The sequence below is a fragment of the Streptomyces sp. NPDC037013 genome (genome assembly GCF_055607265.1).
In genome coordinates this window covers 449,725-506,604 of the sequence record NZ_JBVJRV010000005.1, presented here as the reverse complement: position 1 = coordinate 506,604, position 56,880 = coordinate 449,725, and the positions used below count along the sequence as shown (strand labels likewise).

Sequence of the window (56,880 nt, the reverse complement as noted above, 5' to 3'; positions counted from 1 at the left end):
GACCAGGGCGAGCAGCTCCTGCTGGTCGTACATGGTGTAACTGCGCCGGAACGCGGTCTCCTCCGGCAGGTCGGCGAAGGAAAGGAACCGCTTCGCGAAGCGCACCGACCGGTACCCCCGCCGTGCCGAGGCGACGGGCAGCCGGTCCACGGCCGCGGACAGGCCGCGCCGCAGCGGCCGCGGGACGCGCTGGTAGCGCAGCGCGAGGACGTTGGCCAGGTGCTTGCGGTACCCCGCGAACAGCTCGTCGGCGCCCATCCCCGAGAGCATCACCTTGACGCCGGCCTCCCGCGCGGCCGAGCAGATCAGATAGGTGTTGATCGCGGCCGGGTCGCCGATCGGCTCGTCCAGGTGGTACGTCATCTGCGGCAGCAGGTCGAGCACGTTCGGCGCGATCTCGATCTCGTGCAGGTCGACGCCGTACCGCGCGGCGACCTGCCGGGCGTAGCGCAGGTCGTCCGGCATCGCCTCGAACCTGGCGTCCTCGGCGCGGAACCCGATCGTGTAAGCGGAGATCCCGGGCCGGTGACGGGCCGCGAGCGCGGTCAGATAGCTGGAGTCGAGCCCGCCCGAGAGGAAGGTCGCCACCGGCACGTCGGAGAGCAGGTGCTGCCGCGTCGACTCCTCGACGATGGCGGCGAGGTCCGGCAGTTCGCCGGAGCGGGCCCGCTCCTGTCCCTCGGCGGCGACGTCCTTCAGGTTCCAGTACCGGCCGCGCTCCTGGCGGCCGTCGGGCCGGATCCGCAGCCAGCTCCCCGGCGGCAGCTTCTCCGCCTCGCGGAACGCGCACCGCGAGTCCGGCACCCAGTAGTACAGGAGCGAGGCGACCAGCGCCGCGTGGTCCACGTCGAGGGAGCCGCCGGTCGCGCCGGCCAGCGCCTTGAGCTCGGAGGCGAACACCAGACCCCCGCCGCGCCGCAGCAGGAACAGCGGTTTGATGCCCAACTGGTCGCGCACGAGCACCAGTTCACCGGTGCGCTCGTCGAAGACGCCGAACGCGAACATGCCGCGCAGCCGGGGCAGACAGTCGGTGCCCCAGCGCCGCCAGGCCTCCAGGAGCACCTCGGTGTCGGAGGTGCCGCGAAAGCGCACCCCGGCCGCCGCCAGCTCGGCGCGCAGTTCGGGCGCGTTGTACAGCTCGCCGTTGTACGTCAGGGCGAGGCCGTCCGAGACCATCGGCTGTGCGCCGGTCCCGGACAGGTCGATGATGGCGAGCCGGCGGTGCCCGAGGTGCACTTCGCCCTCACCGGCGCGATGGCTGTACCGGCCCGACCCGTCCGGGCCGCGGTGGGCGAGGGTCTCGGTGAGCCGGTCGGTCACGGCCTTCCCGTCCGGCCACCGGTACGTCCCTGCGATGCCACACATGTCTACCGCACCTCCTGGTCACTGTCCGGGACCCGTGCGGCCCACCTCGATGTCCGGTCCGGCCGCGGCTGGCCGGACCCCTTCTGCCGGGCCAGCCGCTCGCCGTGGCCGCGCAGCGCGATGTGCAGCCCGTCCCACAGCGTGCCGTCGGTCCGGTCCCGCGGATCGGGGTCGATCAGCACCACGCCGATCACCGGGATGCGCTGGTCCGCGAGTTGGCGGGCCACGGTGTGCAGCCAGGTGGTGCTGCCGTGCCCGGCGAGCACGACGAGCACCGTCTGGCCGCCCAGGTACTGGAGGTCGGTCCACGCCGTGCCGGGCGCGACCGAGCCGACACCGAGGCGGCGCACCTGATGGGGCACGGCCGCGGCCCGCTCGCCGCTGACGATCTCCGGGTCGCCCGGCTTCCGGCGGCTGTCGGCGAGCTGGGGGCCGGGCAGGCCGTCGATGACGACCACCGGCTCCTCCGCCGCCAGCGCCCTCGCGACGTCCAGGGCGATCGCGCTGGTGTCGCGGGCACAGCCCAGTTCGAGGAGCGACACCGGCTCCGTGGAGCCGCGCACGGCGCGCACCAGGGTCGTGGTGAGCCGCTCGCGCGCCCGGCTCCGGTGGCGCCGCCACGGCCCTGCCGGTCCGCGGCGCAGCTCCGCGACGACCGAGGCGCCGAGGTTCGCGGCGATCTCCCGGCGCAGCACGGGACGGTCCGCCACCACCGCGCCGACCGCGGCCGCCGCGAGGCCGATGAAGAGCCCGACGACGAGCCCGATCGCACCGTCGGTGGCGGCGGCCTTGGGCAGCGACTGCGGGACGGCGCGCGGGGCGTCCACGATCTGAGTGCCGGCGATCAGCTGGGGCGTGCCGATGCGCGCCTCCTCGGCCCGCTGGTCGAAGTCGGCGATCCGCGAGTTGAGTTCGGCCCGGCGGGCGTAGAGCGTCTCGATGCTCGCCGCCCCCTCGGGGTCGCTCTCCGGGGACCGGTCGCCGATCGCCTTGTTGACCTTGGCGAGTTCGTCCCGCATCCGGTCGCGCTGGTCGAGCAGGGCCTTGGCCTCGGCGTCGGCGGCCTGCCGCATCCGCTTCACGTGGTCCGCGACGAACGCGTCGGCGAGCGCCTTGGCGCGGGCGACGGCGTCCGCGTCGGTGTCGCCCGTGACGTCGATCTGGAGCAGGTTGTTGGTGAGGCCGGTGCCGCGGTACTCCCGCATGAAGTCCTCGGGGTTCTGCGCGGAGCCGAGGGACCGCAGCGCCTTCCCGGCGATCCGCGTGGTGCCGAGGAGTTCGACGTCGGTACGGATCAGCGTTCCGGTGTCGTTCGGCTGGTCGTCCTCGTGCGTCACCAGCACCTTGGTCACCGCGGACGGCGCAGGCGGCATCAGCACGGCCACCGCCATGCCGAGCAGCAGCCCGAGGAGCGCCATGGAGCACCAGAGGCGGCGGCGCCTGCGCACCGCCACCACCAGGGCGTGCAGGTCCAGGAGTTGAACGGAGGCCTGCGGCTCCGAAGTCTTGGCCGTCGTCACGCTGAACCCCCCGTCGCGTCGCCGCGCACCGCGAGCGCCAGGGTGGCGCTCTCCGACGGGCGGTCGGCGGCCCGCGCGGGACGTGTCCGTACCTGCCCGGCGACGACGACACCGACGACCTCGTGCCCGGCGTCCGCGCACGCCTCGGCGATGCCGGTGAGCTCCGCGGCGGTCCAGCGGCCCGCGCTGAGCACCACCAGGACACCGGATTCGGCGTCGCGGTCCGGCACCATCGGCCGGGACACCGAGACCTCCACCACGCGCAGCAGCGGATCGCCCTTGGCCTCACCGGCGAGCTGCCCGGCGGCGAGGCGGGCGGTCTCGTCGCCGTCCGGTACGACGGCCAGCAGGCGGCGCGGGGCGGGCAGCCGGTTGCGGAGACGGGCGCACACCCGGCGGTAACGGATCCGCCGGCCGGCCTCGTCGACGGAGGGCCGCGGCGCCGGCAGGTCCCACCGGGTGTCGGTGCCGAGCAGCCTGCGGAGCAGGGCGCGCGGGCCGTGCTCCCCGCTCCGGCGCGCGTGCCGCTCGCCGGGCACGTCGACGGCGCCGACCGGCTCCGAGCCGAGCGCCGCGGCGATCTCCGCCTCGGTGCGCGGCCGGCGGTTCATGCGGGCCGCGGTGAGATGGCCGACGACCGCCAGCAGGAAGAACAACAGCGCTCCGGCGCCGACGAGTTGGCTCCTCGTCGGCGGCGCCTCACCGGTCGGCCGGGCGGCCGGGCCCATGACGACCATGCCGGCCTTGCCGGTCGCCGGGTCGGCCTGGTCCAGCTTCTTCATGGCCGCCTGCAGCGCGGTGCGCAGCTTCTCCAGCTCGGTGCGGGCCTGCACGCTCTCCACGGTCCGCCCCGGGTCGGCCGAGTTCGCCAGTTCGCTGATGCGGCGGTTGGTCTGCATGACCTTCCGCCGCAGCGTCTCGGGCCCCGCCTCGGTGTCGGCCTCGGTGTCCGCGGCGGTGTCGTCGCCGGCGATCCGCGCGGCGAAGGTGACGAACTCCTTGGCCACCTGGTCGGAGAGGCGCTGCGCCCGCTCCGGGGTCTCGGCCGAGCCGGAGATCTTGATGATGTTGCCGTCGGCGGCCTTGGCGCCGACCTGGTCCCGCAGCTCGCTGTTGCTGACGTCCTTCCAGCCCAGTGCGGCGGCCGCCCGGTCGACCACAGCCGAACTGGACGCGATCTCCGCCTGCGTGATCAGCTCGCGCTCCTCCCACTGCCCGGCGAGCAGCACCGACGTCGACGTGGTGTAACTCGGCGGGAACAGCAGGGAGATGCCGTAACCTACGAGCGCGCCGACGACGGCGGCGACGGCGAGGAGCCGCCAGCGCCTGCGGAAGATCAGCCCGATCGTGACCAGGCGTATCGGGTCATCACTCAACGACGCTGCCTCCTTGACGCCCGGGCCCGGCCGGCCGCCGGGGCGGCGGCGCGGTCACGGCAGGCGGCGGCGTAGGCGGCGAGCAGCGAACGCTGGGAGTTGCGCCAGGAGAGCTCTCCGCCGATCCGCTCCTGGCCGATCTTGCCCATCCTGGCCCGCTGCTCCGGGTCGTCGAGGAGCCGCGCGATGAGCCCGGCGAAGCCGGCCTCGTCGTTCGCGGGCGCGTAGACGGCGGCGTCACCGGCGGAGACCCGCGCCTCCTTGAGGTCGAAGGAGACGATCGGCCGCCCCATCACCATGTACTCCAGGACCTTGTTCATGGTCGACACGTCGTTGAGCGGATTGCGCGGGTCGGGGGAGAGGCACACGTCCGCGGTGGACAGGTAGCGCACCAGGTCGGCGTCGGGGACGCGCCCGGTGAACTGCACCTGCTCCGCGAGCCCGAGCCGCCGGGACAGCTCCACCATCGCGTCGAAGGTGTCGCCGCCGCCGACGAACACCGCGTGCCAGTCGCTCCGGCCGAGCTCGTCGCGGAGCTTCGCCAGCGCCCGCAGCGCGTAGTCCACACCGTCCTGCGGCCCCATGACGCCGAGGTAGCAGAGCAGATGTGGTTTGCCGCGCTTCAACTCCGGCTCGGGCGGCACGGGGTGGAACCGGTCGATGTCGGGGGCGCTGCGCACCACGAAGACGGACTCGGGCCGCCGGCGACCGCGGCGCACCGCGACGTCCCGGTAGCTCTCGTTCGTGGCGAGCACGACGTCCGCGGCCCGGTAGGTGAACCGTTCCAGCGCGCATACGCCGCGGTAGAGCAGGTCCTCGCCGCGGTCGAACCGGGACAGGTACAGCTCGGGCACCAGGTCGTGCTGGTCGAAGACGAACCGCGCGCCGTGCCGCTTCAGCCACAGGGCGGGCAGGAACAGCAGGTCGGGCGGGTTGCAGGCGTGGACCACGTCGACCGGGCCGACCTTCCGCGCCAGCCGGGCGGTGTGCCACAGCGCGGAGCCGTACTCCCGCAGGTAGCCGGCCGGGCCTCCGGTGGCGGCGCGCAACGGGTAGCGGTGGATCCGCACCCCGTCGACCTCCGCCTCCGGCTCCGTGTCCCGCTTCACGCCCTGCGGGCAGATGACGTGCACCTCCCACCCGGCGTCGCGCAGCGTCGTGCACTCCTGCCACACCCGCCGGTCGAACGGCACCGACAGGTTCTCCACGAGGATCAGCGCGCGCCGCCCGGCGCCGGCCGTTCCGTCGGACGATGTGTCACCAAGCAAGGCCCACGTACCCCGGTTCTGTCCGGCGCGTGTCGGCGTCGGGAAGGTGGATGAGGTCGACGATCACAGGTCCTTCGCCGTGGGGCAGCGCCGCGAGGACGGCCGGGTCCTTGGTCCCGACCAGGCACACCTCGGCGTGCTCGAGCACCTCGTCGACGGAGTCGGCCATGAGCTGCGCGAGGTGCGGCAGCCGGGTCTCGATGTACTCGCGGTTGGCGCCGAGCAGCCGGGAGAGGCTGACGTTGGCGTCGTGGATCCGCAGGTCGTACCCCTTGCCGAAGAGTCTCTCGGCCAGCTCGACGAGAGGGCTCTCGCGGAGGTCGTCGGTGCCGGGCTTGAAGGAGAGCCCGAAGATGCCGACGCGGCGCTTGCCGGTGCGCTCGACCAGCTCCACCGCGCGCTGCAGGTGGTCGGAGTTGGAGGGCAGCACGTGGGACAGGATCGGGACCGAGACGTCGGCCCGCCGTGCCGCGTGGACCAGGCTGCGCAGGTCCTTGGGCAGGCAGGAGCCGCCGAAGGCGAAGCCGGGCCGCAGGTAGGCGGGGCTGATGTTCAGCTTGCGGTCGGCGAGGAAGACGTCCATCACCTGGTGCGAGTCGACGCCGAGCGCCTGGCAGACCGCGCCCAGCTCGTTGGCGAAGCCGATCTTGAGGCCGTGGAACGCGTTGTCCGCGTACTTGATCGCCTCGGCCGTCGGGACCGGCACCCGGAACACGTCGCCGGGCAGGCCCTCGTAGAGCGCGAGGACCGTGTCGCCGCTGGCCGGGTCGAGTTCGCCGATGACGGTCTTCGGCGGGTCGAAGAAGTCCCGCACGCTGGTGCCCTCGCGCAGGAACTCCGGGTTGACCGCGACCCCGAAGTCCACCCCGGCCGTGCCGGCGTACTTCTCCAGGATCGGCACCAGCAGGTTCAGGCAGGTGCCCGGGAGCATGGTGCTGCGGAAGACGACGGTGTGCCGCCCGGGGCGCTCCGCCAGCGCGGCGCCGATCTGCTCGGTGACCCGCTCCAAGTAGGTGGTGCAGAGGCTGCCGTTGGGCTCCGAGGGGGTGCCCACACAGACCAGCGACACCTCGCTGCCCATGATCGCCTCGCGGACGTCGACGGTGGCGCGCAGCGCCCCGGTCCGCACGGCCTCGGCGACCAGGTCACCGATCCGCTCCTCGACCACCGGGGCCTTGCCGTCGTTGACCAGGTCGACCTTCACCTGGTTCACGTCCACCCCGACGACCTCGTGACCCAGGCCGGCCAGACATGCGGCCGACACGCAGCCCACATAGCCGAGCCCCAGGACGCTTACCCTCATGACCCGTTCCTCCCCCCGGGCGGGCCCTCGCGGCCCGCCCTCCGTGCGCCGCTCGGGCGACGACCTCCGCGCATCAGTAGGCCCCCTGGCCCTGGACCACCGCGCGCAGCGTTTTCCACAAGATCACCGTGTCGAGGGCGAGCGACCAGTCCTCCACGTAGCGCAGGTCGAGGCGGACGGCCTCCTCCCACGGCAGGTCGCTGCGTCCGCTGATCTGCCACAGGCCGGTGAGCCCGGGCTTGACCAGCAGACGCCGCCGGATGTCCGGGCCGTACGCCGCGGACTCCTCGGGCAGCGGCGGCCGCGGCCCGACGAGCGACATCGAGCCGGTGAGTACGTTGAACAGCTGCGGCAGCTCGTCGAGCGAGTACCGGCGCAGCACCGCGCCCACCCGGGTCACCCGCGGGTCCCTGCGGAGCTTGAACAGCAGCCCCGCGCCCTCGTTGAGGTCGGCCAGCTCGGCACGGGCCGTGTCGGCGCCGACGACCATGGTGCGGAATTTGAGAATGGTGAACTCGCGGCCGTCCTTGCCGACCCTGCGCTGGCGGTAGAACGCCCCGCCCCGGCTGTCCACCAGGACGAGCAGGGCGACGCAGACCATCAGCGGCGCGAACAGCAGCAGCAGGATCGCCGCGCCCAGCCGGTCCACGACGCCCTTCACGGCTCTGCGGCCGCCGGTGAAGGTCGGCATGCTGACCCGCAGCAGCGGGATGCCGAGGACCGCGTCGATGTGCAGCCGCGGTCCCGCGACCTCCATCAGGACGGGGGCCACGACCATTTCGGCGTCGCTGCCCTCCAGGTTCCAGGCGAGCCGCTGCAGCCGCTCCGGTGACCAGTGCGGGTCCGGGGTGACCGCGACGACACGGTAGCCGTCGCGGCGGACGTGGCCCGCGACGTCGGCCAGCCGGCCGACGACCGGCACCCCGTCCAGCTGGTCGCCGTCGGAGCCGAGCCCGTCCGTGGTGCACACCGCGGCCACCTGCCACCCGAGGTGCGGGAACTTGCGGGTACGGGTGATCAGGTCGCGGACCGTCTCCGGACTTCCGGCGGCGAGCACCGGGCGCAGGCACTGCCCCTCTTTGCGCTGCTTGTGCAGCCAGAGGCGGAGCAGATAGCGCGCCGTCATCGTGACGAGCGCGATCGCGGGTATCGCGACGAAGATCCAGAGTTTGATGTTGCGCGAGGTGAGGGCGATCCCGCCGAGCGCCAGCACGACGGTCGCCGCGAACAGCGAGCGGCCGAGCCGGCGGAATTCCTCGGCACCCTGGCCGAGCACGGCAGGAGCCCACGCACGGCTCACCGCGAGCGCGCCGAGCACGAGCAGCTCGGTGCCGAATGCGAGAATTCCCCATTTCTCGTGCCAGTTGGCCGCGTCCCGGGCTCCGAAGAAGTTGCCGATCGCCGCCACCACGAACGCGGTGGCCACCGTATCGCTCATGATCACGGTACGGCGATAGCGCTGCTCCCAGTCGATTGCGAGCCGTCTGATTGTCCCGTTCGTCAGCCGTCCGTGCGCCGACGGAAAAGGGCTGACTAATTCCCCCTGCTCCACAGAACCCCCCCAGGTCGCCAGTGGTTTGACGTATTAGCCGCACGTTGTTTTCCCACCCGGGGGGCACCCCCGCCCCCCGCGCCGCGCCGCTCCTCCCCCCGGGAAGCCCCCGCTCCCCGTGCTGAAAACCCGTCGTCCCGGCGCCGGTTGAAGGATCAACCCGATGGCAGCGGGCCCTGCGTCCTGCCAGACCCCCTAAGCGCACGGACCCCGTCGGGACGCCGGATGCTCCCCGCACCCGAAACTCCTTGCGGAGTCCGCTGATCGATCATCCCCACGTCTGGCTCCGGGGACGCGACCGCTGCCTGTTCTGTCACGCCGAACCGATAGATCATTACCCATTGCTTCATGCCCGAACAGCTGAAGCACGGTCAATCTAGACCATCGGCGCCGCCATGGAGAGGGGATGTGTGGAATTTGTGCTCAAGCTTTGGGACGGGATTCAACAATCCTTGATCGCGGACGCGTCCCGCTTGATCACGCGGTGGCCGAAGGTCGTCCTTTCCTTCGCTTTCGGACCGACCGCGCCGACTGTTTTCCCGTGTTCACCAGCCAATTCCGGCCGCGACCGGAAGATGGTCACTGGGGGTCCCCGGCAGCGTCCAGGCGCTCTTCGGCGTCACGCCGCGCACCAGGATCTGGTCGATCCGCACCATCGGAAACCGCGCGGGCCAGCTGAAACCGAAGCCGTCCCCGGCCTCGTCCTGGGCGGAATCCAGCCGCGCGGCGAGCGCGTCGAACGCACGGTCGTCCAGGGTGCCGTTCAGGTCACCGAGCAGCACCACCCGCTCGTTCGGCTCCGCGGCGACGGCCTCGGCCAGCGCCTTCGCGTTGCGGTCCCTCGTTCCCGTCCCGAAACCCTGCCCGGGGATCACGCGCACCGAGCCCAGATGGGCCACGTACACCGCGAGCGGGCCCCGGTCCGTGGCCACCGTGGAGCGCAGCGCCCGGGTGTCGGCGAGGACGGCGTCGTCCGGTTTGGTGGCCGCAAGCGGTCCGTAGTCCGTCTGGATGTCGACGGGCCGGGTCCCCGAAAGCGGCAGCTTGCTCCACAGCCCGACCGTGCCGAGCACCGCGTGGTACGGGTGGCTCTTCGCCAGCGCCTTCTCGTACAGCGGCTTCGCCTGCGGGGTGATCTCCTCGAGGGCCAGCACGTCCGCCCCGGAGGCGGCCAGGTCACGGGCGGTGCCGGCCGGGTCGGGGTTGGCGGCGTCGACGTTGTGGCTGACCACGGTGAGGTCGCCGCCCGCGTGGGACCTGTCGCCGAGCAGACCGCCGAAGAGGTTCAGCCACACCGCGACGGGCAGCACCAGCGCGACCACCGCGGAGGCGGAGCGGCGCCACACCGCCCCGGCAAGCAGCACCGGCACGAACAGGGCGGACCACGGCAGGAACGTCTCCACCAGGCTGCCGAGGCCCCAGTGGTCCGTGATCCGCGCGTGCCCCAGCATGACGAGGCCCAGCGCGAGCGCCAGCGCCACGAGCACCGGGCCGCGCTTCCACGGCTCCGGCCGCCGGACGGCACCGGCCACCCGGCAAAGGCGGGCCAGCCAGCCCCCGGACCCGGTGTCCCCGGGGTCCCTCTCGCGCCGCCCGGCCTCCGCCGCGTCCACGCGCACCATCGTCTGTCCTCGCTCGCTGCCGGTCACTTCTGCATCCTCGGGTCCTCGGTGGGGTCGGCGTACCTGCGCGGGCAGCCGTGACCGGCCGCGTCGGGGCGCAGTTCGTAGTGCCAGGGCTCGTTCTCGTAGATCTGGCACAGGCCGTACGCGGCGCCGTGCCGGGACAGCCACGCCGTCGCGACGGAGCCTTTGATGTCGACGGCATCCCCCGCCACGTGCGGAGATGTCGCCGCGGTGGCCACCCACCGGGCGGCCTCCTCCTTCGACCCGTACTCGGCGACCGCCTCGCGCAGCAGCCGGTCCTGGTACGCCGGGGAGCGCCAGCCGCTGTTGACGTAGAAGTCGACGCCCTCGCGCCCGGCGGCGGTCGCGGCCCGGCGCAGCGCGGCGAGCAGATCCGGGTCGAGTCCCGTCACGGCCGGCAGGGCGTCGTCGAAGACCGTCACGCCGTCGGGCACGACCCCGTCCGCCTCGCCCGTGCCGCCGCGGCGCTCACCGCGGGAGCCCTGCGGCGACGCGGCCGACGCGGGCTTCGGCGGCGATGCGGTGGAAGGGGGCGGGGAGGCCGACGTGGATGAGGGCTTCGACACCTGGAGGCCGAGGAGGACGGTGAGCACCGCCACGACGGCTGCCGTGCCGGCCACCACGAGCCACCGGATCCGGTGCTTTCCTGATCGCGCTGATGGCGGGGTTCGCTGCATGCCACCAGCGAAGAGGGTGCCGTGTTGCCGGCCCGTATGCGGTTTTCGATATGCCGGCGATATGCCCCGGCTCGTAGCCTCGAAAGATGAGAGTGCTGCTCGTCGAGGACGAACCCTTCATGGCCGACGCCATCCGCGACGGCCTGCGCCTGGAGGCGATCGCGGCCGACGTCGCGGGTGACGGCGACACCGCCCTGGAACTCCTGGGCGTCAACGCCTACGACATCGCCGTCCTCGACCGCGACATCCCCGGCCCGTCCGGCGACGAGGTCGCCCGGCGCATCGTCGCCTCCGGCAGCGGCATGCCGATCCTCATGCTCACCGCCGCCGACCGCCTCGACGACAAGACCACCGGATTCGAACTCGGCGCCGATGACTACCTCACCAAACCCTTCGAACTCCAAGAGCTCGTGCTGAGGCTCAGGGCCCTCGACCGCCGACGCGCCCACCACAGGCCGCCCGTACGAGAGATCGCGGGGCTGCGGGTGGACCCGTTCCGCAGGGAGGTCTACCGCGACGGCCGCTACACCGCCCTGACCAGGAAACAGTTCGCCGTACTCGAAGTCCTCGTCGCCGCCGAGGGCGGTGTCGTCAGCGCCGAGGAACTCCTGGAACGCGCGTGGGACGAGAACGCCGACCCGTTCACCAACGCCGTGCGGATCACCGTCTCCGCACTGCGGAAACGGCTGGGCCAACCCTGGATCATCGCCACGGTCCCGGGCGTCGGCTACCGCATCGACACGGCGCGGGCGAAGGACGGGGGAGCGGACCGTGGATAGGGCGCCCGGCCTGAGCGTCCGCCTCAAGCTCACCCTCAGCTATGCGGGCTTCCTGATGCTCGCCGCCGTCCTGCTGCTCGCCGCCGGGTGGGTCTTCCTGACGCGCGTGACCCACGTCGGGCTCGTCTTCAGGCCCGACTACAGCCTTCCCGTCCTGCGCGCCTTCGCGCCGACCGTGGCCGTGGTCCTCGGCTTCCTGCTGGTGTTCGGCCTGGCCGGAGGGTGGTTCCTCGCGGGCCGGATGCTCGCGCCCCTGACCCGTATCACCCACGCCACCCGCATGGCCACCGACGGGTCGCTCTCCCACCGGATCCGGCTGCCCGGACGCGACGACGAGTTCCGCGAGCTCGCCGACGCCTTCGACACGATGCTCGACCGGCTGGAGGCCCACGTCGCCGAACAGCGGCGCTTCGCCGCCAACGCCTCCCACGAGCTGCGCACCCCGCTCGCCATCTCGAAGGCGCTCCTCGACGTGGCCCGCACCGACCCCGACCACGACACCGGTGAGCTCATCGACCGCCTGCACGCCGTCAACACCCGGGCGATCGACCTCACCGAGGCGCTGCTCCTGCTCACCCGCGCCGGCCAGCGGTCCTTCACCCCGGAACCGGTCGACCTGTCCCTCCTCGCGGAAGAAGCCACCGAGACGCTCCTGCCCCTGGCCGAGAAACACGGCGTCACCGTCGAGACCGAGGGCGACCTCACCCCCACGACCGGCTCCCCGGCGCTCCTGCTGCAGCTGACCACGAACCTCGTGCACAACGCGATCGTCCACAACCTCCCCGGTGAGGGCACCGTCCGGGTCACCACCGGCATCCGCTCCCAGGCCGCGGCGCTCACCGTGGAGAACACCGGCGAGAAGCTCGCCCCCGAACGGGTCGCGACCCTCACCGAGCCCTTCCGGCGCGGCACCGAGCGCCTGCACACCGACCACGCGGGCGTCGGCCTCGGCCTGGCCATCGTCCACACCATCACCCGCGCCCACGACGGCACCCTCACCCTCACGCCCCGCCCCGAAGGCGGCCTGCGCGTCACCGTGGAACTGCCCCTGGCGCCTTCGCACCCGGACACCGCGCGAGCGCCGTCCGGCATCAACGGCCCGTGAAAACTGCCGGGTTCCGGCAGTGCGCCATCCGCGCGTGAGGCGTCACAATGGAAGAGGCAGAAACGGGGGGCGAGTTCGGGTGCCGGGTTCCGGAAACGGGAGCCGGCACCCGGCCACGCACGGCACGGGTGTCAGCGGCGGCGGCCGCGCCCCCGGGGGGCCCAGCCGGAGCCGAGACCGGCCGAGTGCAGGGCGAGGAGCGCGAGACCGACGAGCATGAGGCTCGTCGGGCTGAAGACCGTCTCCGTCGACGTTTCGCTGGCGTTGATGACGAAGGCGATGACGAAGAGCACGGCTGCCACGATTGCGAGCATCTGTCTACTCCTGCCGGTGAACGGCGGACCACGGGGGCTCCGGTGGCCGCTCTGGTGTCTGCCGTGTTCCCCGGTCCGCGGTGATCAGGCGCGCAGTTCCGGCGGGAAACCCGTCCAGCGCAGCTCCGTCGGCAGATGGTCCATGTCGTTGTAGAACACCACCGAGGAGGGGCGGCCGGGGGTGTACCGGATGAGTGTCAGGGCCGCGTTGCAGTGGTTCAGGCCGAGCCAGCGCCACGGCGGGGCGTCGAGCGCCGCCCGGACCAGCCAGCCGACCAGGAAGTTGTGGGTGACCAGGAGTTCGTGGCGCGGTTCGGTGCCGGGCACCGGGCCGGTGAAGCGGGCGAGGGCCTCCTCGGCAAGGGCGGGGCCCGCCTCGCGTTCCGCCTCGGGGAACCCGGCCAGCCGCCGCAGCGTGGCGTCGGCCGTCTCCGCGGGGAGTTCGTCGCGGCTCGGCAGGTACGGGAGGTAGTCGCCGGCGGCGTCCGAGCGGTGCAGTGGAACGCCGTTCAGCCGCTCGCCCACCAGGCGGGCGGTCTGTTCGGCGCGGGGGAGCGGGCCGTGGTGGACCGCCGTGAGGGGCACGTCGCGCAGGCGGTCGCCGAGCAGGACCGCCTGGCGTGCGCCCGCCTCCGTCAGCCCGCTCTCGTCGGGCGTGGCCTCGCCGTGCCGGGTGAGGTAGAGGTGGCGCGTCGCGGTGGCGCTCGGGGGTGCGGGGGTGGTGGCCATCGTGCGACGGCTCCTTCTCGATCTTGGGGTCGTGTCGGGGGAGGGACGCGCCCGCGGGGCCGGGCGGTTCCGGTGGCCGGGGGCAGGCAGGGCCACGGCACGCACCTCGGCCGTGCGCGGGGCCGTACGTAGGGTGGCGGGAGTACGACAGATGAGGAGCGTGACATGACCCCCACCGCGCCGAAGTCGGACGCCGACCACCAGCCGGACGCCGGACAGCAGCCGGACGCCGTGCAGCAGCCGGAAGCCGGAGAGAAGCCGCCCGCCGCGCTGCGGGGGCTCGACGCCATCAAGGACGAGCTGGCCGACCTCTACCGCGATCTGCACGCCCACCCGGAACTCTCCTTCGAGGAGCACCGCACCGCCGCCGAGGTCGCCCGCCGCGTCGCCTCGTACGGCTACGAGGTCACCACCGGCGTCGGCCGCACCGGGGTGGTCGCCGTCCTGGACAACGGCGGCACGGGTCCGGACGGCGGTCCCACCGTCCTCCTGCGCGCCGACATGGACGCGCTCCCGGTGACCGAGGGCACCGGCCTGCCGTACGCCTCCCGCACCGACGGGGTGATGCACGCCTGCGGCCACGACATGCATGTCACGTGTCTGCTCGGCGCGTTGAGACTCCTCGCCGACGCCCGCGACGACTGGTCGGGCCGGATCGTCGCCGTGTTCCAGCCCGCGGAGGAGACCGGGCAGGGCGCGCGGGAGATGCTCGACGACGGTTTCCACGACCGGTTCGGCACACCCGACGTGGTGCTCGGCCAGCACGTCGCGCCGCTCCCGGCCGGCATGATCGGCGCCCACGCGGGCCCCGCCTTCGCGGCGACCGACGCGCTGCGGGTGCGGCTCTTCGGCAAGGGCGGGCACGCCTCGCGCCCGGAGACCTCCGTCGACCCGGTCGTGATGGCGGCGTCCACGGTGATGCGGCTCCAGACGGTCGTCTCCCGCGAGATCGCGGGCGGCGAGACCGCGGTGGTCACCGTTGGCTCGATGCGGGCGGGGACGAAACACAACATCATCCCCGACGAGGCCGAACTCCAGCTGAACATCCGCACCTACACGCCCGAGGTCCGCGCGCGGGTCCTCGCGGCCGTCGAGCGCATCATCAGGGGTGAGGCGGTCGCGGCGGGCGCGGAGAAGGAACCGGAGATCACGGCGATCGATACCTTCCCCGTCCTCATGAACGACGCGGACGCCGTCGAGCGGACGATGGCCGCGATCGGCGCCGCCGTCGGCCCGGCGCGGATCACCGACCCGGGGCAGGTCACCGGCAGCGAGGACGTCGGCCTCTTCGCCACCGAGGCCGGGCATGAAGTGCCGCTCTGCTACTGGCTGTTCGGCGGTGCGGACCCGGCGGAGGTGACGGCGGCCCTGCGGGCGGGCACCTTCGAGCGGGACGTCCCCTCGAACCACTCGCCGTTCTTCGCGCCGCTGGTCGAGCCGGCGATCACCACCGGGGTGACGGCGCTGACGGCGGGCGCGCTCGCCTGGCTGGACGGCGGCCGGACGTCGACGTGACGCCCGGCCGCCGCAGGGGAGCGGGGGCTCAGCCCTCGTCCTCCAGATTGCCCTCGGTCTCCAGATAGGCCTGGCGCAGCGCCTCCAGGACCGCCGGGTCCGGCTTGGCCCACATGCCGCGCGACTCGGCCTCCAGGAGGCGCTCCGCGATGCCGTGCAGCGCCCAGGGGTTGGCCTCCTGAAGGAACTGACGGTTCGTCGGGTCCAGGACGTACGTCTCCGTGAGCTTGTCGTACATCCAGTCGGCGACGACGCCCGTCGTGGCGTCGTACCCGAACAAGTAGTCCACGGTGGCGGCGAGTTCGAAGGCGCCCTTGTAGCCGTGGCGGCGCATCGCCTCGATCCACTTGGGGTTGACCACCCGCGCCCGGAACACCCGCGAGGTCTCCTCGACCAGGGTGCGCGTGCGGACCGTCTCCGGGCGTGTCGAGTCGCCGATGTACGCCTGCGGTGCCGTGCCCCGCAGCGCGCGCACGGTCGCCACCATGCCGCCGTGGTACTGGAAGTAGTCGTCGGAGTCGGCGATGTCGTGCTCGCGGGTGTCCGTGTTCTTCGCGGCCACCGCGATGCGCTTGTACGCGGTCTCCATCTCGGCGCGGGCCGGGCGGCCTTCGAGCCCGCGGCCGTACGCGTAACCGCCCCACACCGTGTAGACCTCGGCGAGGTCCGCGTCGGTGCGCCAGTCGCGGGAGTCGATGAGCTGGAGCAGGCCGGCGCCGTACGTGCCGGGGCGCGAGCCGAAGATGCGGGTGGTGGCCCGCCGCTCGTCGCCGTGCTCGGCCAGATCGGCCTGGGCGTGGGCGCGCACGTAGTTGTGCTCGGCGGGCTCGTCCAGCGACGCGGCGAGCCGCACCGCGTCGTCGAGCAGGCCGATCGTGTGCGGGAACGCGTCGCGGAAGAAGCCCGAGATGCGCAGCGTCACATCGATGCGGGGGCGGCCCAGCTCCTCGTACGGGATGGCCTCCAGGCCCGTGACGCGGCGCGACGCGTCGTCCCAGACGGGGCGGACGCCGAGCAGCGCCATGGCCTCGGCGACGTCGTCGCCCGCGGTGCGCATCGCGCTGGTGCCCCACAGGGAGAGGCCCACGGACGTGGGGTACTCGCCGTTGTCGGACTTGTACCGCTCGATGAGGGAGTCGGCGAGGGCCTGGCCCGTCTCCCACGCCAGGCGGGAGGGGACGGCCTTCGGGTCGACCGAGTAGAAGTTGCGGCCGGTCGGCAGGACGTTGACCAGGCCGCGCAGCGGCGATCCCGACGGGCCTGCGGGGACGAAGCCGCCGTTCAGGGCGTGCACCGCGTGGTCGAGCTCGGCGGTGGTGCCCGCCAGCCGCGGGACGACCTCGCGGGCCGCGAACTCCAGGACGGCGGCGACCTGTTCCCCCTGGTCGCGCGGGATCGCGGCGAGGTCCCAGCCCGCGTCGTCCATCGCCTGGACCAGCGCGCGGGCCTTGTCCTCGGCCTCGTCGGCGCTGACGCGCGTCGCCGCCGACTCGTCGAGACCGAGGGCCTCGCGCAGGCCGGGCAGCGCGGTCGTACCGCCCCAGATCTGGCGGGCCCGCAGGATCGCGAGGACGAGGTTGACGCGGTCGCCGGCGGCCGGGGCGGTGCCGAGCACGTGCAGACCGTCGCGGATCTGCATGTCCTTGATCTCGCAGAGCCAGCCGTCGACGTGGAGCAGGAAGTCGTCGAAGCCGTCGTCGTCCGGACGGTCCTCCAGGCCCAGGTCGTGGTCGAGCTTCGCGGCCTGGATGAGCGTCCAGATCTGGGCGCGGATCGCGGGCAGCTTCGCCGGGTCCATGGAGCTGATCTGGGCGTACTCGTCGAGGAGCTGCTCCAGGCGCGCGATGTCGCCGTAGGAGTCGGCCCGCGCCATCGGCGGCACCAGGTGGTCGATGAGCGTGGCGTGCACCCGGCGCTTGGCCTGCGTGCCCTCGCCCGGGTCGTTGACCAGGAACGGGTAGATCAGCGGCAGGTCGCCGAGCGCGGCGTCCGGGCCGCAGGCGGCGGAGAGGCCCGCGTTCTTGCCGGGCAGCCACTCCAGGTTGCCGTGCTTGCCGAGGTGGATCATCGCGTCGGCGCCGAAACCGCCGTCGGCGTCGGGCGCCGCGATCCAGCGGTAGGCCGCCAAGTAGTGGTGCGAGGGCGGCAGATCGGGGTCGTGGTAGATCGCGATGGGGTTCTCGCCGAAGCCGCGCGGCGGCTGGATGAGGATGAGGAGGTTCCCCCGGCGCAGGGCGGCGAGCACGATGTCGCCCTCCGGGTCGCCGCCGTTGCCCACGCGGGACTTGTCCAGGAACATCTCGCCGGGCGGCGGCCCCCAGTGCTGCTCGACCGACTCGCGCAGCTCCTGCGGGAGCGTCGCGTACCACCGCTTGTAGTCGGCGGCCGGGATGCGCACCGGGTTGGCGGCGAGCTGCTCCTCGGTGAGCCACTCCTGATCGTGGCCGCCCGCGTCGATGAGGGCCCGGATCAGCTCGTCGCCGTCACCGGAGACCAGGCCGGGGATGTCGGCCTCGGGACCGAAGTCGTACCCCTCGGCGCGCAGCCGGCGCAGCAGTGCGACGGCGGAGGCGGGGGTGTCGAGGCCGACCGCGTTGCCGATGCGGGAGTGCTTGGTCGGGTACGCGGAGAGCACCAGGGCGAGACGCTTGTCGGCGGCCGGGATGTGCTTGAGGCGGGCGTGGCGTACGGCGATTCCGGCGACGCGGGCCGCGCGCTCGGCGTCGGCCACGTACGCGGGAAGCCCGTCCTCGTCGATCTCCTTGAAGGAGAAGGGGACCGTGATCAGGCGGCCGTCGAACTCCGGCACCGCGATCTGGCTCGCGGCGTCCAGCGGCGAGACGCCCTCGTCGTTCTCCTCCCACGCCGAGCGCGAACCGGTCAGGCAGAGCGCCTGGAGGATCGGCACGTCGAGGCCGGACAGCGCGCCCGCGTCCCACGACTCGTCGTCGCCGCCCGCGGAGGCCTCGGCCGGCTTGGTGCCGCCGGCCGCGAGGACCGTCGTCACGATGGTGTCGGCGACCCGCAGCGCGTCGATCAGCTCGGGCTCGGGGGCGCGCAGCGACGCCACGTACAGCGGCAGCGGGCGGGCGCCCGCGTCCTCGATCGCACCGCACAGGGCGTCCACGAACGCGGTGTTGCCGCTCATGTGGTGGGCGCGGTAGTAGAGCACCGCGACCGTCGGGCCCTCGATGTCGCGCGCGGTGCGCTCCAGCGGGCCCCAGGACGGCGCGGGCGCGGGCGGCTCGAAGCCGTGGCCGGTGAGCAGCACCGTGTCGGAGAGGAAGCGGGCGAGCTGCTCCAGGTTGGCGGGGCCGCCGTGCGCGAGGTAGGCGTGCGCCTCCGCGGCGATGCCGACCGGCACCGTCGACGAGGCCATCAGCTGGGCGTCGGGTGCCTGTTCACCGGTGAGCACCACGACCGGCAGGCCGCTGGCGATGAGCTGGTCGAGGCCGTCCTGCCAGGCGCGGACGCCGCCGAGGAGGCGTACGACGACGAGATCGACGCCCTCGAGGAGCGCGGGCAGCGCGTCCAGGTCCAGGCGGGAGGGGTTGGCGAACCGGTACTCGACGGGGCCTCCCGCCGCGCGGGCGCTGAGCAGGTCGGTGTCGGAGGTCGACAACAGCAGAAGCATGCGGGCGCAGGCCTTCCTCGGGGTGTCCGCGCCCCGGGTGGTCGTATGGACGGCAGGAGTTCCTGACTCGCCCCACGGATGGGGCTCACAGTGGCGGGACCGCGCCGGATTCGCACCGGGCTTCCTCCCTCGGGTCCTGGTGGACCCACGCCGTCGCTGGCGTCGACGGACCCCAGCGGTCTCGGGGAAGTGTGGCACGCGCCCACGCCGCCCGGCACGCCCTCTCGCCGCGCCGGGCGAAGACCCAAGTACGTCCGGTACGAGGGTCTCCGCCCAGCACGCCGAGAGCACGTACCGAACGACGCGGACCCGCACCCCACTGCCCCGAGACCGCCGGCGGCCCGCCGCCTGCATACTAAGTCCTGCCCGCCGCGAGCGGCGCGGCCACCTGCCGGGACGGCCCGTCTCGGGAGGCGACCGGCCGGATCCGCGTGGGTATGCTCGCCGCCATGCCGCCCACCCGAGCACCCTCCCCGAACCAGGGCGAATCCCTCATACGCGACCGGGGCGACGCCTGCCCCGGAGCCCTTCGCCTGCACCTCGCCGACGACGGCCGGCTCGCCCGACTCCGCCTGCCCGGCGGCCTCTTGGCGTCCCGTCAGGCCGAAGCGCTGGGCACCGCGGCGGAGCGTCTCGCGGACGGGAACCTCAGCATCACCTCGCGCGGCAACATCGAGCTGCGCGGCCTCGGCGAGACATGCGGCGGCGAACTCTCCCGGCTGCTCGCGGACGCCGGCCTGCTCCCCTCCGAGCGCCACGAACGCGTACGGAACGTGGTCGCCTCCCCGCTGGCGGGCACCGACGGACTCGGCCACGCCGACGTGCAGTTGTGGGCCCGCGAGCTGGACCGGCTGCTGTACGCCGAGGAGTGGACGACGGCACTCTCGGGACGCTTCCTGTTCGTCCTGGACGACGGGCGCGGGGACGTGACCGGGCTCGGCGGCGATGTGACCTTGATCGCAGAATCGGGCGGCACCGCCGTCGTGCGCGTGGCGGACAGCGCCCTCCGGATCGCCGCCGCCGACGCCCCGCGCGCCGCGCTCGCCGCCGCCGGCGCCTTCCTCGCCGCGGCGGACGCGGCGGGCAACGGCGCCTGGCGGGTGACGGAACTGCCCCAGGGCCGGGACGTCGAGCTCGCCGGGGCGCTGGCACGGGCCGGCCTCCCCACCGAACCGGCCGAGCCGACCGAACCGTGGGCCGTGGCCCGCACCGCCCCGCACGCCCCCGGCGTCATCGGCGGTGCCGTCGCGGTCGGCGCCCCCCTCGGCCGCGTCACCGCCGCCCAGTGGCGCGCCCTGCTCCCGCTGCCCGCAGGCGAACTGCGGATCACCCCCTGGCGCGGCTTCGTGGTGCCCGGCTTCGCCGACGAGGCCGCCGCCCGGGACCGGCTCGCCGCCCTGGCCGCGGCAGGCCACCTCACCGACCCCGCCTCCCCCTGGCTCGGCGTCGGGGCCTGCACCGGCCGCCCCGGCTGCGCCAAGGCCCTCGCCGACGTCCGCGCCGACGCCGTGCCCGGCCGCGGCGGGCTGCCCGTCCACTGGTCCGGCTGCGAGCGGCGCTGCGGCCACCCGCGCGGCGACTGGGTCGACGTCCTCGCCACCGGCGACGGACGGTACGAGGTGACGGTGCGCACCACCGGCGGGGCGGTCACGCCCGTGCCGGGCGAGACCCTGACCGAGACGGTCACCGCGGCACGTACGACTCCTGCAACCACCCGAACGGCCACGAGATGAGCGAGAGCACAGTGTTCGACTACGAGAAGGACGGCGCGGCGATCTACCGCGAGTCCTTTGCCACCATCCGCGCGGAGGCGGACCTCGACGGCCTGCCCGCAGACGTCAGCCAGGTCGCGGTCCGGATGATCCACGCCTGCGGGATGGTCGATCTCGTGAAGGATCTCGCCCACAGCCCGCGCGTGATCGCCGACGCCCGCAAGGCACTGCGCGACGGCGCCCCGATCCTGTGCGACGCGAACATGGTCGCGAGCGGCGTCACCCGCAAGCGGCTGCCCGCCGACAACGACGTGATCTGCACCCTCGCCGACCCGTCCGTACCGGACCTCGCCGCGCGGCTCGGCACCACCCGCAGCGCCGCCGCCCTCGAACTCTGGCGCGACCGCCTCGAAGGCGCCGTCGTCGCCATCGGCAACGCGCCCACCGCGCTCTTCCGCCTCCTGGAGATGATCGAGGAGGGCGCGCCGCGCCCGGCCGCCGTCCTCGGCATCCCGGTCGGCTTCGTCGGCGCCGCCGAGTCCAAGGACGCGCTCGCCGCCCACCCCTTGGGTCTGGAGTACCTGGTCGTACGGGGACGTCGCGGCGGCAGCGCGATGGCCGCGGCGGCGATCAACGCGATTGCGAGCGAGGCCGAGTGAACACCGAGACCACCTGCGGGAAGCTGTACGGGGTCGGCCTCGGCCCCGGCGACCCGTCCCTGATGACCCTGCGCGCCGTCGAGGTGATCGCGGCGGCGGACGTCGTCGCGTACCACTCGGCGCGGCACGGCCGCTCCATCGCCCGCTCGATCGCCGCCGCGCACCTGCGCGCCGACCACATCGAGGAGGCGCTGGTCTACCCCGTCACCACGGAGAACACCGACCACCCCGGCGGCTACCGCGGGGCGCTCGACGACTTCTACGAGGAGGCCGCCGCCCGCCTCGCCGCGCACCTCGACGCGGGCCGCACGGTCGCCGTCCTCGCCGAGGGGGACCCGCTCTTCTACGGCTCGTACCAGCACATGCACAAGCGCCTCGCGCACCGCTACCCGACCGAGGTGATCCCCGGCGTCACCTCGGTGAGCGCGGCGGCCGCCCGGCTGGGGGAGCCGCTGGTGGAGGCCGAGGAGATCCTGACCGTCCTGCCCGGCACCCTCCCGGAGGAGGAGCTCGCCGCGCGTCTGGCGGCGACGGACTCCGCCGTCGTCATGAAGCTGGGCCGCACCTTCTCCAAGGTGCGCGGCGCCCTGGAGAGCGCCGGCCGTCTCGACGAGGCCCGCTACGTCGAGCGGGCCACCATGGCGGGCGAACGCACCGGCCGGCTGGCCGACGTGGACCCGGACTCGGTGCCGTACTTCTCCGTGGCCGTCCTGCCGAGCAGGGTGGCGCCGCTGACCGGCGGCCCCGCGCCCGAACCGGCGGCGGGGACCGCGGAGCGCGGCGAGGTCGTCGTGGTCGGCACCGGCCCCGCGGGCCCGCTCTGGCTCACCCCCGAGACACGCGGCGCGCTCGCCGCCGCCGACGACCTGGTCGGCTACACCACGTACGTCGACCGCGTGCCGCACCGGCCCGGGCAGCGGCGGCACGGCTCCGACAACCGCGTGGAGTCCGAACGCGCGGAGTTCGCCCTGGAACTGGCGCGGCGCGGGCGGCGGGTCGCCGTCGTCTCCGGCGGCGACCCCGGCGTCTTCGCGATGGCCACGGCGGTCCTGGAGGCGGCCTCGCAGGACGCGTACGACGACGTCCCGGTCCGGGTCCTGCCCGGTGTGACCGCCGCCAACGCCGCCGCCGCCCGCGCGGGCGCCCCGCTCGGCCACGACTACGCGACGATCTCCCTCTCCGACCGGCTCAAGCCGTGGGAGGTCATCGCGGAGCGTCTTGCCGCGGCGGCCTCGGCCGACCTGGTCCTCGCGCTCTACAACCCCGGCTCGCGCAGCCGCACCTGGCAGGTGGGCAAGGCGCGGGAGCTGCTCCTCGAACACCGGGCGCCGGACACCCCCGTCGTCCTCGGCCGCGACATCGGCGGCCCCGAGGAGAGCGTGCGGATCGTACGGCTGGCGGACCTCGATCCGGCGGAGGTCGACATGCGGACGTTGCTGATCGTCGGCTCCTCGCAGACGCGGGTGTCGCGGCGGCGCGGGGGCGGGGAGCAGATCGTCTGGACGCCGCGGAGGTATCCCGAGGACGGGTAGGGACGTGGGGAACCGCGCGCTCAGCCGCGAAACGCCCGCACCCGGCCGGGCAGCAGACGCACCCAGTCGACGGCTTCCTCCGGTGTGGCGACCTCGGGGACGTCCCCCGGCAGGGCGGGGCGCCGGACCATCACGACAGGCACCCCCGCCTCGCGCGCGGCGACCAGCTTGGGCGCCGTCGCCGCGCCCCCGCTGTCCTTCGTCACCAGGACGTCGATCCGGTGGGTACGGAGAAGTTCGCGCTCCCCGGCCAGGGTGAACGGGCCCCGGTCGAGGAGTACCTCCATGCGGACGGGGAACGGCGGCTCGGGCGCGTCCACGGAGCGTACGAGGAACCACAGGGCCGCCGTCCCGGGGCCCGCGAACGCCGCGAGGCCCATCCGCCCGGTGGTGAGGAACACCCGCTCGCCCAAGGCGGGCAGCACCCGCGCCGCCTGCTCCAGGGAGTCGACCGGATGCCAGTCGTCCGCGTCTTCCGCGACCCAGCCGGGCCGGCGCAGGGCGAGCAGGGGAACATGGGCGGTGGCGGCGGCCGTCGCCGCGTTGAACGAGATCGTCCCCGCGAAAGGATGGGTGGCGTCGATGACCGCGTCCACATGGTGCCCGGCCAGCCATGCCGCCAGCCCCTCGGCGCCGCCGAAACCGCCGACGCGGACCTCGCCCGGCGGCATCCTGGGCGCCGCCACCCGGCCCGCGAGGGAGCTGGTCACCCGCACCCCCGCCCCGGCCACCAGGAGCTCCGCCAGGCGGCGTCCCTCGGTCGTACCCCCCAGAATCAGTACGTGCACGGAGTTCGGTTCCATTCATGAGTGAGGCAAGCGGGCCGGGCGAGGCCACGGGCGGTCGTGACGCCCAACTCAAGCACACCGGTCTGCGGCCCGGCTGGACGACCGGCGCCTGCGCGACCGCCGCCACCACGGCCGCCTACACGGCGCTGCTCACCGGCGACTTCCCCGACCCGGTGACCATCACGCTGCCCAAGGGGCAGACCCCGGCCTTCGCGCTGGCCGCCGAGGAACTCACCGGTTCCTCCGCCATGGCGGGCATCGTCAAGGACGCGGGCGACGACCCGGACGTCACCCACGGCGCGCTGGTGCGGTCCACGGTGCGGCGGCTGCCCGCGGGCGCGGGCGTCGTCTTCAGGGCGGGCCCCGGCGTGGGCACCGTCACCCGCCCCGGCCTGCCGCTCGACGTCGGCGAGCCCGCCGTCAACCCCGTGCCGCGGCAGATGATGCGGGACCACGTGGCACTGGTGGCCGAGCGCGCCGGAGTCGCACCGGACGTCGAGATCACGATCTCCGTCGACCACGGCGAGGAGATCGCCCGCTCCACCTGGAACCCGCGCCTCGGCATCCTCGGCGGCCTCTCCGTCCTCGGCACGACCGGCATCGTCGTGCCCTACTCCTGCTCGGCCTGGATCGACTCGATCCGCCGGGGCGTGGACGTGGCGCGGGCGGCCGGGCGCACCCACGTCGCCGGGTGCACCGGGTCGACGTCGGAGAAGACCGTCGTCGCCGAGTACGGCCTGCCGGAGGACGCCCTCCTCGACATGGGGGACTTCGCCGGCGCGGTCCTGAAGTACGTGCGCCGCCACCCCGTCGACCGCCTCACCGTCTGCGGCGGCTTCGCCAAGCTGTCGAAGCTCGCGGCGGGCCACCTGGACCTGCACTCGGCCCGCTCCCAGGTCGACAAGGGCTTCCTCGCGGAACTGGCCCGCCGGGGCGGCGCCTCCGCCGCCCTCGCCACCGAGGTGGCGGCCGCCAACACGGGCCTCGCGGCCCTGCACTTGTGCGCGGCGGCCGGCGTCCCCCTGGGCGACCTGGTGGCCGTGGCGGCACGGGACGAGGCCCTGTCGGTACTGCGGGGCGCACCGGTAGCGGTAGACGTCATCTGCATCGACCGATCGGGCACGGTGGTAGGCCGCAGCGAGGTAGCCACACCGTAGCCACGCCCCGTCAGGGGCGCGGGGAACTGCGCGATCAACCACAGACGGCCCGCACCCGAGGTGCGAGGTGCTGTGGCGTTTTAAGGGGCGCGGGGAACTGCGCGATCAACCACAGACGGCCCGCACCCGAAATACGACGTGCTGCGGCGTTCTGAGGGGCGCGGGGAACTGCGCGACGAGCCACGGACGGCCCGCACCCCCCGAAGAACCCCGCGCGCCCCCGCGCTCAGCACAGGTGACGATCCCGCTCCGCCGAGTACAAATGGCTGTCACGGAACTGCGATGCCCCCAGCGTCCGCCCCACCATGATGACGGCGGTCCGCACGATCCCGGCCTCCTTGACCTGCCCGGCGATCGTCTCCAGCGTGCCCCGCAGGATGACTTCGTCGGGCCGGCTGGCAAGGGCGACCACGGCGGCGGGGCACTCGGCGCCATAATGCGGCAGCAACTCCTCGACCACGCGGTCGACATGGGCCGTGGCGAGGTGCAGCACGAGCAGCGCGCCACTGCGCCCCAGCGTGGCGAGATCCTCGCCCTCGGGCATGGCCGTCGCACGCTGCGCGATCCGCGTGAGGATCACGGTCTGCCCGACGGTCGGCACGGTCAGCTCCCGCTTCAGCGCGGCCGCCGCCGCGGCGAACGCCGGGACGCCCGGCACCACTTCGTAGGGCACCCCGGCCGCGTCGAGCCGCCGCATCTGTTCGGCCACCGCGCTGAACACGGACGGGTCGCCCGAGTGCAGCCGCGCCACGTCGAGCCCCTGCTCGTGCGCGTGCACCAGCTTCTCGGTGATCTGGTCCAGGTTGAGCTGCGCGGTGTCCACGAGCTGCGCCCCGTCCGGGCATTCGGCGAGCAGTTCGCGCGGCACCAGGCTGCCCGCGTACAGGCAGACCTGGCAGGCGGCGATCCGCCGTGCGCCGCGGACCGTGATCAGGTCGGCGGCGCCGGGTCCCGCGCCGATGAAGTACACGGTCATCTGTGGTCAACTCCTGCTTTCGTGTGCCTTGGTGACGGACCATTGGGTGACCGGCATGGCCTGCCGCCACCCGGTGAAGCCGCCCACGGGGACGGCCTGCGCGACGGCGAGCCGCACCAACTCGCCGCCGTGGCGCCGGTACCACTCCGTGAGCAGCGCCTCGGACTCCAGCGTGACGGTGTTGGCGACCAGCCGCCCGCCGGGCGGCAGCGCGGCGAAGGCGCTGTCGAGCAGGCCGGGCGCGGTGAGGCCGCCGCCGATGAACACGGCGTCGGGCGTGGGGAGTTCACCGAGCGCGGCGGGCGCGGCGCCGGTGACCACGCGCAGCGCGGGCACGCCGAGCCGCTCCGCGTTGCGGGTGATGCGCTCCGCGCGCACGGGGTTCTTCTCGACGGTGACGGCACGGCACGAGGGGTGCGTGCGCAGCCACTCCACGGCGATCGAACCGGAACCGCCGCCCACGTCCCAGAGGAGTTCGCCGGGAGCGGGGGCGAGCGCGGCGAGCGTGGCGGCGCGCACGTACCGCTTGGTGAGCTGTCCGTCGTTGTCGTACGCCGCGTCGGGGAGCCCCGGCACGGCGCCGAGCCGCAGCGCGTCGGGGGAGCGGCGGCACTCGACGGCGACGACGTTCAGCGGGTCGCCGGGCGCGTGCGTCCAGGCCTCCGCGATCCCCTCGTACGACGATTCGCCCTGCCCGCCGAGCTGTTCGAGCACGCGCAGCCGGCTCGGCCCGAAGCCGCGCTCGCACAGCAGGGCGGCGACCTCGGCGGGCGTGGCCGCGTCGGCGCTGAGCACGAGGACGCGGCGCCCGTCGTGCAGGGCGGCGGCGAGCCGCGCGGCCGGGCGCCCGACGAGCGTGACGACCTCGGTCTCCTCGACCGGCCAGCCGAGGCGCGCGCAGGCCAGGGAGGCGGACGACGGATGAGGGAGCACGCGCAGCGCCGCGGGGCCGAGCTCCTCGGTCAGGGCGCGCCCGATGCCGTAGAACATCGGGTCGCCGCTGGCGAGTACGGCGATGCGGCGCCCGGCGTGGGCGGCGAGCAGGCCGGGCACGGCGGGCCGCAACGGCGAGGGCCAGGAGACGCGCTCGCCCGCGCACCGGTCGGCGGGGAGCAGGTCGAGCTGGCGGGGGCCACCGATCAGGACCTCGGCGTCCACGAGGGCCGCGCGGGAGGCCGCCGGGAGCCCGTCCCAGCCGTCGGCCCCGATTCCGACGACCGTGACGGCCGGTGTGCCTGCGGGGGGTGCGGGGGTCACTGCTCGTACCTGACCTCGGGGTTCGGGGGAAATCTGCGCAGCCGCACTCTACTGGTGACCGGACGGCGTACCCTTATTGCGAACTACTTGCAATAAGCCATGCAGTGGTGCGACAGGCCGTGCGGCCGCTCCGCGCGGCCTCCTCTGGGCAGAAAGGCCGTTCCCCGATGGGCTCTCCGGTGGTACTGGGCATCGAGTCGTCCTGCGACGAGACGGGCGCGGGCCTCGTCCGCGAGGGGCGGCTGCTGGGCCACGCGGTCGCGTCGAGCATGGACGAGCACGTCCGCTACGGCGGAGTCGTCCCGGAGATCGCCGCCCGCGCCCACGTCCACGCGCTCACCCCCGTGATCCACCGGGCGCTGGACGAGGCCGGTCTGCGCCTCACCGACGTCGGCGCGGTCGCCGTCACCACCGGCCCCGGACTCTCCGGCGCCCTCCAGGTCGGTCTCGCCGGCGCCAAGAGCCTCGCGTACGCGCTGGACGTCCCGCTGTACGGCGTGCACCACCTGGCCGGCCACGTCGCCGCCGACACCCTGGAGCACGGCCCGCTCCCCGACCCCTGCATGGTCCTGATCGTCTCCGGCGGCCACACCTCGCTCCTTCTCGTCCGTGACCTGGCGCGCGACCCGATCGTCCACCTCGGCGACACCCTCGACGACGCCGCGGGCGAGTGCTTCGACAAGGTCGCGCGGGTCTTCGGACTGCCCTATCCGGGCGGCCCGGCCATCGACCGCGCTGCCCGGCACGGGGACCCGGCCGCCGTGCCCTTCCCGCGCCCCCTCACCGGACCGCGCGACGCCCCGTACGCCTTCTCCTTCTCCGGCCTGAAGACGGCCGCCGCACGCTGGGCCGAGGGGCACGCGGGCCGGACGCTGCCGGTCGCCGACGGGGCGGCCGCGCTCCAGGAGGCCGTCGCCGACGTGCTCACCCGCAAGGCGGTCGCGGCCTGCCGCGAGCACGGCGTCGGCACGCTGGTCGTGGTCGGCGGCGTCGCGGCCAACTCCCGCGTGCGCGCGCTCGCCGAGGAACGCTGCCGGGCCGCGGGCCTCACGCTGCGGGTCCCGCCGCCGCGGCTCTGCACGGACAACGGCGCGATGATCGCGGCCGTCGGCGACCTGCTGGTGCGCGCGGGCGCGAGGCCCGCTCCCCTGAACGTCTCGATCGACCCCTCGGCGCCGCTGGAGCACGCGTCACTCGCCCCGGCCGGCCCGGGCCGTACGGGCGATGCGCGCGCCGCGGCCGGGCAGGTGGCGGCATGACCGGAGCCCCGTTCACCGTCCACCGGCTGACCGGCGCCGGACTGCTGGCACACGCGCCGGGCGTGCGCTCCGTCTACGCGGAGGCGTTCAGCGGGCCGCCCTGGCACGAGGACCCGGCCGAGGCCGACGGCTACCTGGAACGTCTCGCGGAGGACGTCGGAAGCCCCGGCTTCACGGGAGCGGTCGCGCTCGCGGGCCCGCCGCACGCCGGGCGCGTCCTCGGCTTCGCGTCCGCGTGGCTGACCGGCCACCCGCTGCCCGACACCCGCACCTACCCGCTCGTCACCGCCGCCCTCGGCACCCGGCACACGAAGGAGTGGCTCGCCGGCGCCCTCCAGGTCGACGAACTCGCGGTCCTGCCCACGGCGCACGGCGGCGGCGTGGGCCGCTCGCTCCTCGCCGCGGTGACCGCCGGTGCGCCGCAGGGCCGTTGCTGGCTGCTGACCTCACCGATGGCCACGGAGGCGGTGCGGTTCTACCGGCGGGCGGGCTGGCACCAGATCACCCGGCCCGCGAAGGACAGCCGCGCCCCCGTCGTCCTCCTGGGCCCCGATCACCCCGCGGCCGAGGTCGCGGTGGGGAAGGTGGCGAACCTCACGGAGCGCCCCTGAGCCACTGCGGGGTGGCCCCAAAACCCTTGACGGCGCCCGATGTCGGGGCCCGCGTCCGTGTCGCTGTTGGGCTGAACGGGTGACTTGGCGTAAGAATTGGCCGGTGCAGAGAACAAGTGCGAGCCAGGACGGGGTGGGCAAGTGAGCAGTAGTCAGCGCCACGACGTCACCGATGAACAGTGGGAAGGGCTCGCCCAGGTCGTACCGCTGCGCAGCCGCAACGAATGGCCTTCCTGGCCGGGACACCGCGCGCTGCCGGAGGCGGAGACCGAGACGCGGCGCCGCTTCGTGGTGATGCGGGTCAATGTCTTCTCCGACGCCCGTGAGGTCGCCGAGACCGTGATGGCGCAGATCCCGGTCCTGCTCGACCTGACGGGGGCGGAGACGGACGTCGCCAAGCGGGTCCTGGACTTCAGCAGCGGCGTGGTCCTCGGCCTCGGCTGCGGCATGCACCGGGTCGACAAGAACGTCTTCCTGCTGGCGCCGCCCGGCACGGAGGTCCAGGGTCTCGTGGAGGCGGTCGCCCAGCCGTAGCCCTTCTGGGCGCGGCGCGGGGGCCCTTCCGGGGGAATCCCCCGATCGTGCGAAGGTCGGCCGGGCGTAACGGTTCGCCGGGAACGCCGCCGCTTACCGTCCGGTCATGACGGTGGATTCCCGCAGGACGGACGCCCGGTCACCGGTGGGCCGGGACCGGCCGCAGGTCACCGAATTGCGCCTGTCCGCCTTCGCCGGGCACCGCGCCGCGGTGCTCCCGCTCGGCCCGCTGACCCTGCTCACGGGCCCGAGCGGCAGCGGCAAGTCCAGCGCCCTCGGCGCCTACGAGGCGCTGGCGCGGCTCTGCGCCGGGGCGGAGCTCTCCGAGGTCTTCACCGACCCCGTCGCCTGCGTCCCCGAACGCGCCCGCGCCGACCGGCAGCGGCGGCGCGGCTTCCGCATCGGCTGCACGGTCGAAGGGCCCGCCGGAACCGTCCGCCTCGACCTCGCCGTACAGGCCGAACCCGAACTGCGCGTCGTGGGCGAGCGGCTGACCCGGGACGGACTCGTCCTCCTGGAGACCGCGCTGCGCGATCCCGGCCGGCGCGTGGTCCAAGCCGCCTGGCACACCGCGGGCACCGCCACCGTGACGCGTGCGCCGATGCCGGACGACCGGCTCGGCACGGCGCTCGTGCCGCTGCGCGTGGCGGGCAAGACCGACGGCCAGCGCCTGGTGCTCGCGGCGGCCGAGCAGGTGGTGGTGGCGCTGCGCTCGGCCTTCGCCTGCGACCCCCGGCCCAGCCGGATGCGCGCGCCGGTGCCGCCCGGGCGGGTCGGCGGGGGCCGCCTCCTGAGCGGCTGCGACAACCTCGCGGAGGTCCTGTGGCGCACCCGGTCGGAGTGCGCGGTGCGGCACGGGATGCTCGTCTCGGCGGTGCGCACCGGGTGCGCGGGCCCGGTCGCCGACGTCCGCGCGGAGGCGGCGGCCGACGGCGGGGTGCACGCCTTCATCGACCGGGGCGGCGGGTTCCGCACGCCCCTCGGCAGGCTCGGGGACGGCGAGTTGAGGTACCTGGCCCTGTCCCTGGTCCTGCTCACCGGCCCCGGCGTGCTCGCCGTGGACCCGGCCGCCGAGGTGCCGCAGGCGTACCAGACCCTCACCGTCCTCGCCGACGGCCTCGACCGGCGTCTCGACGCCCGTCAGGCGCGGGCCCTCGGCGAACTGGCCGCGCGCACCTGCGAGCGCGGGCACATCCGCCTGGTGGGGGTGGTGCGGGACGCGCCCTGGGCCGCCGCCGCGGGCGCCTCGGTGGTAGACCTGGTGCGTGACGGAACGACTTGATGTGGCGGTACTGCAGCGCAGGCTGGCCGAGTTCGCGGCGGCGCGCGACTGGGAGCGGTACCACACCCCGAAGAACCTGGCCGCGGCGCTCAGCGTGGAGGCGTCGGAACTGGTGGAGATCTTCCAGTGGTTGACGCCCGAGGAGTCCGCGCGGGTGATGCGGGATCCCGCGACGGCGCCTCGTGTGGCGGACGAGGTGGCCGACGTCCTCGCCTATCTGCTCCAGTTCTGCGAGGTACTCGGCATCGACCCGCTGGCCGCGCTTGCGGAGAAGATCGAGCGCAACGAACGGCGCTTTCCGGTACCGGAAGGCCCCTGAACCTCCGATTCCGGTACTTTCGTCACTCTCCGGAGTGGATGGCTTGGCCAAACTCCGCTGGTTGTCCACAGATTTCCGGCTTCCCCTGGCTTTTCGCCCGGATGAGTATCACTCTGGGTAGTGGACAGGGGAGTTCGGGCGATCGTGCGGCGAGTGCGCGCGGGATGAGGGGGCCGGCCATGGACGCGATGCGGCTCATCGAGGCGAACCGCCGCGCTCTGGCACGGAGTCAGGAGCCCGCGGACATCGTCGTGGAGGTCTGGCAGTCGCAGGCGCTCGCGCAGGCGATCGGCAGCCACCTCGCGGTCGCGGGCCCTCCCGAGTTACGGGGCGAGGCGCTGGGCCTGAGCGAGGTCGGCGGCAGAGCCTGCGGGGTCCTCGACGCCCCGCGCCTGGGGACGGAGGACATACGGGCCGCGCGGCTGACGGAGACCGGCGACGCCCAGCAGGTCCTGGTCGGGCTCGGCAGCCTCCTCGGCGAGGTCGGCATCGCGCTCGTCGGCGTCGCCATGGGCGCGGAGGAGGGGATGTACTGGCAGTGCATGGAGGCGATCGACGCCGCCGACGAGTCGAGGGACCGGGTCCTCGAAATGCTGCGCAGGCTCGCGGTGCGGGACGAGAGTCTGCCCGAGCCCGACTCGGCGGCGGGGCCGTCGTGAGGCGCCCGAAGAGCGGGGGAGCGCGGGGGCCCTCAGGAGCGGCCGGACCCGTCCTCGCCCCGCGGCCGGGAGCCGGGGGACGGCGTGGTGTTCATGGACAGGGCGCCCGGGGAGGGGGTGCCCGGCGAGGGCGCGCCGGGGGACGCGGACTGCTGCAGATCGGCGTCGAGCTGCGTCAGATCGGCGTTGAGCGCTGCCATCAGCTCCTCCATCTGCTGCAGCAGGCCCTTGGGCGCGCCCTGCTGCGCGGGCACGGGATGGTCGTGCGCGGCCTCCTGCTCGGGGTCGGCTTCCTGGGACATGACGGCCTCCTCGGCCCTCGCCCTCCCACGACGGGAGGGCAGTTGACGCAGGCGACGCACCGGCGGCGGCCGCCGGCGCGGGGGCCGGCCGGTCCGGCTCCGCCGAGCCAACGATCACCGCGGGGGCGGGGTCACTGGGGCGGGCGCGCGCCGCCCCCGTGTTGACGGTTTTTCACCCGACCGGGGCGGTCGGGGATCGGCGGGACCGGCGGGGTCGACGGGCGTTCGAGCGTGCAGGATGGAGTCATGGATCTTCGAATCTTCACCGAGCCCCAGCAAGGGGCCACCTACGACACCCTGCTCACCGTCGCCAAAGCCGCCGAAGACCTGGGCTTCGACGCCTTCTTCCGCTCGGACCACTATCTGCGCATGGGCTCGTCCGACGGCCTGCCGGGGCCCACGGACGCGTGGATCACGCTGGCCGGACTCGCCCGCGAGACCAAGCGGATCAGGCTCGGCACGCTCATGACGGCCGGCACGTTCCGCCTGCCGGGTGTCCTCGCGATCCAGGTGGCACAGGTCGACCAGATGTCGGGCGGCCGGGTCGAACTGGGGCTGGGGGCGGGCTGGTTCGAGGAGGAGCACAAGGCGTACGGCATTCCGTTCCCCAAGGAGAAGTTCGCCCGCCTGGAGGAGCAGCTGGAGATCGTCACCGGCCTGTGGGCGACGGAGACCGGCAAGACCTTCAACCATGACGGCAAGTACTACCAGCTCACAGATTCCCCCGCGCTGCCCAAGCCGGCCCAGGCCAAGGTGCCGGTCCTGATCGGCGGCCACGGCGAGACCCGCACCCCCCGCCTCGCCGCGCGGTATGCCGACGAGTTCAACATCCCCTTCGCCTCCGTCGAGGACAGCGAGCGCCAGTTCGGCCGGGTCCGTGCCGCCGCCGAGCAGGCCGGGCGCAAGGGCGGCGATCTGGTGTACTCCAGCGCGCTCGTCGTCTGCGTGGGAAAGGACGACGCGGAGGTCGCCCGGCGCGCGGCGGCGATCGGCCGCGAGGTGGACGAGCTCAAGGCGAACGGCCTGGCGGGCTCACCCGCAGAGGTCGTCGACAAGATCGGACGGTACGAGGCGATCGGCGCGAGCCGCATCTACCTCCAGTGCCTGGACCTGGCCGACCTGGACCACCTGGAGATCATCTCCTCGCAGGTGCAGTCGCAGCTGTCGTAGGTGGACGACTCCGTACGCGGCCGGCCCCCTGTACGTGGCCGCCGGGCTCACCCCTCCGGTGCCCGGCGGCCACTTCATCACCCGCGGGGCTCTGTGATTTCTCATGACCGGCGGCCGCCGACTCTGGAGTACGTTCCAGCTCCGTCCGGCCGCCCGGCCCGCAGGATGTGAGGCGCTGCACTTCACAGGGCGACGACGACGGAGGTCGGTATGAGGCTGCGCGGACGATTCGGCACGGGATGCGCGGCGGTGGCCGCGGGGGCGGCGCTCGCCGCCGTGACCACCCCGGCCCAGGCCACGGATCAGACGCCCCGGGAACGCGTCGAGTACGTGGCGCTGGGGGACTCCGCGGCGGCGGGACCACTGATCCCGCGGCAGGACGTCAACCTCCTGTGCCTGCGTTCGAACCGCAACTACCCGGCGGTGGCCGCACGGGAGCTCGGCGCCACCCTCACCGACGTGACCTGTTCCGGGGCGGTGACCAAGGACTTCACCGCTCGCAGGCTCGGAGTGCTGCCGCCGCAGTTCGACGCACTGAAGAAGAGCACCGACGTCGTCTCGGTCACGGTCGGGGCCAATGACAGCGGCCTCTTCCAGCAGGCACTCGGCTGCCTCAACTTCCTCCCCGAACCCCTCGGCGTCTCCTGCGCGGACCGGCTCACGGTGGGCGGCAAGGACCGGCTCGCCGAGGCGGTCGCCCGGTGGGCGCCGACCTTCGGCGCGGCGCTCGACGAGATCGAACGCCGCTCCCCGCACGCGACGATCGTCGTCACCGGGTACGGGACGTACATCCGCAAGGGCGGCTGCCACCCCGAGCAGCCCGTTTGGGGGCGGGACGGCGACTATCTGCAGGGCGTCATGGACAAGATCAGCGCGGCGGCCCGCGACCAGGCCGAGCGGCGCGGCGCGCGCTTCGTCGACGTAGCCGCCCTGACCGTCGGGCACGACATCTGCGCGGCGCCGCAGGACCGCTACCTGGAGGGACTCGTCCCCGCCCACGCCGCGGCCCCGCTGCACCCGAACGAGCAGGGCATGGCGGTCTACGGCCGGGCCGTCGCCGCGGCGGCGGAGCGGTGAGATGAGGGTGGGGTCGGGGACGGGGCTGGGGCCGGGACGCCGGGGGCGGGTGCGACGGCCCCGACGCCGGCCGCGCCCACCGCGCCCGCCGCACCTGGCGTACCCGAGCCCGCCAACCCCGCCGACCCCGACCCCGTACACGTCACGCGGGTCGCGAGGGCCGCGTGCAGCAGGGGGACGTCGGGCGTGTGTGTCGGGTCGAGGCCGGTCAGCTCCGCGATCTTGCGGAGGCGGTAGTCGACCGTGTTGGGGTGGACGTGCAGCTCGGCGGCGGCGGGGCGCCGGCTCCCGGACCGCAGATAGACCTCCAGCGTGCGGAGCAACTCGTCGTCGCCCTCAAGGGGCCGCAGCAGGGCGGCGAGCCGGTCGAGGGCCGCGCTCGGGCGGGAGAGCTGGTAGGCGAGCAGGACGTTGTCGAGGCGGTACAGGCCCGGTGGGCGGCCGGTGGCGCGTACGACGTCGAGGACCTCGCCCGCGGTGACCGCCGCCCGTGCCACCTCCTCGGGCCCGGCCGCGTCGGCGCCCACGGTGACCTCGGCCCCCGCCGCCCGCCCCACGTCCGCGACGACCCGCGCCAGCCGCGCCCAGTCACCGGCCGTCAGCCCGTCGGCCGGCACCTCGCGGGGCAGCAGCGCGATGCCGCCCTCCGAGGTGAGGGAGGCCAGGACGGGACCGCCGGTCTGCCGCTCCAGTTCCGAGCGCAGCCGCCGGAGCTTGCGCCGCCCGGCCACCGCGGGGTCGACGCCGTCCGCCGCCTCGTCGGGGTGCGGGCCCACCGCGAGGGCGAGGACCAGATAGGCGGGGGCGAGCCGCAGCCCGGCACGGGCCGCGGCGGCCTCGGCCGGGGTGCCTTCCACGAGGGCGGAGAAGAGCGTGTCCCGCGCGGAACGCTCGTCGTCGAACTGCGCCTGGCGCTCGTCGAGATAGCCCGCGCCCACGGCCGGGGCGACCAGCTCCAGATAGCGCAGGACCAGTGTGTTCGCGGCCATCACGTCGACGACGTCAGAGGGCCGCACCTCCGGTGTCAGCGCCTCCCACATCACCTGCATCCCCACGTGGTACGCCGTGAGCACCACGTCGATCGGGATGCCCTCCTCGGCGCGGCGGGCGGCGGACTCGCGCAGGAAGTCCAGCTCCTCGCGGGCCGGCAACCGCTTCGTGCGCAGCACGTCGACGAAGGAGCGCAGGGTCTGTTCGATGACCCGCCGGATGTCGCCGCCCAGCTCTTCCTTCGGCAGCAGGCCGTACTCGGGTACGCGGGCGGTCAGTTCGGCGAGCACCAGGTCGGCGTAGTCGGGCAGGGCGGCGGCGAGGCGCTCGTGCAGCGCCCTGCCGCCGATCGTGAAGGAATCGCGCGTCGTCCGGTCGGCCACCGTCGGAGGTTAACCGGTCGGGGGCCGTCCGGTCAGGGCCCGGCCGACCGGACGACGGCACGGCGGCGGGCGCCCTACTGGCCGGTGGACCGGCCGAAGAACTCCAGCTCGGCCACGGCCACCTGGCGGTTCTTGGCCGCGCCGTACGCGGAGCGCAGCACCAGCCGGGCGCTCACCGCGTTCCGCACGCGGACGTCGACCTTCTGCACGCCGCCGTCGTTGATCCGGCGGTGCATCGTGTGCACCTTGCCCGCCGAATCGCTGACCACCAGGTCGAACTCCATGGGCCTCGCCTGCTCGGCGGCCTGCGCGGTGCGCGGCGAGGTGCCGGGGGTGATCAGCAGATTGAGCAGGTCGGTGGGCTGGCCGAAGTCGGCCTGCACCCACTGGCCCGCCGAGTCGCCCGCGTAACCGGTCCCCCACCAGGTGTTGGAGTACCCGTCGAAAGCGAGCTTGGCCGCCTGCTTGGGGGCGGCGTGCGACGCGCTGTAGCTGGTGGGGTGCACGGGGACCCGCTTGGCGAAGTGGTCCTGGATGGCACGGGCGGCGGGCGGGCCGCCGAAGATCCCGCCGACCACGAGCCCCGCGACCACCGCGACGCCCACGGCCCGGGCGATCCAGCGGGTGCGGTCCCGGTGCAGCCGGGGCCGCTGCCCGGCGTACGGGCCCTCGGCGGACGGGAGGGCCGAGTCCTTGAGGGGGCTCGCGCAGTTGCGGCAGAAGTTCCGGCGGGGAGCGTTGGGCGTCCGGCAGCTCGGGCACGGCGCGCCCCCCTCGGGCTCGGCGGGCACGGCGGCCTGCCGCACCCGGGGCCGCGCCGCCTCGGGCCGGCCCGGCAGCACACCGCCCGGCGTCTCCGGCGGGGCGGCGGCCCCCGAGGCGTCCGGCACGGGCACGAGCAGGGACCGTATCGCCGTGTCGGAAGGGGACGACGACGAGGGGGCCTGCGGGGCGGCGGCGGGCGGCTCCGGGGCGCCGGCCGACGGGAGCGGCACGGTGGTGTCGGTGGAACCGGGCGCTCCCCCCTGGCCGTTCTGCTGACGGGGCGCGGCCGACGGGGCGGGGGCGGGCCGGGCGGTGTCCGGGGCCGCCGGGTGCGGTCCCTGCGCGGCGCCGGGCGCCGGGTCGGGGCGGTCGGGGCCGGCCCCGGGCGCGGCGTCGGGGGCGCTCGTCGGGCCGACCGGCGTGGCGGGCGTGTCCCAGCGCAGGAACGCGCCGCACGAGTCGCAGAAGGACTGGCCGTGCTGGCGGGCCGGGGTGCCGCACTCGGGGCACGGGCGCGTGGGGGCGGGGGAGTTCGACATCTCGTCCATCTCGGGCTGCTCGGGCATTGCTAGGTCCCTTCAGGGGAAGGTGTGGCGGTCACCTCGGCCGTGAAGGGGAGGTGGGCGGGGCGGGCCGCCGCGACGACGGCCCGCAGGCGGTGCGGGTCCACCGAGGCGGGGTCGCGTACGCGCAGGACCACGCGGAGCGCGGGGCGCGGGGTGCCGGGGAAGGCGCCGAGCGGCCGCGCCGACCAGGTCGCCCCACCGCTCTCGGTGATCTCCGGTCGTATGCCGAAGGCCAGTTCGACGGCGGCGGAGAGACCGCGGCGGGTACCGCGCACCCGGTGCAGGCCGACGGCGGAGGCCACCGCGTGGCGGCGCATCGCCAGCGGCTCGGTCCCGTCGATCTCCGTGCCGACCCAGTCGGTCAGCCAGCCGAGGAAGTCCTCGGGCGTCAGCGCGGGCGTGAAGTACGCCTCCAGACAGTCCAGGACGGTGAAGACGGGCGCCAGCACCACGTCGAGGCCGGAGACGAAGCGCAGCGCGAAGTCGTCGTCGGCGAAGACGGCGGGCAGCTGCTCCCCGAGCGGATGGGCGGAGCCAAGGCCCGGCAGAGACCCGCGGCTCGACCCCGGCGAAGCCGCCGGAGCCACGCCCGGCGCCGCCGGCTTGCGCAGCCCCACGCTCCCCGTGCCCGCCGTCATCGTGCCTCGATGACGCGGACGCGGTGGTCGAAGGAGAACAGCAGCGCGGACGGGGCGAGTTCGATGCGGTCGGTGGCATCGCCCCGGCGGCCGGTCAGCGGGTCGGCGGGGTGCAGGAGGACCTCGTCGACCAGCTCCACGCCGGGCACGCGCTGGAGCGCGGCGAAGATCTCGCCGGCCCGCAGCGGGCGGCCGAACGGCCACCCCTCGCCGTGCGCCCCGCCGGTCAGCGGGTCCAGGTAGGCGTAGAGCGCGTCGAGCGCCTCGGCGCGCACCCGCTCGGCCTGCGCCGCGCGGAAGGAGTGCAGCGTGGCGACGACGGTGACGCCCTGGTAGTAGGGCGGTCCGACGGAGAGCCGGGTGCCCAGCGGGCGGCGGTCGTCCAGGAAGTCGGTGACCCGGGAGAGGAGTTCCTCGCCCGGCACCAGCTGCTCGAAGCGGAGCCGGCCGCCCCGGTCCGGCACGGCCTGCGGGACGACGAGGACCCGCACCGCGTTCTCGCCGACCTCCGCGGACTCCGCGGCCAGGCAGTGGATCCGGGCCGTCTCGGGGGCCGCGCGGCGCGCCAGCTCCTCGTAGTCGCGGGCCGTCACCGCCCGCTCCTGCGCGCGCAGCGCGATCGGCGCGCGGACCTTGGCCTCCTGCACGGTCTCGCCGTCCACACCGCCGCGGGCCGCCTCCCTGTTCTCCACCCGGGCGACGTACGGGATGGAGCTGCGCAGCACCTGGATCGCGCCGCGCGCCACATTGCCGGCGCGCCCGCCGCCCGTGCGGTACCGGCTCGCGCGGATCGCCGCACCCTTGGCGGGCACCGCGCCGAACTGCCGCAGCGTGCCGTCAGGTTCGCGCACGGCGGGCCCGAAGGCGATCTCACCGGTCGTCGCGTCCAGCGTGACATGGGGGTCGTAGGGGCCCGAGGCGGCGAAGTGCTCCACCACCTGCCACGCGTGCCAGCCGGAGTCCTCGCCGTCGGAGACCTCGAGGACCAGCGGCGGCCGGTCGGCGACCACCGGCGCCTGGGCCAGCCGCATGCGCTGCCCGGGCACCCCGGTGGAGTCGCCGAGGTGTTCGTCGCGCACGACGTCGGCGTGGGCCACGACGGTGGTGCCGCCGATGGTGAAGGCGGCGGCGGACCGCACGGTCGGCGACGCGCTGTAGAACGGCTGGCCCTTGGCGGCCTCGGTGACCCGGCAGCGCAGCCACCCCGCCTCCTGGCGTCCCACCCGGGAGACGATGTGGCCGGCCGGGACGTGCAGGACGACCTCGCCGGGCCGGTTGAGGCCACCGGTGGTGTCCTCGTCCACCTCGCACTCCGTCCAGCCGTCCGCCGTCCACGCCTCCCAGACCAGCGGGGGCTGGCGCGGGTCGACGCCCACGCCGTCCACCCGGCTGTCGAGCTGCAGCACGGCCGCGCACCGCGGCACAGCGGCGCTCAGCCCGAACATCAGGGTGTCGCCGGGGCGCGGGGAGGCCGCGAAGACCGCCACGTCACGGCCGCCGAAGACGTCCTGCCCGCAGTCCTGCGGCGTCCCGCCGTCCTCCTGGCGCAGGACGGCCGACAGTTCGCAGGGGACCACGGTGAGATCCGCCTCCGTCGCGAAGGCCACCGCCTCCTCCGTCTCGGTGCGGCTGGTCGCCACCTCCGTCCCCGCGGGCAGCACCACCGGCTCGGGCTGGGGCGCGGAGAGCCAGAAGGTGACGTCCGCGCGGGCCGCGGAGGGCGGGAAGAGGGTGACGCCGAGCAGGTCGAGGAAGGCCAGGTGGTTCTTCTCCGGCACCCGGTTGAGGCGGTAGACGATCTGGTCGGCCATGTGCGCGACCGCCTCGACGAGGGTGACACCCGGGTCGGAGACGTTGTGATCGGTCCACTCCGGGCAGCGCTGCTGGATGTAGCGCTTGGCGTCGTCGACGAACTGCTGGAAGCGCCGGTCGTCTAGGTGAGGGGCGGGCAGGGCCATCGGACTTCAGACTCCGCTCTCTGATTCCGTGGACGGGATCACGTAGAAGGGGAAGACGAGACTGCGCGGGTTGTTGGTGCCCCGCACGCTGTAACTCACGTCGATGAAAAGGACGGACGGGTCGTCGGGCGCCGGGCTGACCTCGACGTCGAGGACCTCGATGCGCGGCTCCCAGCGGTCGAGCGAAGAGCGCACCTCGTACCGGATGCGGCCCGCAGTCGCCTCGTTGACCGGCGCGAACACCAGGTCGTGGACGGCACAGCCGAATTCGGGCCGCATCGGCCGCTCGCCCGGCGCCGTCGCGAGGACGAGCCGGATCGACTCCTCGATCTCCCGCTCGCGCCGCGCCAGCGCGATGCCGCCGCCCGCGTCGATGCGCAGCGGAAACGTCCAGCCCGCCCCGACGAACTGCTCACTCATCTCTGTCCCCCCCTAGAACGGAATGCCGTTGCGCAGGACGGCCGGTGCGGTCAGCGCGACGGTGGCCGGCGAGCTGATGGCCGCCGCCGCGCCCGCGTTGACGGCGACCGCGCCCGCCGCGGTGACGGAGACCGCGCCGACCGCGTTCACGGCGACCGCGCCCGCCGACTTGAGGCTGACGACGCCGGTCGCGTTGATGTCGGCCATGCCGCCCGCGTTGACGCCGAACTTCGCGCCCGCCTTGATGTCGACTGCGCCGCCCGCGCTCATCGTCAGCGAACCGCCCGCGGTCAGCGACAGGTTGCCGCCCGCCCTGATGCTGACGTTGCGGGTCCCGGAGATGGAGACCGAGCCGTCGCTGCGGATCGTCACGCTGGTGCGCGTCTCGTCCATGTGGACGGTGAGGCGGCCGTTGCCGGTCTGCAGCCGGATGCCGCTCTTCATCCGGGACTTGGCGTCCACCAGCTCCATGGTGTGACCGCTGCGCGAGGAGACCGAGCGCCAGTTGACGCGGCCGCTGGTCGGGTCGATCGGCTGCAGCCCGTCCGTGTTGGGCGTCGGCTTGTCCACGCCGTTGTACAGCCCGGCCAGCACGTACGGGTGCTCCAGCGAGCCCCGGTCGAAGGCGACGAGCACCTCGTCGCCGACCTCGGGCAGGATCAGGCCGCCGCCCCGGACCCCGCCGAGCTGGGCGATACGGCACCAGTCGCTCTCGTACGTGTCGGAGAGCCACGGGAAGCGCAGCTTGACGCGGCCCAGCCTGAGCGGGTCCTTGGCGTTGCTGACCAGCGCGTTGGCGACGCCGGGCATCGGCGGCGCGGCGTCCGCCCCGCCGGAGGCGAGCCCGTACAGCGAACGGAACTGCCGCCCCGAGACGGTCAGCCACGTCGTGAACTGCCGCCCCGACTCGAAGAGATGACGCACCCCCGTCGCCGTGTACTTCCCCTCGAACGGGAACCCGGCACCCTTCAGCGCCACGGGCTGCCCCGGCCGCAGCTCGGGGTTGCCGGTGACCGCCACCTCGACCTCCGCGAAGGAGCCCGCCACGTCGTCGGCCAGCGCCCGCGCGGCATGCGTGACCTGGGCCTGCGTCGTGTACGGCGTACCGGTGTCGGTCAGTTCGGCCTTCCCGAACGGCCGCGAGAGCTGCGCCGGGGTGATGTCGGTGACGATGTCCTTGCTGCTGACGGCCGGGGACCGGGCGGACAGGGCCCGCTTGGCCCGCAGGTCCCAGCCGCGCACCCCGGCCGTGGCGACCTGCCCGGCGGCGGTCACCGCGACCCGGCTGTGCAGCGCGTTGTGCCCGAACTCAAGGACGTACGGGCTCTGCGCGGCCGGCGTCGTGTCCGACGGCGCGCCCGAGGCGGGCTTGAGCTTCGCGAAGCACAGCTTGCCGTCCTCGTCGAAGGAGAGGTGGGTGTCGTTCTCCTGGGCGAGGCGGGACAGGAAGTCCCAGTCGGTGGTGTTCGGCTGGGTCGCCAGCTCGTAGACGGTCGGCGTGGAGTCGATCGTGCCGAGCCGCAGGCCGTTCAGACCGGCGACCCGGCGCACGATGTCCGACGCCGTCATGTTCGGGTAGCCCTGCACGCGGCGGTTGCGCAGCAGCCGGTGGCCCGGGTCGTAGCCGCGGATCACCAGCGACTTGCCGCCGCCGTCCGCGTCCACCTCCAGAGCCGTGACCTCGCCGGTCAGCATCGGCTTGCCGCGCCGTCCGTCGGTGAACGGCGAAAGGACCGCCTTGGCGCCCACCTTGATCTGCGGGAACTTCTCCAGGATGTCCCCGCCGGTGTCGGCGAAGGTCAGCTGGAAGGCGGACGGCACGTTCACACTGGCGTCCACCCAGCCCTCCACCAGCAGCATGGCCAGCTTGTCGGGCAGGACGGATCCGCCGATCTCGGCGTGCAGGACGCTCGTATACGTCTTCTCGGTCATGCGGACTCCACGTGCGCGGTGGCGGGGACGGGCTGCGCCTCGTCGGCGGCGGGCAGCAGCAGTTCGGTGCCGGGCCGCAGCCGCATCGGGTCGTCGATGTCGTTGGCCTCCGCGATCAGCCGCCAGCGCGTGGCGTCCCCGTACTCCTGCCAGGCCAGCGACGCCAGCGAGTCACCGGCGACCGTGCGGTGCACGCGGCGGGCGGAGAGCGCCCCGGAGGTCGGGTTCTGCCCCTTGGTGGGCATCGCCACCTCGGTGAGCGCCAGCGAGCAGGTGGCGCGGATCGGCTCGCCGGTCGGGTTGAAGAGGGTGTACGTGGCGCTGACGTTGGTCACGTACGCCACGAACTGCACGGTGTTGAAGGACCCCCACGAGAACCGCACCCAGGGCGGCGAAGGACGCTTGGAGGTGAGGCTCTGCGGCGTCACCTCGCAGCAGGAGAGCAGCAGCTCCACCTGCTTCTGCACCTTCCCCGAGTTGGGGGTGCCGGAGGAGTCGAGGAAGACCTCAAGCTGGAGGGTGGCGGGAGCGGCACCGGTGAACTTGGGCGGGGCGCCGCGCGTGTAGGCGACCGCGTGCTGCGTGCGCCACTCCGCCGACCGCCCCAGCTGCAGCTGCGTCGGATTGAACTGGAACTCCACCTCACCGATCCGCCCGCCCATCGAACCGCCGAGGTCGGTGGGGGGCTGGTGGATCGCGAGCCGGGCACGGACCAGGCTCGCCCCGGCCTTGCCGCCGGTCGGCGCGGCCATCTCAGGCACCTCCCGCGTCGGTGAACCCGTGGTGCGCGATCTCCAGCGTCTCCGTCGCCACGGCCGGGCTGTCCGGACTCAGGCTCGGCCCCTGCCAGCGCACCGGCAGCACCTCCACGAGCCCCCACTGGGCGACGACGGAACCGTCCGCCCGCAACGCCGCGATCTGCGCGGTGGGCCGCGTGATCCCGGTCGCGATGGACGAGATCCAGGAGGCGACGCGGGAGGTGTCCTTGGTCAGGGGCCGGGTGAGGCGGATGGTGGAGAACGTCACGCGGGTGGGCAGCTGCCAGACGAACCCGTTGTTGCCGCCTTCCTGCCGCTGCTCGACCTCCACCTCGGAGGAGAGCCCGTCGCAGCCGTTGAACAGGCCGAGGTCCTGGCCGTCGATGGTGAGCTTGAAGAAGACGGTCGAGCCTGGGTCCTGGGGCGAGGGCATGGGATTTCTTCCTGGATCGGCGATCGGTGCGGAGGGGGCTTCGGGGCCGCGAGGGCGGTGGGCGGGCAGCGGGTAGCGGGTCAGCGTCCGTGGTCGCGGAGCCGCCCGAGCCGCTCACGGTCACTGCGGAGCTCCGCACGGAGCAGCCGCGAGAGGGGGGCCAGCAGACGCCGGGCGAGGTCGTCGAGTTCGGCGGGCGACGATTGGGAGGCGGGACCGGAATCGCTGTCCGCCCCGGAGGCGGACCCGGACCCGGTGGTGGGGCCTGCCTGGGCGGGGGTTCTGACGGCGGTGTTCGTGGCGGCGGAGGACGCCGGTGCGGTGCCTCCGCTGTGGCTGCGGGCGACGGTGGTGGACCGCTGCGGCGCGGGGGCGTGCTGGGGCGTCTGGGCCGGGGCGGCTTGCGGGGCGGTTTGCTGGGCGGGAGCGGCGGCGGCCCTGCGCTGGACGGCCGGGGCCGACGGGCGCACGGGGGCGGGGCCCGGAGCGGGCACGGCACGCGGGGACGCGGCGCCGGCGGGCTTCGCCAGCGGTACGACGACGGGGGCGACGGACGCGGGGCGGGCGGCGCTGCTTGTGCCACTGCTCCCGGGGCGTCGGGGCCCGGCTTGCGCGGAAGGTTGGAGCGGTACGGGGGTGGGCGCCTGTGCCAGTGGCGGCTGGGCGTGGGTCCGCGCGGGTGCCGGGGTCGTGGTCGCCGCCGCTTGCTCCGTCTCCGTGGCCGGGACGGTCAGGCCCCGGGTGGGAGCCAGCGGGCGGGGGCGCGCGGGGCCGGGCGCGGCGGGACGGTAACTCCCGGGCGCGATACGGCGGTTGACGGGTACGACGGGGAGCGGGACGAGGTGGGGGCGGGGCTGTTCCGGTGACGGCGAGGGCTCTGGGGGCGTGGTCGCGGGCTCGGGCGCGGGTGTGGGACCCGTGGTGGGTGCCGGTGCGGCGGCCTGGGTCGCTTGGGCCTTCCGTACGGGAGTGACCGGTGCGCCGATCGGGGACCGGCGGGGACGGCTCTGCGGTGCCGGTACGGCGTCCGCCGCAGGCGGCTGACTCAGCGGCTGACCGAGGCCGAGCCCCTTGGAAGGGGCCGGGGCCGGGACGGGGGCGGGTGCGGGTGTGGTGCTGGTGCCGTCGTCCTGCGTGCGCCGGACGCGGCGTACGAGAGGCCGTCGCTGTACGGGCTGAACGGGGGAATTCGCCCGCACAGCGACGGGGTCCGTGGCCGCCGAGGCGGCATGAGCCCCCGGGCCGGCGGGGGAAGCCGACCCGGGGACATCTGTGGGCCGGACGCGGGTGTCGGCGTCCGGCGTGGAGGAAGTCGAAGTGGTGGAGGGGGAGGTGCCGGTCGGGGTCGGTGCCGCACGGGTGGTCCCGACGGGGAACACCTGCCGCTGCGGCACCACGTCGGGCACCGCCGACACGAGCGGAGAGCGTCCGGTACGCGCACGCCGTACGACGGGAACGGCGGCCTTCCTGGAAACGTGCCGGGCCCGCTGCGGAGTTCCCGTCTCGGCGGGGGAATCCGGGGCGTCCGCCGCGCCGGTGAGCGGGTTGCTGGTGGTGCGCTGGGTGGCCAAGGGGCGGTCGGACTCGGAGGCGTGCGGGGAGTGACCAGGCGTGGTTGCGGCGCGCTGCACGGCGGGGGAGCCGTCGGCTGCGGGCGCCGTCACGGGCGTACCGGTGGAGCGGCCTCCGTCACGCGGCTTCGGCTGCGGCGCGGGGGACGTGTCCGTGTGGGTATGGGTACGCGGCGGCTGCCCATTGGTCTGGGGGCGCGACTGTACGGGTCGGTCCGCGACCGGCTCGGGGGTCGTCCCCGTACCCGAGAGTGGAGGTGTCGCTCCGCTCAACGGCCTGTCGGCCGGGGCGGATTCCGTGCTGTTGCCGCGAGGGGCGGGGTTCGACGCGGCCTGGGCACGCGCGGGCCGCGCGGTCGCCCGCTGCACGGGCGTTGCCGGGGACCCGGAGGCCGCGGGGGAACCGGCGCGCGGGGTGACGGGACCCGGCGCGCCGGGCGCGGACGAGCCGGTAGCCGCGGTTCGAGCGGGGGACCCGCCACGGAAGGCAGGGGAACGGGAGGAAGAGGACGCGGAGGGAGACGCAGGGGAGGCGGACGAGGGAGAGGTGGAGGAGGCAGAGGGAGATGCAGGGGAGGCGGACGAGGGAGAGGTGGAGGAGGCAGAGGGAGAGGTGGAGGCGGACGAGGAGATGGACTCACTCGCCGTACCACCGACCCCGGAAGCCGACCCGGCCTCGGCCTCGGCTCCTGACCGACTTCCGGGCCCCGAACCGGCCTGGGACGCCGACTTGGCCCCGGACGCCGACCGGGGCGCGGGCCCCGACCCGGCCCTGGACGCCGCCCCGGCCTCGGCCTCGGCGACGGCCCTGGCCACGAACCCCGTCCCGGCGCTGGGCGCCGACGTGGCGCTGGGTCCCGTCCTGGTGGTGGAAGCTGATGTGGCGCTGGATCCCGGCCTGGCGGTGGGCGCCGAGGTGGTGCTGGGCCCCGTCCCGGCGGTGGGCGCCGACGAGGTGCTGGGCTCTGTCCCGGCGGTGGGCGCTGACGTGGTGCTGGGCCCCGTCCTGGCGCTGGGCGCCGACGTGGTGCTGGGGCCCGTCCTGGTGTCGGGTGCCGACGTGGCACTGGATCCAGTCCTGGTGGTGGAAGCTGATGTGGCGCTGGATCCCGGCCTGGCGGTGGGCGCCGAGGTGGTGCTGGGCTCTGTCCCGGCGGTGGGCGCTGACGTGGTGCTGGGCTCTGTCCCGGCGGTGGGCGCTGACGTGGTGCTGGGTCCAGTCCTGGTGGTGGAAGCTGACGGGTCGCTGCGCCTTGTCCCGGCGGTGGGCGCCGAGGTGGTGCTGGGCCCCGTCCTGGCGCTGGGCGCCGACGAGGTGCTGGGTCCAGTCCGGGCGTTGGAAGCTGACGTGGTGCTGGATCCTGTCCTGGCGTTGGGCGCCGACGAAGCACTGGGGCCTGTCCCGGCGCTGGGCGCCGACGAGGCGTTGGAACCCGTCCCGGCGCTGGGTGCCGCCGTGCCCCCGGACCGCGACGTGCCCTTGGACCGCGACGCGCCCTCGGCTCCCGTCCCGGCCCTGGGCCCCGACTGGACCCCAGACTTCGCGTTGGCAGATCCCGACTTGGCCTCGGCCCCCGACTCGGCCCCGGGCCCCGACTTGGCCCCGGACCTCGACCCGGCCTCGGGCCGGACCTCGGCCCCCGACCCGGCCTCAGCTCCCGCCCCAGCCTTGGACGCGACTCCAGGCCCAGCCCCGGCCGCAGACCGATCCCCGACCCCAGGCCGAGCCCCAGCCCGGTCCGCAGTCCGAGCCCCAGCCCGAAAACCGGCCCCAGCCCCGAGCCCAGAACCAGCCCCAACTCCAACCCCGGCTTCGGCCCCGGTCTGGCCCCCCGAACCTTCTTCCCGCCCCCGCACAGGCAGCCGCAGCGACGGCAGGTCGAGGTTGCCCGGGTTGCCGGCGATTGGGGTGAGGACGTCGCGCAGCAGGCCGCCGGGCGCGGAAGCCCGTACCGCGTGCCCCAACTCGCCGCCGAAGGACGGGTTCTGATGAGTGGCGAGCATCGCGCCGAAGCGCTGTTCCGCGATGGGTCGCGGCGTCGAGAGGACACGCTGGACCGGCGGCAGGGCGGCCCATCCGCCGCCACCGAAACCGCCCTCCGGCGCGGCCTGCGCCCCGGACGCGTCGGCACCCGGGCCCACGGCCCCGGCACCAGAAGCCCCCAGATCCGCCGCACCCTGGCCCACCGGACCGGACCCGGAACCACCGGACCCGGACGCCCCCGCCCCGAACACCCCGGAGCGGGACGCACCGGAGCCGGAACCCCCGGAGCGGGACGCACCGGACCCGGACGCACCGGACCCGGAACCCCCGGAGCGGGATGCCCCGGACCCGGACGCACCGAACCCCGGCACCCCCGCCTCCGAGACCTCTGAAGCCCCCGAGGCCCCCGAAGCCTCCGCGACCCCCGAAGCCCCCGAGACCTCTGAAGCCCCCGAGACCCCCGGCGCCCCCGGCGCCCCCGCGTCGCCCCGCGACCCCCGTCGCCACCTGAACAAGCCCATCACTTACCTCGACTCACCGACCGTTTGTCCGCCTCACCGACCTGTCACTGCCTCGCCTCCGCCTGCTCCACCAAGGTGGCGGTCCGCGCCACGTACGCGCGCCGGTCCGCGTGTTCGAGGTCGAGGATGTCGTCCATGCCCCAGTGGAAGTGGTAGGCGAGGTACGCGACTTCCTCCTCGATGCGGTCGGCCGCGTACGTCACGATTCCCCCAGGCGGCTCCCGGCCAGCTCCACCTCGAAGGACTCCGAGCAGTGCGGGCAGGCCACGGCCGCCCGGGTGTGGCCCTCCGCGTTGATCTGCCGGTAGAAGTCCTGGAGGAAGGCCAGGTCGGAGGCGAACATGTTCTCCACCGTGCCGTCGTGGACGGAGCCGAGGGTGCCCAGCCGGGTGATGACCCGGCCGAGCAGCACCACGGACAGATAGGCGGGGTTCTCGCGGACGCGGACGTCCCGCAGCGGCACCAGTTCGTCCCGTGCCGTCGCGAGCCGCATCGCGCCGTTGCGGTGCACGGTGCCGGACTCGTCCACGAAGCCGCGCGGCAGCTCGAACTCGAATTCCGTGCGCAGCGGTTCGCGGTCGCCCGCCCCCGGGGTCGCCCCCGGAGCCACCGTCCCCGCTCCCGCCCCCGCCGGGCCCTCGCGCCGCATTATTCGATGACCAGCTCTTCGAAGACGATGGTGACCTGCTCGGTCAGCGCGGCGGCGTCGCCGGCCTTGACCCCGCTGGTCTCCACCTTGCTGCACCAGGCGTTGCGCAGGTTGTACCGCTTCACCGGGCTGTTCTGGTAGTCCATCATCATGATCGTGGCGTTCTTGCGGGCCGAACCCATGTCGCCCGCGATGGACTTGTTGATCCACTCGCTGAAGACGGGGCTCTGCGTCATGCCGCGGGTGACCGTGCACTCGCCGGCCTTCTTCACGCCGGGCATCTTCTTCACGACGGGCTTTCCGTCGGCCGACACCTGCTGGTACTCGATGACGTCCTGCTCCATGGAGAGGCCGCTGACCTCCTGCAGGTACTCGACCATGACACCGTCGATCTGCAGGCCGAAATTGTGTGTGGTGAGGGCGTCACCGGGCTGAAGGGACAAGGGGGTTCACTCCTGTTGCGGTACGTGCGGCTGGCTGGGGCTGAATCGGGTCGGGCGTCGGTCTACTCCTCCAGCTCGCCGCCCCCGCCGGAGAACTGCGCGAGCCGGAACACCACGAACTCGGCGGGCTTGACCGGCGCGATGCCGATCTCACAGACGACCCGGCCGAGGTCGACGGATTCGGCGGGGTTGGTCTCCTCGTCACACTTCACGTAGAACGCGTCCTCGGGGCGCGAGCCGAACAGCGCGCCCGAGCGCCACTCGTTGACCAGGAACGCCGAGACGTTGCGGCGGATGCGCGCCCACAGGGCGTGGTCGTTCGGCTCGAAGACCACCCACTGGGTGCCGATGAGGATGGACTCCTCGAGGTAGTTGAAGTAGCGGCGCACGTTCAGGTAGCGCCACGCCGGGTCGGAGGCCATCGTCCGGGCGCCCCACACGCGGATGCCGCGGCCGGGGAACGCGCGGATGCAGTTCACGCCGACCGGGTTGAGCAGGTCCTGCTCGCCGCGGGTGATCTGCAGCTCCAGGTCGACGGCGCCGCGCACGATCTCGTTGGCGGGCGCCTTGTGCACACCGCGCTCGGCGTCGTTGCGCGCCCAGACGCCGGCCATGTGACCGGACGGCGGCACGACCACCGACTGGCCGGACGCCGGGTCGAAGGACTTGATCCACGGGTAGTACAGCGCGGCGTAGCGCGAGTCGTAGCCGGCCAGCTCCTGCCGCCACTGGCGGACCTGGCGGGCGTTGAGCGACGGCGGCGGGTCGATGATGGCCATCCGGTCGCCCATCAGCTCGCAGTGCGAGATGAGGCCGAGCTGGACCGCCTTGACCTGCTCCTCGTCGATCAGGCCCTGCTGGTAGGCGGCCATCAGGTCGGGCACCGCCACCATGTTGACCTCGTCGAGGGCCTCCAGGCCGCCGAAGCCGGTGCGGTCCGCGGAGTCGCCGATGAACTGGGCGGTCTCCACGCGGGAGACGGCACCGTTCGAGGCGGGCACGGCCGGCGCGGCGGGGGCCGGCGGGGCGAGCGTCACGGTCTGCGCGTCGGGCTTGGCGAGCTGCCCGCCCGCCGCGGCCTCCTCCAGGACAATGGTCTTGGAACGCTGCCTGACCTGGGTGACCACGTAGTTGCGCGCGGTCTTCTTCGTGCTGACGTCGAAGCTCTCGACGACCTTGTCGCCGTCCTTGACGACCAGCTTGAAGCGGTCGGCGGCGCTCTCGCCCTCGCCGTCCTGCACCTCGACGGTGAGCGCGCCGCCGTCCGAGCTGCCCGCGGTGATCGCCGACACGGTGAAGCCGCCGAGCGCGACGGGCTCACCGGCGGTGAGCTCCTTGGGTGCCTGGGCCTGCGCCTGCGCGGAGCCCGCGGGCTGCCGCTGCGGCTCGTCGCCGTCGGTGCCGCCGACCCGCACGATGTACGCGGCCGAGCCGCCGTTGTTGAAGAAGCCGTACACGGAGTGCGCCAGGTAGTACCCGTCCGTGAACTCGCCGAACGCGGCCACGTACTGGGACCAGTTGGTCACCAGCGTCGGCTCGTTGAGCGGTCCCCGCGGCGCGAGACCGACGAAGGCCGCCACAGAGGTGCCGACCCCTTCGATGGGGCGCGAACCGCTGGCGACTTCCTCGATGTAGACGCCGGGGGACAGGTAGTTGGGCATGCTGCTGTGCTCCAAGGTTCGAGGGCGAGCGGGACCGGCGCACAGCCGGCACGGGTTCGTACCGTGTCGACGATGTCCCACGCGCGCACCGGTGCGTAGAGACGGACGGACGTCAACGAGGGCAGATGCCGCTGCCCGTTCAGCCGCCCGGCGGCCCCCACGGGCCGGGAGATGCGCGGCGGCACCCGATCCGAGCACGGCGGTTCCCCGCGTGTTGCCCGTCCGGTCACCGGCGGCGGCCACGGGCCGGGGACGGCCGGGCGTCCGGCCGGATGTGAGCGCTCCGTGGCGCATATGCCCCGCCCGCCGTGTCCGCAGCGTCAATAGCTGGTCAACATGGGGGTGCCAGGACCCGGTGGAGCCGGGCGACCTGCGCGGCTGACGTAACGTTTGGTGCGTATGGTCATCCGTGACCAGTACGAACGGGCACTTCGAGGTGCGTCACGGGGCAAGGGGTGCGGGCTGACGATGCGGGGCGACGCGGAGGACGCGGGCGGCCGTCCGGGCCGGGACGGCGGGAGCGCGGCCGGCCGGGACGAGCCGGGCGGGACGCTGTGGTTCCAGGTCCTCGGACCGGTCAGGGCCTGGCGCGACGGCCGGCCCCTGACACTCGGACCGCCCCAGCAGCGCGCGACCCTGGCGGCGCTGCTGCTGCGCGGCGGCCACCCGGTGACCGCGGCCGAACTGGTGGACGCGCTGTGGGGCGAGGAGCCGCCGCTGCGGGCGGTCGGCACGCTGCGCACGTACGTCTCCCGGCTGCGCGCCCTCCTCGAACCGGACCGGCGCGCCCGCGAACCCGCCCGGCTCCTGGTCTCCGCGGGCGACGGCTACGCCCTGCGGCTGCCGCGCGGCTCCCTGGACGCGACCGAGCTCGAGGACCGCCTCACCGCGGCCCGTACGATGCGCGCCGCCGGAGAACAGGGCGAGGCCTACGCCGAGTTGACGGCCGCGCTCGCCCTGTCGGACGGCGCCCCGCTGGCCGGTCTGCCCGGCCCCTACGCCTGCCGCCAGCGGGACCGCCTCTCGGAGCTGTCCGTCACCGCCCAGGAGGAGTTCTTCGACTGCGCGCTCGCACTGGGCTGCCACGGCGAGACCACCGCCCCGCTGAGCGTCTTCGCGGCCGAGCACCCGCTGCGCGAGCGCGCCCAGGCCCTGCTGATGCTGGCCCTGTACCGGGGCGGACGCCGCGCGGACGCCCTCGCCGTGTACGAGACCACGCGCCGCACCCTCGCCACCGAGCTCGGCGTCGACCCGGGCAAGGAACTCACCACCCTGTACGAGGGGTTGCTGAAGGGGACACCATTCCCGGCGGCCGTCCCCCCGCTGCCCGGAGCGCAGCAGGAAGCGCGGCCCGGCCCGGGGCCGCTGCCCGGATCGCGTCCTGCGCTGCACCTGCTGGCGCCGCGCGTCGGTGAGCAGCGCCGGCGGACGGCCGGACGCGGACGCCAGGACGCCGCGCAGGCCAGGGCGGCCCGCGGGCAGGAGCGGGACGGCGCTTGGAGCGCCGCCCCCGCGCGCCTGGCCGCCGCCGAACAGGCGGCCCCGAGGCTGCTCCCCGACCCGGAACCCGCGCCGACCGTCCCCCTTTCCCGCCCCCGGTCCCTGCCGTCGGCCGCGGAACGCCTGACACCCCTCGGGACGAAGGCCCCGAACCCGCTGCGCGCCCCGGCCCCCGCGCCCCTCACCCCCGCACAACTGCTGCCCGACGTCCCCGACTTCACCGGCCGCGAGGCGGAGGTGCGGCAGCTGACCGAGACGCTGCGCACCGCCGCGTCCGGCAGCGCGATGGCCGTGGCCACCCTCACCGGCCTCGGCGGCGTCGGCAAGACGGCGCTCGCGGTGCACGCCGCGCACGCCTTACGCGAGGCGTTCCCCGACGGGCAGCTCTACGTGGACCTGCGCGGCGCCGACCCGGCGCCGGTGGACAGCGGCGGCGCGCTCACCGGCTTCCTGCGCGCGCTCGGCATCCCCGAGAGCGCCGTCCCGGACGGCCTCGACCAGCAGACCGCCCTGTACCGCTCCCTGCTCGCGGGGCGCCGCGTCCTCGTCCTCCTCGACAATGCGCGCGACACCGCCCAGGTGCGGCCCCTGCTGCCCGGCACCCCGGGCTGCGCGGTCCTGGTGACCAGCCGTTCCCGGACCATCACCCTGCCCGGCGCGCGCCTCGTCGACGTCGAGACGATGGACGAGCCGCAGGGGCTCGGCCTGCTCCGCGCCATGGTCGGCGCCGAGCGCGTCGCCGCCGAGCCGGCCGCCGCCCGCGAACTCGTCGCCGTCTGCGGCGGGCTGCCCCTCGCCGTCCGGATCGCCGCTGCCCGGCTCGCCGCGAGGCCGGGCCGCTCCCTCGCCGACCTGACGGCACGCCTGCGCGACGAGCACCGCAGGCTGGACGAGCTGCGCGTCGACGACCTCGGCGTCGAGGCGAGCTTCCGGCTCGGCTACGAGGCCCTCGAACCGGAACTCGCCCGCGCCTTCCGCATCGTCTCCCTCTGCTACATGCCGTCCTTCTGCCGGGGGGCCGCGGGCGCGCTCCTCGACATCCCCGACGAAGAGGCGGAGTGCGCGGTGGAGCGCCTCGTCGACGCCGGCCTGATGGAGCTGCACGGCGAGGACCGCTACCGCTTCCACGACCTGGTGCGGCTCTTCGCGCGCCGGCAGTGCGACCGCTTGGAGAGCGCCCGCGAACGTGCCGACGCCCGCCTGCGCTTCCTCGACTACGTGCTGGCCACCGTCATCACCGTGATCCGCCGCACGAAACCGCACAGCGTGCTGCCCCAGCTGCTGCACAGCCCCGCCTCCGAGGGCAAGGTGCTGCCGGACGAGGCCGCCGCCCGCGACTGGCTGGTCGTCGCGCACTCCCGGCTGTGCGACGCCGCGGAGAACGCCCTGCGGCACATCCCCGACGCCGACACCGGCGCCTGTGCCGCCCCCGACGGCCCGCCCGGCCTGCGCCCCACCGTCGACCTGCTCACCGCCTGGTCGCACCTGATCGTGGGCACCGCACGCCACCGCGACCTGGAGCCGCTCGCCGAACTGGCGCTGCGGACCGCGCGCGCCCACGGCGACGACCGCTCCGCGGCCCGCGCGCTGAGACTCCTCGGCGCCCCGCACTACGGCACCGAGACCTACGGCCGCGCCGAGCTGGCGCTGCGCGAGAGCCTGCACCTCGCGGAGGCCTGCGGCGACCCGCTGGTCGGCGCCGAGGGCAGCCACGAACTGGGCATCGTCCTCATGGGCGAGGGCCGCTACGAGGAGGCGCTCGAACAACTGCGGCTGGCCTACGCCAGGTTCGGCGAGCTCGGCGGAGACGGCGACCGGGTCCGCATCCTGTCCCACATGGCGCGGGCCTACGTCAGCCTGGGCCGGCGCACCGACGCGGACACCGCGCTCGTCGTGGCGGTGCGCCAGGCACGCGAGTCGGGCAGCACCTCCACCCTCGCGCACGTCCTCTACCAGGCGGGCTGCACACTGCTGCGCGACGGCCGCCCGGCGGAGGCCGCGGAACACCTGCGGGAGGCCCAAAGGCTGCACGGCCGGGCCCGCAACCCCCGCTGGGAGGCGCTGTGCTGGGCCAGGATCGCCTACTGCGAACTGGCCCAGGGCCGCGCCGGCGAGGCCGTGAAGTGCGCGGACGCGGCCCTCGCGGTGGAGGGCGAGCTGGGCGACGCGTTCTGCCACGCCCTCGCGATGGCCGCCCGCGGCCGCGCCCTCCTCGCCCTCGGCGACCTCGACCGGGCCAGGGCGGCGCTGCGCATCGCGCTCCGCGTGATGGAGCGGCGCGGAGCCCTGGAGGCGGCGGAGATCGCCGAACTCCTCGCGAAGTGGCAGCCGCGTTGCGGGGCCCCGGGAGCGGTACTGACGGCACACGGCTGACCGGTCGCGCGCCGGGTGGTGCGCGGGGCCGTTCGCCAGGGCAGACCGGGCTGCCCTTGACGTCGCCCTTTCGTACAAGGAGAGGCAGGGGCGTGCCCTTTACCGTGCCCGTATGACGTGGTGGAACTCCCTTGACCCGGCCGCGGTGACCGTGGACCCCGGTGGCCGAGCGACCGTACGGCTTCGCGTACGCAATACGGGAGACACGGTCGAGGAGTACCGCCTTTCGGTCGTCGGCCCCACCGCCGGCTGGTCCCGCGTCGAACCGGAGGTCCTCAGGCTCTACCCGGGCAGCGAGGGCACCGCCGAGATCTCCTTCGCCCCGCCCCGCTCACCGGACGCCCCGGCGGGCCCCGCCCCGTACGGCATCCGCGTCGAACCCCGCGAACAGCCCGAGTCCCGCGACGTCGTCGAGGGCCAGGTCACCGTCGCGCCGTTCACCCGGATCAGGGCCGAACTGCTGCCGCCGACCGTCGTCGGACGCTTCCGCGGCCGGGCCGCCGTCGCGGTGGACAACCTCGGCAACACGCCGCTGACCGCGACCCTCGCCCCCCGTGACGAGGCCGACCGGCTGGCCTTCGACGTGACGCCCACCGCCGTCCAGGTCGCGCCGGGACGCGCCGTCTTCGCGAACGTCACCATGCGCCCGCACCGGGTGCGGTGGACCGGGGACGCACAGCCGCACCCCTTCACCGTCTCGGTGCGCAGGTCCGGCGACGAGCAGGCCCACGAACTGCCCGGCAGCTTCGACCAGCGGCCCGTCCTGCCCCGCGCGCTGCTCGCGCTCGGCAGCGTGCTCGCCGCGCTGTGCGTCGCGTTCCTGGTGATCTGGTTCTCCTACGCGCCCGACGTCAACGGCTCGACGCGCGAGAACCAGGCCGGCGCCGCGCCCGCCGCCGCCCCGCAGGGCGGCGAGAAGGACGAGCTCTCGGACGCCCCGCCGCCGCCCGGGAAGAAGGCGGGCGGCGGCGGTGGCAGGACCGACGGCGGCACGGGCTCCGGCTCCGGCGGCGGCGGTGGCACGGGCGGCGGCGGTGGCGGTGGCGGCGGGGACGAGAAGAGTCCCGCCGGCGGCTCCACCGGCGGCGGAGGCGGCGCCGAGCGGCCGGCATCGGACAACGGCGGCGGTGAGGCGACCCGCTCGGGGCCGCCCTGGCGGCGCGGCTACACCTCGGACGTCGTGGTCGAGTACGCCCAACGGCGTCTCGCCGCCCTCGGCTCCCGCTACCCGTGCACGCTCGGCGGCCACTGGACGCCCGGCGTCATCGACGCCAACACCGAGGCCAAACTGGTCTGTTACCAGAAGGCCGTGGTCCGCACCGGCCGCAACTCCGGCCACAACACCGCCCAGATCTTCGCCACCGACCCCGAGGGCACCCTCGGCCGCGCCACCCTGACATCCCTGTGGGCGCAGGGCATCCGCCCCGACGACGTGCGGTCCGGCGCCGACAACTGGCAGGTCGTGCAGTTGCAGGCGGCGTTCTGGTGGGCCTCGCAGGCCGGTATCAGCGACAAGGACCTGGACCGCGACCGCGGCTACGCCGAACACGGCGTCGCCTACTTCAAAAACGACCGCACCCCGCCCACGACCGCCCGATACAACAGCAGCACGGCTGCCCACATCAAGGAGTACCAAGTGTCCGTCGGCCTCCCGGCGACCGGCGTCGCCGACAGCGCCACCCTGCGTGCGCTCGTCGGCGGCAGTGTCCACAACCCGGGCGTGGCGGGGCGGTGAGCGGCATGTGGACGTCGCTCGAACCCTCCGCGACCACCGTGGAGCCCGGCTCCACCGCGAGCGTACGGCTGCGCGTGCGCAACACCGGCGACACCGTGGAGGAGTACCGCCTCCAGGTGGTCGGCGCCCCGGCGGGCTGGTCCCGCGTACAGCCCGACGTGCTGCGCCTGTATCCGGGCGCCGAGGGCACCGCCCAGGTGGAGTTCGCGCCGCCCAGGACGCCGGACGCCCAGGCGGGCCCGACCCCGTTCGGTGTCCGCGTGCAGCCCCGCGAGGCCCCGCACACGGTGGACGTGGCCGAGGGCCAGGTCACCGTCGGACCGTTCGCCGAACTCCGCTCGGAGCTGCTGCCGTTGGTGATACGCGGCCGGCTCGGCGCCAAGGCGTCGGTGGCCGTCGACAACCTCGGCAACCAGCAGCTGACGGCCTCCTTCTCCGGCCGGGAGAACGGCGAGGAGCTCGAGGTCGAGGCGGAGCCGGGTTCGGTCCAGGTCGCCCCGGGCCGCGCCCAGTTCGCCGCCCTGCGCGTCAAGCCCGGCGCGGTGAGCTGGGTCGGCGGCACCCGCAAGCACCCGTTCACCGTCTCCGTGCTCCGGGCCGGCGTGCCCGAGCCGGTGGAGCTGCGCGGCACGTACGTCCAGCCCTCGGTGATCCCGCGCTGGGCGATGGCGGTGTGCTCGGTCCTGCTCGCACTCGGCATCGCCTTCGCCGTGATGTGGTTCCAGCACAAGCCGGCCATGTCCACCCAGGCCAGGGAGAAGCAGGGGAGCCAGCAGCGGCTTCCGCAGGGCGACGGCATGAAACCCGCGCCGAGCCCGTCGGCGAGCCCCAGCAAGGAGGAGAAGGAGGAGCCTCCGCCGCCGGCCGAGGACAAGGACGACGCGCCGAAGGGCGGCGGCGGGGGCGGCGAGGAGAAGAAGGACGACAAGCCCAAGGGCCCGAAGACGCACACGATCCGCAGCGGCGAGGGCGGCGGCTGGTACCTGGAGGTCAAGAAGGGCGAGAAGGCCGACGGCACCTACGTCGGACAGAACCCCGCCCTCACCGACGAGTTCGGCAAGAACCAGGACTGGATCCTCCACCACTACCCGGAGTCCGACACCTACGCCCTGGAGCCCGCCAGCGCGCCCGGCACCGTCCTGGACCAGAAGGTGAACACCAACATCGCCCAGATCTTCCACGCCCCGGCGGAGAACATCAGGTCCGGCCGGCTGCCCGACAACCAGAAGTGGCGGCTGGAGCAGCGCCCCGACGGGATGACCCGGATCGTCGCGGTCGGCTCCGGCGAGTGCCTCGTCGACATGCAGAACGACACCAGCGCGGTCACCTGGAAGTGCGACGACAACAGCAAGAGCATGGGCTGGACGATCTCCGACTGGCCCGAGTAGAACGCCGATGCGGCGGCGGGGGGCCACCTTCGCGACCCCGCCGCACCCTTCTGGCCCCTCTCTCCTCGGTCTCCTCCCAGGGAAGGGCCCCCACAACCAGAACCAGTCCCCCCTGCTGTGCCCCCCCAACGCCCC

The 56,880-nt window shown here is 74.1% G+C and carries 46 protein-coding genes and 1 riboswitch (1 of these 47 only partly in view); of the genes, 18 read left to right on the top strand and 28 right to left on the bottom strand.

The genetic code is table 11. The annotated features are described in order from the left end of the window. The 8 genes from asnB to ACZ7DY_RS21200 all read right to left on the bottom strand — a co-directional run. A protein-coding gene (asnB, locus tag ACZ7DY_RS21235; protein WP_471137497.1) for an asparagine synthase (glutamine-hydrolyzing) crosses the window boundary here: on the bottom strand, positions 1-1,365 show its 5' portion. It extends 564 nt beyond the left edge of the window; only the first 1,365 of its 1,929 coding nucleotides appear in the window; it begins with the start codon at positions 1,363-1,365; its stop codon lies beyond the left edge, outside the window. A 2-nt stretch (positions 1,366-1,367) separates the two neighbouring features. Beyond that, positions 1,368-2,885, bottom strand: coding sequence for a Wzz/FepE/Etk N-terminal domain-containing protein (locus tag ACZ7DY_RS21230; RefSeq protein WP_471137496.1), 1,518 nt, complete (start codon positions 2,883-2,885; stop codon positions 1,368-1,370). Then, on the bottom strand, positions 2,882-4,261 hold the full coding sequence (locus ACZ7DY_RS21225; RefSeq protein WP_471137495.1) for a polysaccharide biosynthesis protein: 1,380 nt from the start codon (positions 4,259-4,261) through the stop codon (positions 2,882-2,884). Before ACZ7DY_RS21225 ends, ACZ7DY_RS21230 begins: the two co-directional genes overlap by 4 nt. Next, positions 4,258-5,529 carry a glycosyltransferase family 4 protein gene (locus tag ACZ7DY_RS21220; RefSeq protein ID WP_471137494.1) on the bottom strand — a complete coding sequence of 424 codons (1,272 nt, stop codon included), beginning with the start codon at positions 5,527-5,529 and terminating at the stop codon, positions 4,258-4,260. The genes ACZ7DY_RS21225 and ACZ7DY_RS21220 overlap by 4 nt, the downstream gene beginning before the upstream one ends. Continuing rightward, complete coding sequence (locus ACZ7DY_RS21215) at positions 5,519-6,832, bottom strand: nucleotide sugar dehydrogenase (protein ID WP_471137493.1); 1,314 nt, start codon at positions 6,830-6,832, stop codon at positions 5,519-5,521. The genes ACZ7DY_RS21220 and ACZ7DY_RS21215 overlap by 11 nt, the downstream gene beginning before the upstream one ends. A gap of 73 nt (positions 6,833-6,905) precedes the next feature. After that, the gene (locus ACZ7DY_RS21210) at positions 6,906-8,384 is read right to left on the bottom strand and encodes a sugar transferase (RefSeq protein WP_471137492.1); all 1,479 of its coding nucleotides are present in this window, start codon (positions 8,382-8,384) and stop codon (positions 6,906-6,908) included. Between the two features lie 545 nt (positions 8,385-8,929). Then, positions 8,930-10,006 carry an endonuclease/exonuclease/phosphatase family protein gene (locus ACZ7DY_RS21205; protein ID WP_471137724.1) on the bottom strand — a complete coding sequence of 359 codons (1,077 nt, stop codon included), beginning with the start codon at positions 10,004-10,006 and terminating at the stop codon, positions 8,930-8,932. A gap of 23 nt (positions 10,007-10,029) precedes the next feature. After that, positions 10,030-10,707, bottom strand: coding sequence for a D-alanyl-D-alanine carboxypeptidase family protein (locus ACZ7DY_RS21200; protein ID WP_471137491.1), 678 nt, complete (start codon positions 10,705-10,707; stop codon positions 10,030-10,032). 86 nt (positions 10,708-10,793) lie between these two features. Between ACZ7DY_RS21200 and ACZ7DY_RS21195 the strand changes: the two genes are divergently transcribed. Together ACZ7DY_RS21195 and ACZ7DY_RS21190 are read left to right on the top strand one after the other, a co-directional pair. Next, a complete protein-coding gene (locus tag ACZ7DY_RS21195; protein ID WP_471137490.1) occupies positions 10,794-11,486 on the top strand; it encodes a response regulator transcription factor in 693 nt (230 codons plus the stop codon). Next, entirely contained in the window at positions 11,479-12,591 is a 1,113-nt protein-coding gene (locus ACZ7DY_RS21190; RefSeq protein ID WP_471137489.1) for a sensor histidine kinase, read from the top strand. Before ACZ7DY_RS21195 ends, ACZ7DY_RS21190 begins: the two co-directional genes overlap by 8 nt. Before the next feature lie 131 nt (positions 12,592-12,722). On the opposite strand, the gene ACZ7DY_RS21185 is transcribed toward ACZ7DY_RS21190, so the two are convergent. Next, positions 12,723-12,905, bottom strand: a complete 183-nt coding sequence (locus ACZ7DY_RS21185) for a hypothetical protein (protein WP_471137488.1) — start codon at positions 12,903-12,905, stop codon at positions 12,723-12,725. Between the two features lie 84 nt (positions 12,906-12,989). After that, positions 12,990-13,634, bottom strand: coding sequence for a histidine phosphatase family protein (locus ACZ7DY_RS21180; RefSeq protein WP_471137487.1), 645 nt, complete (start codon positions 13,632-13,634; stop codon positions 12,990-12,992). 165 nt (positions 13,635-13,799) lie between these two features. Here ACZ7DY_RS21180 and ACZ7DY_RS21175 point away from each other — a divergent pair, with 165 nt between their 5' ends. Further along, positions 13,800-15,149, top strand: coding sequence for an amidohydrolase (locus tag ACZ7DY_RS21175; protein ID WP_471137485.1), 1,350 nt, complete (start codon positions 13,800-13,802; stop codon positions 15,147-15,149). Positions 15,150-15,177: 28 nt separating this feature from the next. Here the strand turns inward: ACZ7DY_RS21175 and cobN are convergent, their stop codons facing one another. After that, complete coding sequence (cobN, locus tag ACZ7DY_RS21170; RefSeq protein ID WP_471137483.1) at positions 15,178-18,783, bottom strand: cobaltochelatase subunit CobN; 3,606 nt, start codon at positions 18,781-18,783, stop codon at positions 15,178-15,180. Positions 18,784-18,820: 37 nt separating this feature from the next. Then, positions 18,821-18,950: riboswitch (cobalamin riboswitch) on the bottom strand. A gap of 282 nt (positions 18,951-19,232) precedes the next feature. Between cobN and ACZ7DY_RS21165 the strand changes: the two genes are divergently transcribed. From ACZ7DY_RS21165 to cobJ, 3 genes are all read left to right on the top strand, one after another. Then, positions 19,233-20,516, top strand: a complete 1,284-nt coding sequence (locus ACZ7DY_RS21165) for a cobalamin biosynthesis protein CobG (RefSeq protein WP_471137482.1) — start codon at positions 19,233-19,235, stop codon at positions 20,514-20,516. Further along, the gene (locus ACZ7DY_RS21160; RefSeq protein ID WP_471137480.1) at positions 20,513-21,154 is read left to right on the top strand and encodes a precorrin-8X methylmutase; all 642 of its coding nucleotides are present in this window, start codon (positions 20,513-20,515) and stop codon (positions 21,152-21,154) included. Before ACZ7DY_RS21165 ends, ACZ7DY_RS21160 begins: the two co-directional genes overlap by 4 nt. A 62-nt stretch (positions 21,155-21,216) precedes the next feature. Beyond that, complete coding sequence (cobJ, locus tag ACZ7DY_RS21155) at positions 21,217-22,686, top strand: precorrin-3B C(17)-methyltransferase (protein ID WP_471137723.1); 1,470 nt, start codon at positions 21,217-21,219, stop codon at positions 22,684-22,686. A gap of 20 nt (positions 22,687-22,706) precedes the next feature. On the opposite strand, the gene ACZ7DY_RS21150 is transcribed toward cobJ, so the two are convergent. After that, complete coding sequence (locus ACZ7DY_RS21150) at positions 22,707-23,474, bottom strand: cobalt-precorrin-6A reductase (protein WP_471137478.1); 768 nt, start codon at positions 23,472-23,474, stop codon at positions 22,707-22,709. Between the two features lie 17 nt (positions 23,475-23,491). On the opposite strand from ACZ7DY_RS21150, the gene ACZ7DY_RS21145 reads away from it, so the two are divergent. After that, positions 23,492-24,631, top strand: coding sequence for a cobalt-precorrin-5B (C(1))-methyltransferase (locus ACZ7DY_RS21145; RefSeq protein ID WP_471137476.1), 1,140 nt, complete (start codon positions 23,492-23,494; stop codon positions 24,629-24,631). A gap of 226 nt (positions 24,632-24,857) precedes the next feature. Here ACZ7DY_RS21145 and cobM read toward each other — a convergent pair whose 3' ends face one another. Then, entirely contained in the window at positions 24,858-25,607 is a 750-nt protein-coding gene (cobM, locus tag ACZ7DY_RS21140; RefSeq protein WP_471137474.1) for a precorrin-4 C(11)-methyltransferase, read from the bottom strand. A 6-nt stretch (positions 25,608-25,613) separates the two neighbouring features. Next, positions 25,614-26,864, bottom strand: a complete 1,251-nt coding sequence (cbiE, locus tag ACZ7DY_RS21135; RefSeq protein ID WP_471137472.1) for a precorrin-6y C5,15-methyltransferase (decarboxylating) subunit CbiE — start codon at positions 26,862-26,864, stop codon at positions 25,614-25,616. A gap of 167 nt (positions 26,865-27,031) precedes the next feature. Between cbiE and tsaD the strand changes: the two genes are divergently transcribed. The 6 genes from tsaD (at position 27,032) to ACZ7DY_RS21105 (ending at position 31,528) form a co-directional block, all read left to right on the top strand. Further along, positions 27,032-28,123 (top strand): tRNA (adenosine(37)-N6)-threonylcarbamoyltransferase complex transferase subunit TsaD, encoded by a 1,092-nt coding sequence (gene tsaD / locus ACZ7DY_RS21130; protein ID WP_471137470.1) that lies wholly within the window; start codon positions 27,032-27,034, stop codon positions 28,121-28,123. Further along, positions 28,120-28,734, top strand: coding sequence for a GNAT family N-acetyltransferase (locus ACZ7DY_RS21125; RefSeq protein ID WP_471137468.1), 615 nt, complete (start codon positions 28,120-28,122; stop codon positions 28,732-28,734). Before tsaD ends, ACZ7DY_RS21125 begins: the two co-directional genes overlap by 4 nt. A 141-nt stretch (positions 28,735-28,875) precedes the next feature. Further along, entirely contained in the window at positions 28,876-29,268 is a 393-nt protein-coding gene (locus tag ACZ7DY_RS21120; RefSeq protein WP_471137466.1) for a cell division protein SepF, read from the top strand. 106 nt (positions 29,269-29,374) lie between these two features. After that, positions 29,375-30,550, top strand: a complete 1,176-nt coding sequence (locus tag ACZ7DY_RS21115) for an AAA family ATPase (RefSeq protein WP_471137464.1) — start codon at positions 29,375-29,377, stop codon at positions 30,548-30,550. Continuing rightward, positions 30,534-30,869, top strand: a complete 336-nt coding sequence (locus ACZ7DY_RS21110) for a nucleotide pyrophosphohydrolase (RefSeq protein ID WP_471137462.1) — start codon at positions 30,534-30,536, stop codon at positions 30,867-30,869. The genes ACZ7DY_RS21115 and ACZ7DY_RS21110 overlap by 17 nt, the downstream gene beginning before the upstream one ends. A 179-nt stretch (positions 30,870-31,048) precedes the next feature. Continuing rightward, a complete protein-coding gene (locus ACZ7DY_RS21105) occupies positions 31,049-31,528 on the top strand; it encodes a DUF6099 family protein (protein WP_471137460.1) in 480 nt (159 codons plus the stop codon). Positions 31,529-31,560: 32 nt separating this feature from the next. Here ACZ7DY_RS21105 and ACZ7DY_RS21100 read toward each other — a convergent pair whose 3' ends face one another. Then, positions 31,561-31,830, bottom strand: coding sequence for a hypothetical protein (locus ACZ7DY_RS21100; RefSeq protein WP_471137458.1), 270 nt, complete (start codon positions 31,828-31,830; stop codon positions 31,561-31,563). A gap of 246 nt (positions 31,831-32,076) precedes the next feature. Between ACZ7DY_RS21100 and ACZ7DY_RS21095 the strand changes: the two genes are divergently transcribed. Together ACZ7DY_RS21095 and ACZ7DY_RS21090 are read left to right on the top strand one after the other, a co-directional pair. Further along, positions 32,077-33,000 carry an LLM class F420-dependent oxidoreductase gene (locus ACZ7DY_RS21095; RefSeq protein ID WP_471137456.1) on the top strand — a complete coding sequence of 308 codons (924 nt, stop codon included), beginning with the start codon at positions 32,077-32,079 and terminating at the stop codon, positions 32,998-33,000. A 210-nt stretch (positions 33,001-33,210) separates the two neighbouring features. Continuing rightward, positions 33,211-34,077, top strand: a complete 867-nt coding sequence (locus ACZ7DY_RS21090; RefSeq protein WP_471137454.1) for an SGNH/GDSL hydrolase family protein — start codon at positions 33,211-33,213, stop codon at positions 34,075-34,077. Here ACZ7DY_RS21090 and ACZ7DY_RS21085 read toward each other — a convergent pair. The 13 genes from ACZ7DY_RS21085 to ACZ7DY_RS21025 all read right to left on the bottom strand — a co-directional run bounded on the left by ACZ7DY_RS21085 (position 34,041) and on the right by ACZ7DY_RS21025 (position 49,749). After that, a complete protein-coding gene (locus tag ACZ7DY_RS21085; protein WP_471137453.1) occupies positions 34,041-35,450 on the bottom strand; it encodes a PucR family transcriptional regulator in 1,410 nt (469 codons plus the stop codon). The two genes, ACZ7DY_RS21090 and ACZ7DY_RS21085, sit on opposite strands and share 37 nt — an antisense overlap. A gap of 74 nt (positions 35,451-35,524) precedes the next feature. Further along, complete coding sequence (locus ACZ7DY_RS21080; protein WP_471137451.1) at positions 35,525-36,781, bottom strand: NADase-type glycan-binding domain-containing protein; 1,257 nt, start codon at positions 36,779-36,781, stop codon at positions 35,525-35,527. Positions 36,782-36,783: 2 nt separating this feature from the next. Next, positions 36,784-37,419: a phage tail protein gene (locus tag ACZ7DY_RS21075; protein ID WP_471137449.1), complete on the bottom strand. Its 636-nt coding sequence runs from the start codon at positions 37,417-37,419 to the stop codon at positions 36,784-36,786. Next, positions 37,416-39,377: a putative baseplate assembly protein gene (locus tag ACZ7DY_RS21070; RefSeq protein ID WP_471137447.1), complete on the bottom strand. Its 1,962-nt coding sequence runs from the start codon at positions 39,375-39,377 to the stop codon at positions 37,416-37,418. Before ACZ7DY_RS21070 ends, ACZ7DY_RS21075 begins: the two co-directional genes overlap by 4 nt. A 6-nt stretch (positions 39,378-39,383) precedes the next feature. Beyond that, positions 39,384-39,797, bottom strand: a complete 414-nt coding sequence (locus ACZ7DY_RS21065; RefSeq protein ID WP_471137445.1) for a GPW/gp25 family protein — start codon at positions 39,795-39,797, stop codon at positions 39,384-39,386. Positions 39,798-39,809: 12 nt separating this feature from the next. Next, complete coding sequence (locus ACZ7DY_RS21060; RefSeq protein ID WP_471137443.1) at positions 39,810-41,729, bottom strand: VgrG-related protein; 1,920 nt, start codon at positions 41,727-41,729, stop codon at positions 39,810-39,812. After that, complete coding sequence (locus ACZ7DY_RS21055; protein WP_471137441.1) at positions 41,726-42,481, bottom strand: CIS tube protein; 756 nt, start codon at positions 42,479-42,481, stop codon at positions 41,726-41,728. The genes ACZ7DY_RS21060 and ACZ7DY_RS21055 overlap by 4 nt, the downstream gene beginning before the upstream one ends. Position 42,482: 1 nt before the next feature. Then, positions 42,483-42,920 (bottom strand): phage tail protein, encoded by a 438-nt coding sequence (locus ACZ7DY_RS21050; protein WP_471137439.1) that lies wholly within the window; start codon positions 42,918-42,920, stop codon positions 42,483-42,485. A gap of 80 nt (positions 42,921-43,000) precedes the next feature. Then, a complete protein-coding gene (locus tag ACZ7DY_RS21045; RefSeq protein ID WP_471137437.1) occupies positions 43,001-43,414 on the bottom strand; it encodes a hypothetical protein in 414 nt (137 codons plus the stop codon). Positions 43,415-47,040: 3,626 nt separating this feature from the next. After that, positions 47,041-47,199, bottom strand: coding sequence for a DUF6760 family protein (locus ACZ7DY_RS21040; RefSeq protein WP_362342012.1), 159 nt, complete (start codon positions 47,197-47,199; stop codon positions 47,041-47,043). Beyond that, positions 47,196-47,645 carry a hypothetical protein gene (locus tag ACZ7DY_RS21035; RefSeq protein WP_471137435.1) on the bottom strand — a complete coding sequence of 150 codons (450 nt, stop codon included), beginning with the start codon at positions 47,643-47,645 and terminating at the stop codon, positions 47,196-47,198. Before ACZ7DY_RS21035 ends, ACZ7DY_RS21040 begins: the two co-directional genes overlap by 4 nt. After that, positions 47,645-48,088, bottom strand: a complete 444-nt coding sequence (locus ACZ7DY_RS21030; RefSeq protein WP_205040150.1) for a phage tail protein — start codon at positions 48,086-48,088, stop codon at positions 47,645-47,647. Before ACZ7DY_RS21030 ends, ACZ7DY_RS21035 begins: the two co-directional genes overlap by 1 nt. Positions 48,089-48,150: 62 nt before the next feature. After that, positions 48,151-49,749, bottom strand: coding sequence for a phage tail sheath family protein (locus ACZ7DY_RS21025; protein WP_471137433.1), 1,599 nt, complete (start codon positions 49,747-49,749; stop codon positions 48,151-48,153). 399 nt (positions 49,750-50,148) lie between these two features. On the opposite strand from ACZ7DY_RS21025, the gene ACZ7DY_RS21020 reads away from it, so the two are divergent. The 3 genes from ACZ7DY_RS21020 (at position 50,149) to ACZ7DY_RS21010 (ending at position 56,745) form a co-directional block, all read left to right on the top strand. Beyond that, complete coding sequence (locus ACZ7DY_RS21020) at positions 50,149-53,622, top strand: AfsR/SARP family transcriptional regulator (RefSeq protein WP_471137432.1); 3,474 nt, start codon at positions 50,149-50,151, stop codon at positions 53,620-53,622. Positions 53,623-53,734: 112 nt separating this feature from the next. Further along, positions 53,735-55,357 carry a peptidoglycan-binding protein gene (locus ACZ7DY_RS21015; protein ID WP_471137430.1) on the top strand — a complete coding sequence of 541 codons (1,623 nt, stop codon included), beginning with the start codon at positions 53,735-53,737 and terminating at the stop codon, positions 55,355-55,357. A gap of 5 nt (positions 55,358-55,362) precedes the next feature. Beyond that, positions 55,363-56,745, top strand: coding sequence for an RICIN domain-containing protein (locus ACZ7DY_RS21010; protein ID WP_471137428.1), 1,383 nt, complete (start codon positions 55,363-55,365; stop codon positions 56,743-56,745). The last annotated feature ends 135 nt before the right edge of the window (positions 56,746-56,880 follow it).

Excerpts from the sequence above, each read along its gene's own strand:
- ACZ7DY_RS21215 (WP_471137493.1), bottom strand. The coding sequence starts at position 6,832 with ATGAGGGTAAGCGTCCTGGGGCTCGGCTATGTGGGCTGCGTGTCGGCC.
- ACZ7DY_RS21205 (WP_471137724.1), bottom strand. The coding sequence starts at position 10,006 with ATGGTGCGCGTGGACGCGGCGGAGGCCGGGCGGCGCGAGAGGGACCCC.
- ACZ7DY_RS21200 (WP_471137491.1), bottom strand. The coding sequence starts at position 10,707 with ATGCAGCGAACCCCGCCATCAGCGCGATCAGGAAAGCACCGGATCCGG.
- ACZ7DY_RS21195 (WP_471137490.1), top strand. The coding sequence starts at position 10,794 with ATGAGAGTGCTGCTCGTCGAGGACGAACCCTTCATGGCCGACGCCATC.
- ACZ7DY_RS21185 (WP_471137488.1), bottom strand. The coding sequence starts at position 12,905 with ATGCTCGCAATCGTGGCAGCCGTGCTCTTCGTCATCGCCTTCGTCATC.
- ACZ7DY_RS21180 (WP_471137487.1), bottom strand. The coding sequence starts at position 13,634 with ATGGCCACCACCCCCGCACCCCCGAGCGCCACCGCGACGCGCCACCTC.
- ACZ7DY_RS21175 (WP_471137485.1), top strand. The coding sequence starts at position 13,800 with ATGACCCCCACCGCGCCGAAGTCGGACGCCGACCACCAGCCGGACGCC.
- cobN (WP_471137483.1), bottom strand. The coding sequence starts at position 18,783 with ATGCTTCTGCTGTTGTCGACCTCCGACACCGACCTGCTCAGCGCCCGC.
- ACZ7DY_RS21165 (WP_471137482.1), top strand. The coding sequence starts at position 19,233 with ATGCCGCCCACCCGAGCACCCTCCCCGAACCAGGGCGAATCCCTCATA.
- ACZ7DY_RS21160 (WP_471137480.1), top strand. The coding sequence starts at position 20,513 with ATGAGCGAGAGCACAGTGTTCGACTACGAGAAGGACGGCGCGGCGATC.
- cobJ (WP_471137723.1), top strand. The coding sequence starts at position 21,217 with ATGACCCTGCGCGCCGTCGAGGTGATCGCGGCGGCGGACGTCGTCGCG.
- ACZ7DY_RS21145 (WP_471137476.1), top strand. The coding sequence starts at position 23,492 with ATGAGTGAGGCAAGCGGGCCGGGCGAGGCCACGGGCGGTCGTGACGCC.
- cobM (WP_471137474.1), bottom strand. The coding sequence starts at position 25,607 with ATGACCGTGTACTTCATCGGCGCGGGACCCGGCGCCGCCGACCTGATC.
- tsaD (WP_471137470.1), top strand. The coding sequence starts at position 27,032 with ATGGGCTCTCCGGTGGTACTGGGCATCGAGTCGTCCTGCGACGAGACG.
- ACZ7DY_RS21125 (WP_471137468.1), top strand. The coding sequence starts at position 28,120 with ATGACCGGAGCCCCGTTCACCGTCCACCGGCTGACCGGCGCCGGACTG.
- ACZ7DY_RS21115 (WP_471137464.1), top strand. The coding sequence starts at position 29,375 with ATGACGGTGGATTCCCGCAGGACGGACGCCCGGTCACCGGTGGGCCGG.
- ACZ7DY_RS21105 (WP_471137460.1), top strand. The coding sequence starts at position 31,049 with ATGGACGCGATGCGGCTCATCGAGGCGAACCGCCGCGCTCTGGCACGG.
- ACZ7DY_RS21100 (WP_471137458.1), bottom strand. The coding sequence starts at position 31,830 with ATGTCCCAGGAAGCCGACCCCGAGCAGGAGGCCGCGCACGACCATCCC.
- ACZ7DY_RS21095 (WP_471137456.1), top strand. The coding sequence starts at position 32,077 with ATGGATCTTCGAATCTTCACCGAGCCCCAGCAAGGGGCCACCTACGAC.
- ACZ7DY_RS21090 (WP_471137454.1), top strand. The coding sequence starts at position 33,211 with ATGAGGCTGCGCGGACGATTCGGCACGGGATGCGCGGCGGTGGCCGCG.
- ACZ7DY_RS21080 (WP_471137451.1), bottom strand. The coding sequence starts at position 36,781 with ATGCCCGAGCAGCCCGAGATGGACGAGATGTCGAACTCCCCCGCCCCC.
- ACZ7DY_RS21075 (WP_471137449.1), bottom strand. The coding sequence starts at position 37,419 with ATGACGGCGGGCACGGGGAGCGTGGGGCTGCGCAAGCCGGCGGCGCCG.
- ACZ7DY_RS21070 (WP_471137447.1), bottom strand. The coding sequence starts at position 39,377 with ATGGCCCTGCCCGCCCCTCACCTAGACGACCGGCGCTTCCAGCAGTTC.
- ACZ7DY_RS21065 (WP_471137445.1), bottom strand. The coding sequence starts at position 39,797 with ATGAGTGAGCAGTTCGTCGGGGCGGGCTGGACGTTTCCGCTGCGCATC.
- ACZ7DY_RS21060 (WP_471137443.1), bottom strand. The coding sequence starts at position 41,729 with ATGACCGAGAAGACGTATACGAGCGTCCTGCACGCCGAGATCGGCGGA.
- ACZ7DY_RS21055 (WP_471137441.1), bottom strand. The coding sequence starts at position 42,481 with ATGGCCGCGCCGACCGGCGGCAAGGCCGGGGCGAGCCTGGTCCGTGCC.
- ACZ7DY_RS21050 (WP_471137439.1), bottom strand. The coding sequence starts at position 42,920 with ATGCCCTCGCCCCAGGACCCAGGCTCGACCGTCTTCTTCAAGCTCACC.
- ACZ7DY_RS21035 (WP_471137435.1), bottom strand. The coding sequence starts at position 47,645 with ATGCGGCGCGAGGGCCCGGCGGGGGCGGGAGCGGGGACGGTGGCTCCG.
- ACZ7DY_RS21025 (WP_471137433.1), bottom strand. The coding sequence starts at position 49,749 with ATGCCCAACTACCTGTCCCCCGGCGTCTACATCGAGGAAGTCGCCAGC.
- ACZ7DY_RS21020 (WP_471137432.1), top strand. The coding sequence starts at position 50,149 with ATGGTCATCCGTGACCAGTACGAACGGGCACTTCGAGGTGCGTCACGG.
- ACZ7DY_RS21015 (WP_471137430.1), top strand. The coding sequence starts at position 53,735 with ATGACGTGGTGGAACTCCCTTGACCCGGCCGCGGTGACCGTGGACCCC.
- ACZ7DY_RS21010 (WP_471137428.1), top strand. The coding sequence starts at position 55,363 with ATGTGGACGTCGCTCGAACCCTCCGCGACCACCGTGGAGCCCGGCTCC.